At 61.6% G+C, this 56,214-nt stretch carries 51 protein-coding genes and 2 pseudogenes (2 of these 53 running past the window's edge); 34 read left to right on the forward strand and 19 right to left on the reverse strand.

Going from position 1 to position 56,214, the window contains the following annotated elements; all coding sequences use genetic code 11:
• The 4 genes in view from K3724_RS21410 to nqrF are tightly spaced (at most 15 nt apart) and all read left to right on the forward strand, a layout consistent with a single transcriptional unit that may run on beyond the window.
• Nucleotides 1–56, forward strand: partial view of a Na(+)-translocating NADH-quinone reductase subunit C gene (locus K3724_RS21410; RefSeq protein ID WP_259992882.1) — the 3' portion only. The gene continues 748 nt to the left of window position 1, outside the view; the window shows 56 of its 804 coding nt (coding positions 749–804); the start codon falls outside the window, past its left edge; its stop codon occupies nucleotides 54–56.
• Nucleotides 56–709 carry an NADH:ubiquinone reductase (Na(+)-transporting) subunit D gene (locus tag K3724_RS21415; RefSeq protein ID WP_134831521.1) on the forward strand — a complete coding sequence of 218 codons (654 nt, stop codon included), beginning with the start codon at nucleotides 56–58 and terminating at the stop codon, nucleotides 707–709. Before K3724_RS21410 ends, K3724_RS21415 begins: the two co-directional genes overlap by 1 nt.
• Entirely contained in the window at nucleotides 709–1,317 is a 609-nt protein-coding gene (nqrE, locus tag K3724_RS21420; protein ID WP_058284773.1) for an NADH:ubiquinone reductase (Na(+)-transporting) subunit E, read from the forward strand. The genes K3724_RS21415 and nqrE overlap by 1 nt, the downstream gene beginning before the upstream one ends.
• Before the next feature lie 15 nt (nucleotides 1,318–1,332).
• On the forward strand, nucleotides 1,333–2,556 hold the full coding sequence (gene nqrF, locus K3724_RS21425; protein ID WP_259992885.1) for an NADH:ubiquinone reductase (Na(+)-transporting) subunit F: 1,224 nt from the start codon (nucleotides 1,333–1,335) through the stop codon (nucleotides 2,554–2,556).
• Nucleotides 2,557–2,640: 84 nt separating this feature from the next.
• Here the strand turns inward: nqrF and K3724_RS21430 are convergent, their stop codons facing one another.
• Nucleotides 2,641–3,219, reverse strand: coding sequence for a YceI family protein (locus K3724_RS21430; protein ID WP_259992886.1), 579 nt, complete (start codon nucleotides 3,217–3,219; stop codon nucleotides 2,641–2,643).
• A 156-nt stretch (nucleotides 3,220–3,375) separates the two neighbouring features.
• On the opposite strand from K3724_RS21430, the gene K3724_RS21435 reads away from it, so the two are divergent.
• On the forward strand, nucleotides 3,376–3,819 hold the full coding sequence (locus tag K3724_RS21435) for a MarR family winged helix-turn-helix transcriptional regulator (RefSeq protein WP_259992887.1): 444 nt from the start codon (nucleotides 3,376–3,378) through the stop codon (nucleotides 3,817–3,819).
• Between the two features lie 18 nt (nucleotides 3,820–3,837).
• Here the strand turns inward: K3724_RS21435 and K3724_RS21440 are convergent, their stop codons facing one another.
• Nucleotides 3,838–4,362, reverse strand: coding sequence for a CBS domain-containing protein (locus tag K3724_RS21440; RefSeq protein ID WP_259992888.1), 525 nt, complete (start codon nucleotides 4,360–4,362; stop codon nucleotides 3,838–3,840).
• Nucleotides 4,363–4,472: 110 nt separating this feature from the next.
• On the opposite strand from K3724_RS21440, the gene K3724_RS21445 reads away from it, so the two are divergent.
• The 3 genes from K3724_RS21445 to nqrM all read left to right on the forward strand — a co-directional run bounded on the left by K3724_RS21445 (nucleotide 4,473) and on the right by nqrM (nucleotide 6,047).
• On the forward strand, nucleotides 4,473–4,661 hold the full coding sequence (locus tag K3724_RS21445; RefSeq protein WP_259992889.1) for a hypothetical protein: 189 nt from the start codon (nucleotides 4,473–4,475) through the stop codon (nucleotides 4,659–4,661).
• Between the two features lie 76 nt (nucleotides 4,662–4,737).
• Nucleotides 4,738–5,772, forward strand: a complete 1,035-nt coding sequence (locus K3724_RS21450) for an FAD:protein FMN transferase (RefSeq protein ID WP_259992890.1) — start codon at nucleotides 4,738–4,740, stop codon at nucleotides 5,770–5,772.
• Between the two features lie 35 nt (nucleotides 5,773–5,807).
• A complete protein-coding gene (gene nqrM, locus K3724_RS21455) occupies nucleotides 5,808–6,047 on the forward strand; it encodes a (Na+)-NQR maturation NqrM (RefSeq protein ID WP_024092707.1) in 240 nt (79 codons plus the stop codon).
• A 59-nt stretch (nucleotides 6,048–6,106) separates the two neighbouring features.
• On the opposite strand, the gene K3724_RS21460 is transcribed toward nqrM, so the two are convergent.
• A complete protein-coding gene (locus K3724_RS21460; RefSeq protein WP_259992891.1) occupies nucleotides 6,107–7,519 on the reverse strand; it encodes an efflux transporter outer membrane subunit in 1,413 nt (470 codons plus the stop codon).
• Nucleotides 7,520–7,907: 388 nt separating this feature from the next.
• Here K3724_RS21460 and K3724_RS21465 point away from each other — a divergent pair, with 388 nt between their 5' ends.
• From K3724_RS21465 to K3724_RS21485, 5 genes are all read left to right on the forward strand, one after another.
• Nucleotides 7,908–9,329, forward strand: coding sequence for an aldehyde dehydrogenase family protein (locus K3724_RS21465; protein ID WP_259992892.1), 1,422 nt, complete (start codon nucleotides 7,908–7,910; stop codon nucleotides 9,327–9,329).
• A 262-nt stretch (nucleotides 9,330–9,591) separates the two neighbouring features.
• Nucleotides 9,592–11,691 (forward strand): hydantoinase/oxoprolinase family protein, encoded by a 2,100-nt coding sequence (locus tag K3724_RS21470; RefSeq protein WP_259992893.1) that lies wholly within the window; start codon nucleotides 9,592–9,594, stop codon nucleotides 11,689–11,691.
• On the forward strand, nucleotides 11,688–13,355 hold the full coding sequence (locus K3724_RS21475; protein ID WP_409201428.1) for a hydantoinase B/oxoprolinase family protein: 1,668 nt from the start codon (nucleotides 11,688–11,690) through the stop codon (nucleotides 13,353–13,355). The genes K3724_RS21470 and K3724_RS21475 overlap by 4 nt, the downstream gene beginning before the upstream one ends.
• Complete coding sequence (locus tag K3724_RS21480) at nucleotides 13,352–14,419, forward strand: histidinol-phosphate transaminase (RefSeq protein ID WP_259992895.1); 1,068 nt, start codon at nucleotides 13,352–13,354, stop codon at nucleotides 14,417–14,419. The genes K3724_RS21475 and K3724_RS21480 overlap by 4 nt, the downstream gene beginning before the upstream one ends.
• Nucleotides 14,416–15,156, forward strand: a complete 741-nt coding sequence (locus K3724_RS21485; RefSeq protein ID WP_259992896.1) for an Asp/Glu racemase — start codon at nucleotides 14,416–14,418, stop codon at nucleotides 15,154–15,156. The genes K3724_RS21480 and K3724_RS21485 overlap by 4 nt, the downstream gene beginning before the upstream one ends.
• Nucleotides 15,157–15,227: 71 nt before the next feature.
• On the opposite strand, the gene K3724_RS21490 is transcribed toward K3724_RS21485, so the two are convergent.
• On the reverse strand, nucleotides 15,228–16,766 hold the full coding sequence (locus K3724_RS21490; protein ID WP_259992897.1) for a trimethylamine methyltransferase family protein: 1,539 nt from the start codon (nucleotides 16,764–16,766) through the stop codon (nucleotides 15,228–15,230).
• Nucleotides 16,767–16,796: 30 nt separating this feature from the next.
• Complete coding sequence (locus K3724_RS21495) at nucleotides 16,797–18,149, reverse strand: MmgE/PrpD family protein (RefSeq protein WP_259992898.1); 1,353 nt, start codon at nucleotides 18,147–18,149, stop codon at nucleotides 16,797–16,799.
• Nucleotides 18,150–18,359: 210 nt separating this feature from the next.
• Between K3724_RS21495 and K3724_RS21500 the strand changes: the two genes are divergently transcribed.
• The 3 genes from K3724_RS21500 (at nucleotide 18,360) to K3724_RS21510 (ending at nucleotide 19,934) form a co-directional block, all read left to right on the forward strand.
• On the forward strand, nucleotides 18,360–19,247 hold the full coding sequence (locus tag K3724_RS21500) for a LysR substrate-binding domain-containing protein (protein WP_259992899.1): 888 nt from the start codon (nucleotides 18,360–18,362) through the stop codon (nucleotides 19,245–19,247).
• A 79-nt stretch (nucleotides 19,248–19,326) separates the two neighbouring features.
• Nucleotides 19,327–19,551, forward strand: coding sequence for an AbrB/MazE/SpoVT family DNA-binding domain-containing protein (locus tag K3724_RS21505; protein WP_259992900.1), 225 nt, complete (start codon nucleotides 19,327–19,329; stop codon nucleotides 19,549–19,551).
• Nucleotides 19,548–19,934, forward strand: coding sequence for a type II toxin-antitoxin system death-on-curing family toxin (locus K3724_RS21510; protein WP_259992901.1), 387 nt, complete (start codon nucleotides 19,548–19,550; stop codon nucleotides 19,932–19,934). The genes K3724_RS21505 and K3724_RS21510 overlap by 4 nt, the downstream gene beginning before the upstream one ends.
• Before the next feature lie 167 nt (nucleotides 19,935–20,101).
• Here K3724_RS21510 and K3724_RS21515 read toward each other — a convergent pair whose 3' ends face one another.
• Nucleotides 20,102–22,519, reverse strand: a complete 2,418-nt coding sequence (locus K3724_RS21515) for an FAD-dependent oxidoreductase (protein ID WP_259992902.1) — start codon at nucleotides 22,517–22,519, stop codon at nucleotides 20,102–20,104.
• 578 nt (nucleotides 22,520–23,097) lie between these two features.
• Between K3724_RS21515 and K3724_RS21520 the strand changes: the two genes are divergently transcribed.
• The 3 genes from K3724_RS21520 to K3724_RS21530 all read left to right on the forward strand — a co-directional run bounded on the left by K3724_RS21520 (nucleotide 23,098) and on the right by K3724_RS21530 (nucleotide 25,370).
• Nucleotides 23,098–23,397, forward strand: coding sequence for a hypothetical protein (locus K3724_RS21520; RefSeq protein ID WP_259992906.1), 300 nt, complete (start codon nucleotides 23,098–23,100; stop codon nucleotides 23,395–23,397).
• A 653-nt stretch (nucleotides 23,398–24,050) separates the two neighbouring features.
• Nucleotides 24,051–24,998, forward strand: a complete 948-nt coding sequence (locus K3724_RS21525; protein ID WP_259987382.1) for an IS481 family transposase — start codon at nucleotides 24,051–24,053, stop codon at nucleotides 24,996–24,998.
• 12 nt (nucleotides 24,999–25,010) lie between these two features.
• Nucleotides 25,011–25,370, forward strand: a complete 360-nt coding sequence (locus K3724_RS21530; RefSeq protein ID WP_259992903.1) for a hypothetical protein — start codon at nucleotides 25,011–25,013, stop codon at nucleotides 25,368–25,370.
• A gap of 2 nt (nucleotides 25,371–25,372) precedes the next feature.
• On the opposite strand, the gene K3724_RS21535 is transcribed toward K3724_RS21530, so the two are convergent.
• Nucleotides 25,373–26,845, reverse strand: coding sequence for a hypothetical protein (locus tag K3724_RS21535; RefSeq protein ID WP_259992904.1), 1,473 nt, complete (start codon nucleotides 26,843–26,845; stop codon nucleotides 25,373–25,375).
• Nucleotides 26,846–27,264: 419 nt separating this feature from the next.
• Here K3724_RS21535 and K3724_RS21540 point away from each other — a divergent pair, with 419 nt between their 5' ends.
• Nucleotides 27,265–28,302, forward strand: coding sequence for an IS110 family transposase (locus K3724_RS21540; protein WP_259992738.1), 1,038 nt, complete (start codon nucleotides 27,265–27,267; stop codon nucleotides 28,300–28,302).
• A gap of 542 nt (nucleotides 28,303–28,844) precedes the next feature.
• Here K3724_RS21540 and K3724_RS21545 read toward each other — a convergent pair.
• Both K3724_RS21545 and K3724_RS21550 read right to left on the reverse strand, forming a co-directional pair.
• Complete coding sequence (locus tag K3724_RS21545; protein WP_259992739.1) at nucleotides 28,845–29,111, reverse strand: hypothetical protein; 267 nt, start codon at nucleotides 29,109–29,111, stop codon at nucleotides 28,845–28,847.
• A 111-nt stretch (nucleotides 29,112–29,222) separates the two neighbouring features.
• A pseudogene (locus K3724_RS21550) lies at nucleotides 29,223–30,738 on the reverse strand (transposase).
• An 87-nt stretch (nucleotides 30,739–30,825) separates the two neighbouring features.
• On the opposite strand from K3724_RS21550, the pseudogene K3724_RS21555 reads away from it, so the two are divergent.
• Nucleotides 30,826–31,306, forward strand: a pseudogene (locus K3724_RS21555) (IS481 family transposase); the annotation flags it as partial.
• 36 nt (nucleotides 31,307–31,342) lie between these two features.
• Here the strand turns inward: K3724_RS21555 and K3724_RS21560 are convergent.
• The 6 genes from K3724_RS21560 to K3724_RS21585 form a co-directional block, all read right to left on the reverse strand.
• Nucleotides 31,343–31,486 (reverse strand): hypothetical protein, encoded by a 144-nt coding sequence (locus K3724_RS21560; RefSeq protein WP_259992740.1) that lies wholly within the window; start codon nucleotides 31,484–31,486, stop codon nucleotides 31,343–31,345.
• Between the two features lie 606 nt (nucleotides 31,487–32,092).
• Nucleotides 32,093–33,346 (reverse strand): aminotransferase class V-fold PLP-dependent enzyme, encoded by a 1,254-nt coding sequence (locus K3724_RS21565; RefSeq protein WP_259992741.1) that lies wholly within the window; start codon nucleotides 33,344–33,346, stop codon nucleotides 32,093–32,095.
• Nucleotides 33,347–33,581: 235 nt separating this feature from the next.
• The gene (locus K3724_RS21570) at nucleotides 33,582–34,310 is read right to left on the reverse strand and encodes an aspartate/glutamate racemase family protein (protein ID WP_259992742.1); all 729 of its coding nucleotides are present in this window, start codon (nucleotides 34,308–34,310) and stop codon (nucleotides 33,582–33,584) included.
• Nucleotides 34,307–35,590 carry an FAD-binding oxidoreductase gene (locus K3724_RS21575; RefSeq protein WP_259992743.1) on the reverse strand — a complete coding sequence of 428 codons (1,284 nt, stop codon included), beginning with the start codon at nucleotides 35,588–35,590 and terminating at the stop codon, nucleotides 34,307–34,309. Before K3724_RS21575 ends, K3724_RS21570 begins: the two co-directional genes overlap by 4 nt.
• Nucleotides 35,587–37,812: a TRAP transporter permease gene (locus tag K3724_RS21580; protein ID WP_259992744.1), complete on the reverse strand. Its 2,226-nt coding sequence runs from the start codon at nucleotides 37,810–37,812 to the stop codon at nucleotides 35,587–35,589. The genes K3724_RS21575 and K3724_RS21580 overlap by 4 nt, the downstream gene beginning before the upstream one ends.
• Before the next feature lie 137 nt (nucleotides 37,813–37,949).
• Nucleotides 37,950–38,960 (reverse strand): TAXI family TRAP transporter solute-binding subunit, encoded by a 1,011-nt coding sequence (locus K3724_RS21585; RefSeq protein ID WP_129373045.1) that lies wholly within the window; start codon nucleotides 38,958–38,960, stop codon nucleotides 37,950–37,952.
• Between the two features lie 138 nt (nucleotides 38,961–39,098).
• Between K3724_RS21585 and K3724_RS21590 the strand changes: the two genes are divergently transcribed.
• From K3724_RS21590 to K3724_RS21600, 3 genes are all read left to right on the forward strand, one after another.
• Nucleotides 39,099–40,010, forward strand: a complete 912-nt coding sequence (locus K3724_RS21590) for a LysR family transcriptional regulator (RefSeq protein WP_259992749.1) — start codon at nucleotides 39,099–39,101, stop codon at nucleotides 40,008–40,010.
• 157 nt (nucleotides 40,011–40,167) lie between these two features.
• Nucleotides 40,168–41,859 carry a thiamine pyrophosphate-binding protein gene (locus tag K3724_RS21595; RefSeq protein ID WP_259992907.1) on the forward strand — a complete coding sequence of 564 codons (1,692 nt, stop codon included), beginning with the start codon at nucleotides 40,168–40,170 and terminating at the stop codon, nucleotides 41,857–41,859.
• A gap of 236 nt (nucleotides 41,860–42,095) precedes the next feature.
• The gene (locus tag K3724_RS21600) at nucleotides 42,096–43,211 is read left to right on the forward strand and encodes a cystathionine gamma-lyase (RefSeq protein ID WP_259992751.1); all 1,116 of its coding nucleotides are present in this window, start codon (nucleotides 42,096–42,098) and stop codon (nucleotides 43,209–43,211) included.
• A gap of 52 nt (nucleotides 43,212–43,263) precedes the next feature.
• Here the strand turns inward: K3724_RS21600 and K3724_RS21605 are convergent, their stop codons facing one another.
• Nucleotides 43,264–44,154 carry a LysR substrate-binding domain-containing protein gene (locus K3724_RS21605; RefSeq protein ID WP_259992753.1) on the reverse strand — a complete coding sequence of 297 codons (891 nt, stop codon included), beginning with the start codon at nucleotides 44,152–44,154 and terminating at the stop codon, nucleotides 43,264–43,266.
• 102 nt (nucleotides 44,155–44,256) lie between these two features.
• On the opposite strand from K3724_RS21605, the gene K3724_RS21610 reads away from it, so the two are divergent.
• Together K3724_RS21610 and K3724_RS21615 are read left to right on the forward strand one after the other, a co-directional pair.
• Nucleotides 44,257–45,915 (forward strand): GMC family oxidoreductase, encoded by a 1,659-nt coding sequence (locus K3724_RS21610; RefSeq protein ID WP_259992754.1) that lies wholly within the window; start codon nucleotides 44,257–44,259, stop codon nucleotides 45,913–45,915.
• 14 nt (nucleotides 45,916–45,929) lie between these two features.
• The gene (locus tag K3724_RS21615) at nucleotides 45,930–47,138 is read left to right on the forward strand and encodes a mandelate racemase/muconate lactonizing enzyme family protein (protein ID WP_259992755.1); all 1,209 of its coding nucleotides are present in this window, start codon (nucleotides 45,930–45,932) and stop codon (nucleotides 47,136–47,138) included.
• Nucleotides 47,139–47,272: 134 nt separating this feature from the next.
• Here K3724_RS21615 and speB read toward each other — a convergent pair whose 3' ends face one another.
• Nucleotides 47,273–48,244 carry an agmatinase gene (speB, locus tag K3724_RS21620; RefSeq protein WP_259992756.1) on the reverse strand — a complete coding sequence of 324 codons (972 nt, stop codon included), beginning with the start codon at nucleotides 48,242–48,244 and terminating at the stop codon, nucleotides 47,273–47,275.
• Between the two features lie 158 nt (nucleotides 48,245–48,402).
• Here speB and K3724_RS21625 point away from each other — a divergent pair, with 158 nt between their 5' ends.
• Complete coding sequence (locus K3724_RS21625) at nucleotides 48,403–49,143, forward strand: LuxR C-terminal-related transcriptional regulator (protein WP_259992757.1); 741 nt, start codon at nucleotides 48,403–48,405, stop codon at nucleotides 49,141–49,143.
• Nucleotides 49,144–49,289: 146 nt separating this feature from the next.
• On the opposite strand, the gene K3724_RS21630 is transcribed toward K3724_RS21625, so the two are convergent.
• Entirely contained in the window at nucleotides 49,290–49,445 is a 156-nt protein-coding gene (locus K3724_RS21630) for a hypothetical protein (RefSeq protein ID WP_259992758.1), read from the reverse strand.
• 19 nt (nucleotides 49,446–49,464) lie between these two features.
• On the opposite strand from K3724_RS21630, the gene K3724_RS21635 reads away from it, so the two are divergent.
• Complete coding sequence (locus K3724_RS21635; protein ID WP_259992759.1) at nucleotides 49,465–50,238, forward strand: inositol monophosphatase family protein; 774 nt, start codon at nucleotides 49,465–49,467, stop codon at nucleotides 50,236–50,238.
• A 59-nt stretch (nucleotides 50,239–50,297) separates the two neighbouring features.
• On the opposite strand, the gene K3724_RS21640 is transcribed toward K3724_RS21635, so the two are convergent.
• Complete coding sequence (locus K3724_RS21640; RefSeq protein WP_259992760.1) at nucleotides 50,298–51,101, reverse strand: helix-turn-helix transcriptional regulator; 804 nt, start codon at nucleotides 51,099–51,101, stop codon at nucleotides 50,298–50,300.
• Nucleotides 51,102–51,300: 199 nt separating this feature from the next.
• Between K3724_RS21640 and K3724_RS21645 the strand changes: the two genes are divergently transcribed.
• From K3724_RS21645 to K3724_RS21670, 6 genes are all read left to right on the forward strand, one after another.
• Nucleotides 51,301–51,534, forward strand: a complete 234-nt coding sequence (locus tag K3724_RS21645; protein WP_259992761.1) for a hypothetical protein — start codon at nucleotides 51,301–51,303, stop codon at nucleotides 51,532–51,534.
• Between the two features lie 77 nt (nucleotides 51,535–51,611).
• Nucleotides 51,612–53,174, forward strand: coding sequence for an ABC transporter substrate-binding protein (locus tag K3724_RS21650; RefSeq protein ID WP_259992763.1), 1,563 nt, complete (start codon nucleotides 51,612–51,614; stop codon nucleotides 53,172–53,174).
• A 96-nt stretch (nucleotides 53,175–53,270) separates the two neighbouring features.
• On the forward strand, nucleotides 53,271–54,209 hold the full coding sequence (locus K3724_RS21655) for an ABC transporter permease (RefSeq protein ID WP_259992765.1): 939 nt from the start codon (nucleotides 53,271–53,273) through the stop codon (nucleotides 54,207–54,209).
• Between the two features lie 13 nt (nucleotides 54,210–54,222).
• The gene (locus K3724_RS21660) at nucleotides 54,223–55,080 is read left to right on the forward strand and encodes an ABC transporter permease (protein WP_259992766.1); all 858 of its coding nucleotides are present in this window, start codon (nucleotides 54,223–54,225) and stop codon (nucleotides 55,078–55,080) included.
• Nucleotides 55,077–56,057, forward strand: coding sequence for an ABC transporter ATP-binding protein (locus tag K3724_RS21665; protein WP_259992767.1), 981 nt, complete (start codon nucleotides 55,077–55,079; stop codon nucleotides 56,055–56,057). The genes K3724_RS21660 and K3724_RS21665 overlap by 4 nt, the downstream gene beginning before the upstream one ends.
• Nucleotides 56,054–56,214: the 5' portion of an ABC transporter ATP-binding protein gene (locus tag K3724_RS21670; protein WP_259992768.1), read on the forward strand. Its footprint extends 763 nt past the window's final position; only the first 161 of its 924 coding nucleotides appear in the window; it begins with the start codon at nucleotides 56,054–56,056; the stop codon falls past the right edge of the window. The genes K3724_RS21665 and K3724_RS21670 overlap by 4 nt, the downstream gene beginning before the upstream one ends.

Raw genomic sequence — 56,214 nt, forward strand, 5'->3', positions numbered from 1 at the left:
TGGGCGAGGAGGGCTACGCGCCGTTCCTGACCGCCCTGCAAGCGGGAGACTTCTGATGTCGCAGACCAAGAAGGAAATGCTGGTCGACCCGCTGGTCGACAACAACCCGATCACGCTGCAGGTTCTGGGCATCTGCTCGGCGCTGGCGGTGACCTCGTCGCTGCAGGTGGCGTTTGTGATGACCCTGGCGGTGACATTTGTGACCGCGTTCTCGTCGATGTTCATCTCGGTCCTGCGCAACCAGATCCCCGGTTCGATCCGGATCATCGTGCAGATGGTGATCATTGCGTCCTTGGTGATCCTGGTGGATCAGGTGCTCAAGGCCTATGCGTTTGAGATTTCAAAAACCCTGTCGGTCTTTGTCGGTCTGATCATCACCAACTGTATCGTGATGGGCCGCGCCGAAGCGTTTGCGATGAAAAACCCGCCTGTGGCCTCCTTTATTGACGGCATCGGCAACGGTCTGGGCTACGGCCTGATCCTGATGCTGGTCGGCGTGATCCGCGAGCTGTTCGGCTCCGGCTCGCTGTTTGGCATCACCATCCTGGAGACCGTGAACAACGGCGGCTGGTATGTGCCGAACGGCCTGTTGCTGCTGCCGCCCTCGGCGTTCTTTGTGATCGGCCTGCTGATCTGGGGCTTCCGCACCTGGAAGCCGAACCAGGTGGAAGAGCGTGAATATAAAATCCAATCCGTGGAGGCGCACTGATGGAAGGGCTGATTTCACTCGCCGTCAAGGCCATCTTTGTTGAAAACCTGGCGCTGTCCTTCTTCCTGGGCATGTGTACCTTCATCGCGGTGTCGAAAAAGATCTCGACCGCGCTGGGGCTGGGGATTTCGGTCATGGTGGTGCAGGCCATCACCGTGCCGGCCAACAACCTGCTGCTGACCTACTTGCTGAAACCCGGCGCGCTGGCCTGGGCGGGCTTCCCGGATGTGGATCTGACCTTCCTTGGTCTGATCTCCTACATCGGGGTGATCGCGGCGATGGTGCAGATCCTGGAGATGATCCTGGATAAGTATTTCCCGCCTTTGTACAACGCGCTGGGGATCTTCCTGCCGCTGATCACGGTGAACTGCGCCATTCTGGGCGGGTCTCTGTTCATGGTGGAACGCGACTATAACTTTGCCGAGGCAACCACTTATGGCCTGTCTTCCGGCTTTGGCTGGGCGCTGGCGATCACCGCAATGGCCGGTGTGCGCGAGAAGCTGAAGTATTCCGACGTGCCGGACGGTCTGCAGGGCCTTGGCATCACCTTTATCACCGCGGGACTGATGGCGATGGCCTTTATGTCCTTCAGCGGCGTCAAACTGTAAGGAGAGCGCGGAAACATGGAAACTTTCACGCTCGGCGTTGTTCTGTTCACGGTGATCGTGCTGGCGCTGGTGGCCCTTATTCTGGCTGCCCGTTCCCGCCTGGTCTCAACCGGCAACGTCAACATCACCATCAACGGTGAAAAAACCATCTCGGTGCCTGCGGGCGGCAAGCTGCTGCAAACGCTGGCGGCGGAAAAACTGTTCGTTCCTTCCGCCTGCGGCGGCGGCGGCACCTGTGCCCAGTGCCGGGTGCGGGTGCATTCGGGCGGCGGGTCGATCCTGCCGACCGAGGAGAGCCATATCACCAAGCGCGAAGCGGGCTGCGGCGACCGTCTGTCCTGTCAGGTTGCGGTCAAGCAGGACATGGAAGTCGAAGTCCCCGAAGAAGTCTTCGGGGTCAAGAAATGGCGCTGCAAGGTGCGCTCGAACGATAACGTGGCGACCTTCATCAAGGCGCTGGTGCTGGAACTGCCCGAAGGCGAGGACGTGAACTTCCGCGCCGGCGGCTACATCCAGATCGAAGCGCCCGCGCACCAGCTGGCCTATACCGACTTTGACATTCAGGAGGAGTACCGCGAGGATTGGGACCGCTTCAATCTGTGGCAGTACAAGTCGCATGTGGCGGAACCGGTTGAGCGCGCCTATTCAATGGCGAACTACCCGGACGAGAAGGGCATGATCATGCTTAACGTCCGTGTGGCTTCGCCGCCGCCGGGCTCCGAAGGCATTCCTGCGGGCTTGATGTCGTCCTACATCTTTAACCTGAAGCCGGGGGATGAGGTTACTATTTCCGGTCCGTTCGGCGAATTCTTTGCCCGCGACACCCAAAAGGAAATGGTGTTCATCGGCGGCGGTGCCGGCATGGCGCCGATGCGCAGCCACATCTTTGACCAGCTGAAGCGGTTGCAGAACCGCGACCGCAAGATCAGCTTCTGGTACGGTGCGCGTTCCAAGAAAGAGATGTTCTTTGTCGAGGATTTTGACGGCCTGGCCGAGGAGTTCGACAACTTTGACTGGCACGTGGCGCTGTCGGATGCCCAGCCCGAGGATGACTGGAAAGGCTACACCGGCTTTATCCATAACGTGTTGTTCGAGGAATACCTCAAGAACCATCCGGCGCCGGAAGACTGTGAATTCTACATGTGCGGTCCGCCGATCATGAACCAGTCGGTGATCAACATGCTGTTGGATCTGGGCGTGGACCGCGAGGACATCATGCTGGACGACTTCGGCGGCTAAGCCGGAACGCAGAGCGGAAAACCAAAAGCCCCGGATGCAAACATCCGGGGCTTTCTTTGTTTCAACGCCTGGCTGCGGCGGCGTTTACTGTGCCCGCATCTCGGTGCTGATGCGGATGGTGATCGGCCCGGTGGAAAAGCCGCCGACGCCGAACGCCTGGTGGTCGATGGTGGTGCTGGCCTCAAACGCGGCCCAGTCGCCCTGGTAGTATTCGATCGCGCCGCCCAGCGGATGCGGGCCGAAATGGGTCATCGTGGTTTCCAGCACAACCGGTTTGGTGGTGCCATGGATGGTCAGGTCGCCGGAAACATTGGCGGTGTTGTCGCCGGTCTTTTCCACGCTGGTGCTGACAAAGGTGATCTCGGGATAGGTCGCAACTTCCAGAAAATCGGCGCTGGAAATGTGGTCATCCAGCGGGCCAAAGCCGGTGGCCAGGCTGTCGGCCTTGATGGTGACATTCAGAGAGGCGGCTTCGGGGTTTTCGGGGTCGATTTCCAGCGTGCCCTCGGCCTGGGTGAATTCACCGCTTTGGACCGAAACACCGGCGTGGCTCCAGCTGAACTGAACTTCGGTATGGCCCTGGTCGGTTTTATAGGTGGTTGCAAAGGCGGCGGGCGCGGCCAGCAGTGCGGCGGCGGCAAGCGGTGCAATCTTGATCAACATGATGGTATCCCTGTCTGGATTTGTCCGTGGGACGGAATTGGATTGCGGGGTTCAATCTTGGCGCGGAACCCCGTATAGATGTTATGCCATCTATTTCACCGCACCCGCACGCAAAAATACCTGCGGCGTGCTTCACTCACCAATTCGTGATTACACATGACGCCAAGTAAACGGGAAACCGAGATTTGGATCCTGCTGAACCGGGCCTACCGACAGGCGCACCGGGAGATGGAGGCAGAGCTGCGCACCGCCGGGCTGCCCGGCCTGCGATGGTACGATGTGCTGTGGGGCATTGAAATGGCAGGGACGGGCGGGGTGCGCGCCTTTGAGTTGACCAGAAACCTGCTGTTCGAACAGTCCAACCTGTCGCGCATTCTGGCGCGTATGGCAAAACAGGGGCTGGTGCGCGAAACGGTTTATGAACACGACCGGCGTGGCAAGGTGTTGCATCTGACCGCGGACGGTGCGGCGTTGCGGCGGCAGATGTGGGAGTTCTACGGCCCGGCTATCAAGCGCCATATGGCGGCGCTGGCGGAAGCGGAAGATGTGCAGGCGTTTCTGGACGCCCTGCAGGAAGAGGGCGGCGGGCCGTTTCCCTGACCCGCCGCCGCCGAATTCTTAGCCGACAATCATCTGTTTCATCCGCAGGGTTTCATATTCCAGCTCTTGCAGGCGGAAATTCACCACGTCGCCCACGGTGATCATGCCGGCCAGCTTGCCGTCTTTCAGCACCGGCATGTGGCGGAAGCGGCCTTCGCTCATGGCTTTCAGAACGTCATGCAGATAGTCATCCGGTGTGCAGGACTTCACCGCTGTGGTCATCAGCGCCGAAACTTCCTGCGGCAGGGTGTGGCCGGGGGTTTCCGCCATCCGCCGCACGATGTCGCGTTCCGACAGGATGCCCTGCAGGTCGCCGTTCTGGTCGGTGACCACCAGCGCGCCGATATGTTTTTCCTTAAGCACATCAACCACATGGCCGATGGTGTCATTGGGGCGCACCGCAAAGATGGCATCGCCTTTGCCCTCCAGCAGCTTGGCCACTGTTGTTTGCGAATGCGACAGATTTGAATCGGCGGACTGGCTGTATGTGTGCTTGTCCTCCTTGTCGCCCCGCATCGGAGCTTGGTATGAGGTCGGTGCCATTGCGCGGGTCTCCTCCTATCCTGGATCAGGTGATATCCTCATCTTAACGCGGGATTACGATCCGGGAAGGGGCGAAATGACGCGAGCGCTAACATAGGCCGGAAAACAACATGTTCGACACCCTTTATCTGACCCCTGTCACCGGTGCGCTGATCGTATTCCTGGTGGTTGTCTGCGGCCATATGTACCGGCAGACCTGGAAGACCGAAGCGCCGAACGCGCGGCTGCGGGCCTGGTTGTTCGGGGTGCCTGCCGCCTTGGGCCTCTTGGCGCTGGCCTTTGTGCCGCTGAAGTTCTGATCCCTGGGGCGCCAAATTTGACTCTGGCGCGGGGCGGGGGCATAGCAGCGCCAGTTTTGCCGACGGAGATTTGCCGATGCCCAGAAGGTTCTTGTTTGCCCTGATCCTGCCTGCGGTGCTGGCGGTGTCCGGCTGCTGGTTCGAAAACGCGCCGGAAGAAGTGCGGCTGTCGGGTGAAACCATGGGCACCACCTACAGTGTGATTGCGATTGGCGGGGATCTGGAGCAGGCGGCCCTGGCCACCGCCGTGGAAGGCACGCTGGCAACGGTCAACGCCAAGATGTCGAACTGGGATCCGGCGTCTGAGGTCTCCACCTTCTCGGCCGCGCGCAGCACCGCGCCGGTGCGGGTGTCGCCAGAATTTGCCCATGTGCTGGCTGCGGCCAGTGATGTGCATAAAAAATCAGGCGGCAAGTTCGACGTGACTTTGGGGCCGCTGATCGAGCTGTGGGGCTTCGGCCCGCGTCAGCCCGAGGATCCGGTGCCCTCCGATGTCGCTATTGCCAAGGCACTGGAGGGCGTCGGCCAGGCCCGGCTGCTGACTTTGGACGCCGGGGCCGGCACGCTGAAGAAATCCGCGCCGGAGACCGGTATCAACCTGTCGGCCATCGCCAAGGGATACGGTGTTGATGCGGTGGCGGCTGCGCTGAAGAGCTTCGGTGTTGAACACTATATGGTGGAAATCGGCGGCGATCTGGTGACCAAGGGTGAAAACGCCAAAGGCGAGGCCTGGCGCATTGGTATCGAGAAACCCGATGCGGCGGCGCAGACGGTGCAACTGATTGTGCCGGTCAGCAATCTGGGGCTGGCGACATCCGGTGATTACCGCAATTATTTCGAGCATGAGGGCAAGCGCTATTCCCATATCCTCGACCCTGTGGCGGGGCGGCCGGTGACGCACAGCACGACCTCGGTCACAGTGATTGCGGAAAACGCCATGCTGGCGGATGCCTGGGCCACCGCGATGCTGGTTCTGGGCCGTGAAAACGGGCTGAAGCTTGCGGAGGAGCATAAACTTGCCGTGTTTTTCATTGATCGGGACGTGCAAGCCGGTGCGGATGCCTATATGACCACTGCCAGCAGCGCATTTGAGGCGCTGACCGGAAACTGAAGCCGCGCACCAAGCCATCCTGCGAGGGACCACATATGAGCACTTTTCTTCTGGCCTTCATCCTGCTGCTGATCGTCACCCTGGGCATGTCGCTGGGCGTGATCCTGATGGGCAAGAAGATCAAGGGCAGTTGCGGCGGGCTGAATGCGATCTCGGGCGCCGACAAATGCGTGGTCTGCTCGAAAGACATCGACCCCGACAGCCCGCTGCGCGACAAGCTGCAGTGCAAGCGCGCCCGGCAGATGGTTGAGCAGATGCAGCAGGAACAGGCCTGATACCGCTCGCGGCCCAGCCTGCGCTGAACCTGTCCTGCACCGGAACTGAATGCCTGACCTTACTCAGCCTTTGCTGACAATGCTGCGGCTGCGCTGGCCGGGGTTTGATCCGGTGCCCAGCCCTTGCCCAGTGAAATCTGCAACCCGGCCCAGGCCAGTGCCAGATCACGGCGGGCGGAGATCAGGTTCAGCTCGTTGTCGCGCAGCGCTTCTTCGGTGTTGAGCAGGTCGAACAAGGTGATTTCGCTGGCGGTGAAGGTTTCGCGCGCCAGATCAGCAACTTTGGTGCCCAGATTGACCGCCCGGACCTGCGCCGCAGTGCGCTGGCGGGCGGCGCGCAGCGCGCTTTGCTGGGACTGGACCTCTTCTACGGCGCCGCGCACGGCTGCGCGGTAATCGTACTCCGTCGCCTTGGCCTCGGCGATGGCCCGTTTGTGGAAGGCACGCAGCACAGGACGGTTGAACAGCGGGAAATTCAGGCTCGGACCGATCGAGTAAAGATCGGGCACATGCCGGACAGCCTGCACCGAGCCGGTAATTTCCAGAGACGGGTACAATTCCGCCTCGGTGACGCCGATATCCGCGGTGGCACTGCGCAGCTGGGCCTCGGCCAGCAGGATGTCAGGGCGGTTGCGCAGCAGGCTGGCGGGCACGCCCAGCTCCGGCTTGGTCGCCGGGTAGGGCTGGCTGTAGCTGCCCTTCATCATCGCAAAAACTTCGGACGCGTCGCGGTCCAGCAGGGTGGCCAGGGCAAACACCGAGGATTCGTAGCTGGCAATAAAGCCGGGCAGGTCCGCCTTGGCACTGGCGACCTGCAACTTGGTGCGTTCCACATCCAGCGCCAGCACGGCGCGGGCTTCCTGCAGTTCGACCACGGTTCCCAGTATCTGTTCGCGCAGGCGGATCGTCTTGCGGGTGACAGCTGCGCCGCGCTGGAAAAAGCGGGCCTGGATATAGGTGCGGGTGATCGCATCGGTGATTGCCAGCCGGGTGGTGGCCATCTGGTAAAACTGCGCGTCCCGGTCGGCGACGGCGCGTTCAGAGCGGCGTTCGAATTCGCCGAACAGATCAAAAACGTAGGTTGCGCCGACCTCGGCGATATCCTGGCTGGAGGAATTGTTCTGGGATTCGCGGCGCGAAAAGATTGAACTGCCTTCCAGGCTGCCGCTGACCTGCTGCGGCCGGCCGCTGCCGCGGCGCAGGGCTTCGGCGGCTTTCAGGCGTTCGCGGGCGGCCTTGATGCCAAGGTTTTGCGCCAGGCCTGCGTCAACCATGCGGTTCAGCGTGGCATCGTTCAGCCCCTGCCACCAGGTCTCAGCCGCGCCCTGCGCGGTCGCATAGCTGCGGGATTGGTAATAGGCTGCCGGCACCGCAAAGTCCGGGCGCTGGTAGTCCACGCCAACAACGGTGCAGCTGCACAGGATGGTCCCGGCCAGCAGCACACAACGGGCTGTCCACTTGGATCTGCTCATGACTTGCCTCTAGACGCCCGGTCTTTTTGGTGCGGGCTTTCGAAAAACCTAAACCGGGCCGCACGGGCCGCGAACAGATTCCTGCCGCAATCGGCGTCTTTGTCGTGCACTGATGCGCGCAGCCCACAGCCGGGATGTTTCGTAAAAAGCATCAATCCTGCCGTTTTTGCTGCACCGGAGCGGCAGCAAGCCGGTCATTCTCCGGTGTCAGATCGCGCAGCCCGGGAGGGCTGGAAGAGTTTACAGCAGGGTTATCCCTGCGCTTGACGGCGGCAGGGCCCCCGTCCACTGTTTCTGAAACGGCTGAGGTGCGTCCGGTGCCGGCGCATCTGCCCCGGCTCCTTGAGATTCTGAACCGAAATCACCACGCAAAAGTGAGACTGACCTGATGGACCTGCAAAAATTCTATATCGGCGGCGCCTGGGTGACACCGCATTCCAGCCGCGAGTTCCCGGTTCTGAACCCGGCGACCGAGGGCCGGATCGGGACAATAATCCTGGGCGACGAAGTGGATGTGAACGCCGCGGTTGCTGCGGCCAAGGCGGCATTTGAGAGCTTTTCGCAAACGTCGCGCGATGAGCGGATTGCGCTTTTGGAGCGGTTGCTGGAGATCAGCAACGCGCGCCGCGAGGAGATGGCACAGGCATTGAGCGCGGAAATGGGCGCGCCGATTTCGATGGCGCGCGACGCCCAGGCGGATGCAGGTATAGGCCATCTGGAGGGGATTCTTGCGGCGCTGAAGACCCAGGAGCTGCGCGAAACCCTGCCCAACGGCGATATTCTGGTGCGCGAGCCGATCGGGGTTTGCGGGCTGATCACGCCGTGGAACTGGCCGGTGAACCAGATCGCGCTGAAGGTGCTGCCGGCGCTTGCGACCGGGGCCACCTGCGTGCTGAAACCGTCAGAGCACACGCCGATGTCGGCAGCGGTCTATGCGCAGATGATCCATGATGCGGGCTATCCGGCGGGGGTGTTCAACCTGATCCATGGCGACGGGCCGACCGTGGGTGCCGGGCTGTCGCGGCACGTGGACGTTGACATGATGTCTTTCACCGGGTCGACCCGGGCCGGGGTGGCGGTGGCCAAGGACAGCGCCGATACGGTCAAACGGGTGACGCTGGAACTGGGCGGCAAATCCCCCAATCTGGTCTTTGCCGATGCCGATCTGCAGGAGAAGGTGACGGCTTCGGTGCTGGAGTGCATGTACAACACCGGCCAAAGCTGCGACGCGCCAACCCGGATGCTGGTGGAGCGCAGTTGTTACGATCAGGTGCTGGAGATTGCCAAGGCAGCCGCGGAGGGCCAGGCCGTGGGCGACCCGAGCCAGGAGGGTGATCACATCGGACCAATGTTTGACCGTATCCAGTACGACCGGGTGCAGGAGATGATCCAGAAAGGCATCGATGAGGGCGCCACAGTGCTGGCAGGCGGACTGGGCCGTCCCGAAGGGCTGGACAAGGGCTGGTACGTGCGCCCGACGGTTTTTGCCGATGTGTCCAATGAAATGGCGATTGCGCAGCAAGAGATCTTTGGCCCGGTCTTGGTGATCATCCCGTTTGAGGATGAAGAAGACGCCATCCGCATCGCCAATGACACGCCTTATGGGCTGGCGGCCTATCTGCAGACCGGCGATCCGGAGCGGGCTGAGCGCGTTGCCGCCCGCCTGCGGGCTGGTGCCGTGCATATCAACGGCGGCGGCTTCAACTACGGCTCGCCTTTTGGCGGCTACAAACAGTCCGGCAACGGCCGCGAAGGCGGCATGCTGGGGCTGGAGGACTATCAGGAAGTCAAAACCCTGCATTTCGGCTAAGTCTTTTCCCCTTCCGGCTGCATCTGCTGCCGGGAGGGGAAGGCCGCTGCCTGTGGGTTTTGCGGCGCAATCAGACAATTTTCATGTCGCAATCCGCCAAGCTGCCCGAGGGGCCGCACCGCAGGATACAAGCATGAAGTACACATTCATTCCCAAACGCATGGATCGCCGCGCAACCGGATGCAATCTGGCCGCCGCCTGAAGCCTGTCAGCCCTGACCGGGCGTTGGACGGATCCCTAAAGGCAGACTTTGGAATGAAACATGATAGCCTCAAACACGCTGCGCCTTGCCATTGATATAGGCGGCACATTTACCGACACCGTGCTGGTGGCGGGGGATGACACTATCCTGGCCTCCGCCAAAACCCTGACCACCCATCAAAACCCGGCAGACGGCGCCATGGAAGGTGCCGCGCGGGTGACGGCGCAATTGGGGTGGTCCCTGGGCGAGGTGACTGGCTTCATCCATGGCACCACGCTGGCCACCAATGCGCTGATCGAACGGCGCGGGGCGACGGTGGCAACGGTGACCACCGAGGGGTTCCGGGACATTCTGGAAATCGCCTATGAGCGGCGCTATTCGCAGTATGACATCAATCTGGAAAAGCCCGATCTGCTGGTGCCGCGGGAACGCTCACTGACCATCCGGGAACGGATGTCTGCGACAGGCGAAGTGCTGATTGGCATGGAGGACAGCGCGGTCGAGGCGCTGATTGCCGAGCTGGACGCCAGCGGCGCTGATGCAGTGGCGGTCTGCTTGATGCATTCTTATGCCAACCCTGATCATGAGCGCTGGCTGCGGGACATTCTGGCTGAGCGCCGTCCGGGGCTGATGGTGTCGATCTCGTCTGAGGTCAGCCCCGAAGCGCGGGAATTCGACCGGCTTTGCACCACGGTGGCAAATGCCTATATCCAGCCGCTGATGGAGACTTACCTCGCGCGCTTTGCCGAACGGTTTGCAGCGGAAGGCGTCACTTGCCCGATCCTGATGATGACCGCCGGCGGCGGCATGTGCACCATCCAGACCGCGGCGCGTTTCCCGGTCCGGCTGGTGGAGAGCGGACCCGCCGGCGGTGCAATCCTTGCCGCCCGTATCGCGGCACAGGCTGGACTGGATCAGGTCTTATCGTTTGACGTCGGCGGCACCACCGCCAAGCTGTGCCTGATTGATAACGCCCGCCCGCAAACCTCGCGCCAGTTTGAAATCGCCCGCGCGGCGCGGTTCATCAAGGGGTCGGGGATGCCAGTGCGCATCCCGGTGATCGAGATGATCGAGATTGGTGCGGGCGGCGGCTCCATCGCCGGGGTGGACCGGCTGGGGCGCTTGACGGTGGGGCCGAAATCGGCAGGGTCTGAACCCGGTCCGGTAGCATTCGGGCGCGGTGGGACGGAACCGACGGTGACCGACAGCGACATTACGCTGGGCTACATCGTGCCGGATACCTTTGCCGAGGGGCATATCAAGATCGACCCGGAAGCCTCGAAGGAGGCGCTGGCGCGGGTGATCGGTTCACGGCTGGACCTGGACGGCGTTGGCGCCGCCGATGGCGTCAGCCGCATTGTTGATGAAAGCATGGCGAGCGCCGGCCGGATGCATGCGGTGGAGTCGGGCAAGGATCTGGGTCCGCGCACCATGATTGCCTTTGGTGGCAACGGTCCGCTGCATGCAAGCCGGGTGGCGCGCTCTGCCGGGGTGTCGCGCATCGTGATCCCTCCGAACCCGGGTGTCGGCTCAGCTGTAGGATTCCTGTTCGCGCCGGTTTCCTTTGAGATCGTGCGGTCGCGCTATTCGCTGCTGGAAACCATGGATACGGGGCAAATCAACAGCCTGTTCGCCCAGATGATCGACGAGGCGAAATCGGTGGTGGCGCAGGGCGCGGGCGACGCTGCGACAGAGGTCCGGCGCACCGCCTTCATGCGCTACAGCGGGCAGGGGCATGAGATTGAGATCACCCTGCCGGACCGCGATTTGACAGCAGAGGATCTGGAGCCTCTGACGGCGGCTTTTGAGACCGAGTACGCCAAGCAGTTCTCCCGCCCGGTGCCGGGAATGAAGATCGAGATCCTGAACTGGGCGGTGCGGGTGGCCACGCCGGATGTTGCGGTCACTGTGGTGCCGGAGAAACCGGAGCTGCGGACCGTCACCCCGGCTGCGCACCGGCCCATCATCTGCGATCTGGATGGACGTGAAAAGCAGGCGGCATTTGTGCCGCGGGATAGTTTGAAACCCGGCAGCCGTATCTGCGGCCCGGCGCTGATCACCGAGCCGCAAACCACCACGCTGGTCTCGGCAGATTTCTCGGCCCATGTGGATGCAATTGGTAACCTTGTCCTGATCCAAGACCAAAAAGGAGACGCATGATGGCTGCCGATCTTTCGCAGGCCCTCGCGCCGGCCCGCCTGCAAGTGATGTGGAACCGCCTGCTGGCGGTGGTCGAGGAACAGGGCCAGACCCTGATCCGGGCAGCCTTTTCACCCATCGTGCGCGAATGCGGCGATATCTCTGCCGGGATTTTCGACGCAAAGGGGCAAATGCTGGCCCAGGCTGTGACCGGCACACCGGGCCATATCAACACCATGGCCGAAGCGGTGCTGCACCTGCGCGAACGCTTCCCGGCTGAGACCATGAAGCCCGGCGACATCTATATGACCAACGATCCCTGGCTGGCCTCAGGGCATCTGAACGACTTCCTTTTGATGATGCCCGTCTTCAAGGGGGGCAAGGTGGTGGGCTTCACCTCCTGCACCTCGCATCTGGTGGATCTGGGCGGCCTGGGAATGGGGCCGGAAGGCTCTGACATCTATGACGAAGGTCTGCTGATCCCGCCCTGCAAGCTGGTCGAGGAAGGCGCGCCCAACGCGCTGCTGATGGATATCATCCGTGCCAACAGCCGCGAACCGGTTGCCAATGAGGGCGATATCTATGCGCTGATTGCCTGCTGCGAGGCTGGGGCGGCGCGGCTGGTGAACATGATGGAGGAGTTCCGCATTGATGATCTGGATGCTTTGGGCGCTTATATCATCGACACTTCCCGCCGCGGCACGCTGGAGGCGATCACCGAAGTGCCCGAGGGCGTCTACAAGAACGTCCTGAAAATGGACGGCTACGAGAATGAGCTGGAGCTGCACGCCACGCTGACCGTCTCCAAGACCGGGATGCATGTGGATTTCACCGGCACCTCGGGCTGCTCCGGCAAGGGTATCAACGTGCCCTTGAACTATGCCACCGCCTATACAGTGTTTGCACTGCGCTGCATTGTGGGGCCGGATATTCCCAACAATGCCGGGTCTTTGGAGCTGTTCACGGTGGATGGGCCTGCGGGCTGCATCCTGAATGCCCAGCGTCCGGTGCCGGTGGCAATGCGCCATACCCTGGGGCAGGTGACGCCGGATCTGGTGCTGGGCTGCCTGCATCAGGCGCTGCCCGATCAGGTCCCGGCCGAAGGCGCCAGCTGCATGTTCGACCTGCCGATGCGCCACGCGCCCGAGGTGGCCCGTGACGGCGGCCGCGAATTCGCCATTGAGCCGGTCCACAATGGCGGCACCGGTGCGCGGCCCCACGCGGACGGGTTGTCGGCAACAGCCTACCCGTCTGGCGTCTATGGCAGCCAGGTGGAAATCACCGAGGCGGTTGCCCCGGTCATCATGTGGCGGCGAGAATTGCGTCCCGGCTCCGGCGGCGCTGGCAAATACCGCGGCGGCCTTGGCCAGCGGATCGAAATGACGGCGTCGAACGGCGCGCCCTTCATTGTGTTCCTGTCGGTGGAGCGGCTGAAGTTCCCGGCGCTTGGCCGGATGGGCGGACAGCCCGGCGCCCCGGGCCGCATCCGCTTGCGCGATGGCGGCCAGGACATCCCCGGCAAGGGCGAGCTGCGGGTGGAGGCCGGCGACTGCCTGATCTTTGAAACCCCCGGCGGCGGCGGTTTTGGCAACCCGTCCGAACGCGACCCGGACGCCCTGGCACTGGACCTGAAACGCGGGCTGGTGACCGCGGAAGGCGCTAGCGCCTATGGAGGTGCCAAATGATCCGCGCAGTTCCGCATGTTGCCGCCATGGCGCCTTATGCGCTGGCTGACTTGGGCGGCGAGGGGACCATCTCCCTGGCCCAGAACGAAAGCGCCTTTGCTGCCAGCCCGGCGGCGATTGCGGCAGGCAAGGCAGTGCTGGGGCAGATGCCGCTCTATCCGGACCCGGAATGGCCCGATCTGCGCGCCGCGGCGGCCGAGGTGCACGGGCTGGACCCGGCCAGGGTCCTGTGCGGCGCCGGCTCGATGGAGCTGATCGGCTGCCTGATCCGTGCCTTTGCCGGGCCGGGCGACCGGGTCTTGGGCACCGATTACGGCTATGCCTTTGTATCCTCCGCCTCGGCCCAAGTGCAGGCGGATTATGTCAAGTCGCGCGAGCGGGATCTGACGGTTTCGGTGGATGATATTCTGGCCGCGGTCACGCCCAATACCCGCATCGTCTTTGTCTGCAACCCAGGCAATCCAACCGGAACGCTGGTTCCCAACGGCGAGATCCTGCGTCTGCGCGCGGGCCTGCCTGCGGATGTGCTGCTAGTGGTGGATCAGGCCTATGCCGAGTTTGCCGATGCGGAAAACGACCCTGCCGAAATCTTCGCCCTGGCAGAGCGCGGCGATACCGTAGTGCTGCGGACCCTGTCCAAGGCTTATGGCCTGGCAGGCGCCCGGGCCGGTTGGGGCTATTTTCCGCCTCAGATCGCGGGTGAAGTGCGTAAACTATTGAACCCCAATAATATATCCATTCCATCTCAAGCGATGGCGGCGGCAGCAATGCAAGACCAGGCGCATATGCGCGATACGGTGGCCAAAACTGCCGCGATCCGGGATGGCTTTGCCGCGGGCTGCCGTTCGCTGGGGCTGACGGTTCCGCAAAGCCACACCAATTTTGTGCTGATGCGCTTTGCCTCGCCCGTGCAAGCACAGGCGGCGGATACGGCGCTGCGGGCGGAAAAGCTGCTGATGCGCGGCATGGGCGGCTACGGCCTCAGCGATTGCCTGCGCGCCACCATCAGCAGCCAGGACGTGATGGACCGCGCGCTGGCGGTGCTGAAAGGAGTGCTCACATGAATCATGAAACCCGCACCCGCGCGAAAATCGGCGTGCTGGTGCCCTACACCAACACCAACCTGGAACCGGACATGATGCTGATGCGGGCACCCGGTACCACGGTGCACTTTCAGCGCTTGGGAGGTTATGACGTGGACGAGATCCCGGGTTCTGGCCAGATGGCGGGGCTTGGCGTCTCCGACATCAGCCATGATCTCAGGATGATCTCGGGCGTGCGTCCCGATGTGGTGCTTTACGGCTGCACCTCAGCAACGCTGACCCATGGGCCGGGGTTTGATGAAACGCTGGCGGCGCGGATCAAGGCAAGCTCCGGTGCCGTTTCCCTGACCGCCGCGGGGGCGCTAGTGGCGGGGATCCAGGCGCTGGGGGCGGTGAAGGTCGGATTTTCCTCGCCCTACCTCGGCGAGATCAACAGGCAGGCGATGGGCTTTCTGGCTGCCAGCGGGATCGAAACGGTCAGATGCGCGGATATTGGCCGCGAGCTGGGCAATTACGGCCAGGGTGAGCTGACCCCGAAGGAGGTATTTGATCTGGCCTGCCAGGCGGACCACCCGCAGGCGCAGGCCATCGTGCTGAGCTGTACGGACATGCGCGCGGTTGAGGCGGTGGAGCGGATCGAGGCGCATCTGGGCAAACCGGTTGTCACCTCCAACCAGGCGATGATGTTCTGTCTGATGCGGGAGCTTGGCCTGCCGCGTCACGATGCGCTGCCTGGGCGGCTGTTTGATCGGCTCTAAACAGGCGTCTGGTTCTTCTTTGCAAAAATACTCCGGGGAGCGCGAGGGGCTGGCCCCTCGCATCCATTCCATCAAGGCTCGCCGGAGCCGATTTCCTCGCGCCGTCTGGCCGCATAGGCGTCCAGTTCCTCGCTGATGGCCGGATCCATCGCCGGTTCCTCGTAATCCCGCAACGCCTGCTGCCAGATGCCGGTCGCCCGCTGCAGCGCGTCCTTGGCACCGGCTGCTTCCCAATTCTCGTAGTTCTGCCAGTCCGACAGCATCGGGGTGTAGAACGCGGTTTCATATCGGGCCATCGTGTGATCGGCACCAAAGAAATGGCCACCGGTCGGGACCGACTGAATGGCGTCAAAGCCCAGCTCATCCGCGTCGAATTTCATCGGCTTCAGGAATTCGATCATGTTCTGGATGATCTCCACATCCATGATGAATTTTTCGTACGATGCGGTCAGGCCGCCCTCCAGCCAGCCAGCCGCGTGGTAGACAATATTGGCACCGCCCAGCACCGCGCCCCAGGTGCCCATCATGGTTTCATAGGCCGCCTGCAGGTCTACCGCGTTGGAGGCATTGGCGTTCGAGGTCCGGTAGGGGATGCCATAGCGCCGCGCCAGCTGGCCGCCGGCGATATTGGCCTTGGCGTTTTCCGGCGTGCCGAAGGCCGGCGCGCCGGAGCGCATGTCGACGTTCGAGGTGAAAGAGCCATACATCACCGGCGTACCGGGATTGACCAGCTGGGTCAGCACCACACCGAACAGCGCCTCGGCATTCTGCTGGGCCAGGGCGGCGGGCAAGGTCACCGGGGTCATGGCGCCCATCAGGGTGAACGGCGTCACCGTCACTGGCTGGCCGAATTCGGCCATGGCAATCAGCCCGTCGCCCATCGCGTCGTCAAACAGCCGCGGCGAGTTCACCGAGATGATGGTAATCACTCCGGGATCGCCTTTCATCTCTTCGGGCGTCTGGCCGCGGGTGATCGCCATCATGTTGATGCCGTCCAGCGCCCGGCCGCGGCCGATGGCGGAACAGTGGAACGATAGGTCGGAATAGGTCAGGTTGGCCAGATAGGTGTCCAGATGACGGTTGTTGGCGGGCAGCTCCAGCGGCGCGGTCACCTGGTTGCCGATCAGGTGGATGGCGTTGAAGTGATGCGCCAGTTTGATGAAGTTCTGATAATCGGTGAGGTTGCCCGACCGGCGCCCATTGACGCAGTCATGCACATTGGGCGGCCCGGCCACCAGGCCGAAGGTCACGTTGTTGCCGCCCAGGGTGATCTGCTTGGCCCGGTTGCGTGCGGTCAGGGTGAACTCACGCGGAACTGTTTTCAGCGCCTCTTTGACGATGCTCTCATCCAAGCGGATGGTCTGCGTGTCACGATCCACGATGGCGCCGGCACCCTCGAACAGATCCATGACATTGCCGCCCATCACCCTTATGCCTGCCTCTGACAGGATCCGCATCGAGGTGGCGTGCAGCTGGTCCAGCTGGTCGGGGTTCAGCAGCTCAAACGGCGGATAGGTGTTCTTCACCTGTTGCCACGGCAGCTGTTCGATGCTGCCGCCGGATCGGCTGGATTTCCCGCGGCGTCCGCCGCCGCGTCTTTCACGTGCCATGTCTTTCATCTTTCTGGTCAGTTTGCAGGCTTAGGTTTCCGGGGCATCGTAGATCAGACGGCCCAGATCGGAGAATTTGCTGCCGTCGCTGGTGAACCCCAGCACCGCATCGCGGATGCCGCTGGCGCGGGCCTCTCCCAGCACGGGGGCGGCAAATTCCATGAATTTGCGCACCACATCCGCCTGCGAGAAAGGCGCCTCAGGGCCGCCGCGGGCATGCACGTCGCCGCTCTCGATCACCCGCCCGTCGGTCAGCGTCACCACCACATCGGCAACCCGGCAAACCGGGAAGCGCACCGAATGGCGCGCGGCCTCGGCGACCGAGATCCGCTGGTGGATCGAGGCCACCAGCGGATCTGCAAGCCCCTCGCCGGTAATATGTTCAACCCCGATCCGGCCATAGGCGGCCTGGGTTGCGACGGCAAAGCCCAGCGAATACTGCGCCTGGCTGGTGGTCGACGGGATGCCCGGATAAAGGCAGGCGCTTTCGTGAAAGGTGTTGATGCGGATCCTGGCGATCTGTTCATGGGTCAGGCCGTGCTCCAGCATTACCTGGCGCAGCGCGTCGATCGGCGCATGGGCCCAGCGGCAGATCGGGTAGGGCTTCACGTACTGATGCTCCATCTGCCAGAAGCTGCCAATGTCCTGCCAGTATTCCGCAACCCGGTCTTCCTCGAGGGTGATCGCGGGCGCGCCGGTAAAGCCTTTTTCGGCCAGGATCGCCGAAGACATGCCGACCATCGCGCCCCAGCCCGAGCCGTCATGCAGCATCGAAGGGTTGGCGATTTCGCGCATCATCTGGCTGCGCGGGCCGTGGAATTCGGCAATCCCCAGCGCCTCGCGCAGCTGGGTGCGGCTGAGGCCGCGCATCCGGGCTGCCATTGCGGCAACCCCCAGGGCGTTCCAGGCACCCGAGGTGTGATAGTCGCTGACGGTATTGTGCAGCGACAGCGCCGCGCGGCCCGCCAGTTCATAACCCAGTGTGGTGATCGCCAGCGCCTCCGGCCCCGAGAAATCCGGCACGGTTTCCGCCAGCGCCGCAATTGCCGGGATCACCACCACACCGATATGGCCCTTGGTCGGGTAATAGCCGTCATGGCCGTCCAGGTTATCGGTGGCGGTGGCGGCGGCATAGGCGGCACCTGCGACGCTTACCCTGCGGCCGTCGAACAACATGCGCGCAGCCAATCCCGGCTCGCCGGAGCCATAAAGCGCCACGGCGGTTTCGCGGGCGATGCGGCCGGCCTCCATCGGGGTGGCGCCGATGGTGATGCCCAAGGTGTCGAGGAACATCAGTGCTGCCGCCTCGCGGGTGCTGTCCGGCAGGGCGGCGGGGGTGAGGCCGAAGGTGAAGTCGGCGGCGCGGTCGAAAGTGGCGGTCATGGCGGATCTCTCGCAGGGGCGGTTTCCGCGTCAGGCTAGGGTGTCCTGGGTCCGGTGACCCGCAAATAAACCGGGGTCATAGGGATGGGTTATTTCGTGAAATGCGTGCTAGACGTCGTTTTTTGACCATTTCGGACCGCTAACCCTTGGGAATTGCGGCGCATTCCAAAGCATGTGAACATGGCCCCGAAACCGCCAGCGGACCGCCTGATGAAGAATCTCCCCCACCTGACTTTCCTGCGCTCGTTTGAGGCCGCCGCCCGCTATCTTAGCTTCACTTCGGCGGCGGATGAGCTGAACTGCACCCAGTCGGCGGTGTCGAACCACGTGCGCAGCCTGGAGGAATTCATCGGCCGGCCGCTGTTCGTGCGGCATCCACGGTCCTTGTCGCTGACGGATGTGGGCGAGGCCTATCTGCCCTCGGTCCGTCATGCGCTGCAGGAGATCGACAGTGCCACCCAGCTGCTGATCTCGCAAAGCCACAAGCGGGAAGTGGTGATTTCCTGCCCGGTCAGCCTGGCAGAGAAATGGCTGATCGACGTGATCGGGGATTTCACCAAGGTGCATCCCGATATCGACCTGACCATTCACAGCACCATCTGGGTGGATGTGGAGACCAACGTTTCGGATATTTCGATCACCATCAACCATGTCGATGATGTGATGGGGCCGGCGGTCAAACTGTGGGATGAAAAACTGGCGCTTGTCTGCTCGCCGGATTTCCGGGTGAGCGGCGCAGCGCTGAGCAGGCCGGAGCAGCTGATGGAGGCCAAGCTGATCCACATTCTGGGCCGCCCGATTTATTGGGAGAAAATCGCCAAGCATTATGGGCTGTCCGGGATTGAACTGAGGGGCGGCTTGCAGACCAACTCCTCCAATATGGGGCTGGAGTTCGCGGTCAACGCGCTGGGGTGCGTGGTGCTGCCGAAATCCCTGGTGCGCTCGCATGTGGAGGCCGGGCGGCTGGTGGCGCCTTTCGCCTTTGATCTCGACTGCCCGTGGACCTATTTCGCCACCTTCAAGGACAAGGCGGCGACGCCTTCGGTCAAGCATTTCAAGACCTGGCTGCTGAAGGCCGCGGCGGGGATGGAGCTGTAGCTTTAGCGCTGTCTGCAGACGGCATTGAAATTTGGCGGCATTCGCCGTATATACGGGTATATATACGCGAGGCCTGCCAATGATTGAGACCAAGATCAGAAAAGTCGGAAACTCTGCCGTCATCACGCTGACGACGGAGATGCTGACGATGCTGGACGCCAAGGAAGGCGACACGCTGTTTGTGGTGCGCGGCGATGATGGCAGCCTGCGGGTGATGACGCATGATCCCTCGGTGGCCGAGGCGCTGGCCGCGGCTGAAATCGTGATGGACGAGAACCGGGATCTGCTTCAGGCCCTGGCGTGAGCAGATACAAATGGGTGCCGCTGGCGGCAGTTGTTGTTTTCCATGACCGGCAGATCGCCCGCCATGGCGGCGCTGCGGGGATGCGCGACAAGGCACTGCTCGAGATGGGCTGTGCGCGGGCGATGAACCTGGCTGCCTATTCGGATGCTGGTATGGCCGAGGTTGCTGCGGCCTATGCGTTCGGGATCGCCAAGGCGCATGCCTTCGTCGATGGCAACAAGCGCACGGCCTTTGTGACGGCAGTGACCTTTCTGCGCCTCAATGGCTACCAGTTCCGCCCGGACCCGGTAGAGGGCGTCCGTATGATGGAGGACCTCGCCACGGGGGATGTGGATGAGGCTGCATTTGCAGAGTGGCTGACGGCTGGGATGCAGCCGATTTAGCTGAACTCGCGGGTTCCTTGCAACAATGTCCCGCCCGGCTGGAAGCCGGGCAGCGCCCGTCCGCCCCCATGGGCGGGCGCTTCGCTTCCGCCCGCGGACAGGCACTGCCCTTCTCGATTCATTTCGGGCCGCCACTTTAGGCGGCCCGCTGCCTTATTGGGTTGACCTTAGGCCCGCAGCCGTGCGCCGGAGGGGTCAAAGGCCGCGGCTTCCAGAATGCGGGCCTTGTGCGGTTTGCCCAGGATATAGACCTCGACCGCATCCCCCGGCTTGGCGACCTCGGGGTTGGCATAGCCCAATGCCAGCGACTTGCCGACCGAATAGCCATAGGCGCCCGAGGTCACCCGGCCAACCGGCTTGCCGTCCGGGGTGAAGATGGGCTCGCCGCCTGAAGCATCAGCATCGTTCACCGCGTCGATCTCGAACCCGACCAGCATTTCGCGCGGGGCGTTGTCCTTGACCTTCAGATAGGCGTCCTTGTGCAGGAAGTCCTTGTCCAGCTTGACAAGACCTGCCAGGCCAACCTCTTGCGGCCAGTATTCCTGGCTGTATTCGCGGCCCCAGGAACCATAACCCTTTTCGATCCGCAAGCTGCCAAGCGCACGGCCGCCAACCGGTCCGCCGCCGAACTCTGCGGCGGCTGCCAGCAGAGCGGAGTACAACTTGACCTGATCCGTCTCAGAGCAGTGCAGTTCCCAACCCAGATCGCCGGTGAAGGAGACACGGATTGCCAGGCATTCCACGCCGGCCACGTCGATGGTGCGCGAGCGCATGAAGCGGAAGTTTTCGTTCGACAGGTCCGCATTGGTCATCCGCTGCAGCATGTCGCGCGATTTCGGACCGGCCACATTGAAGCCCGCAATGCGGTTTGTGGCGACCTCAAATGTGGTGCCTTCCGGCAGCTCGACCATGTTGAAGAACCGCTGGTGATAGCGTTCCGCCATGCCGGAGCCGACCATCATGTATTCGTCATCCGCCACCTTGGTGATGGTGAAGTCGCCCGCCACGCCGCCGCGGACCGAAATCAGCGGGGTCAGGCAGGAACGGCCCGCTTCGGTCGGGACCTTGTTGGCGACCAGCTTGTCCAGCCAGTCAAACGCGCCCGGGCCCTTGATCACGTAATTGGCGAAGTTCGAGATGTCGATCACGCCGACGTTTTCCCGCAGCATGCTGACCTCGCGGCCCACCGGCTCCCACCAGTTCTGGCGGTTGAAGCTGTTGGTGTCCTGGGTGCCGGGGGTGCCGGAAAACCACAGCGGATGCTCCCAGCCGCAGTTCAGACCGAATACGCAGCCCAACTCCTTTTGCAGCTCGTATGCCGGGCGCACCCGGGCCGGGCGGCCGGCGCTGCGTTCCTCGTTCGGGAAATGGATGGCGAAACGGTGCGCGTATTGATCCTCGACCCGGGATTTGGTGAATTTCTTGTCGGCCCAGTCGCCAAAGCGCGCCAGATCCCAGGCGAACATGTCGTACTGCGGCTCGCCCTCGATCATCCATTGCGCCGCCAGCAGGCCGAGGCCGCCGGACTGCGAGAAACCGGGGATAATGCCGGTGCAGCAGAAATAGTTTTTCAGTTCCGGCACCGGGCCCCAGATGGCGTTACTGTCCGGCGACCAGATCATCGGGCCGTTGATCACGCGCTTGACGCCTGCGGTTTCGGCGCAAGGAACGCGCTCGGTGGCGCGGATCACGTTCTCCATGATCCGGTCCAGGTCGTCGGGGAACAATTCGTGGGCAAAGTCCAGCGGAGTGCCGTTTTCAGCCCAGAACCGCATGTCCTTTTCATAAGCGCCGATCAGGAAGCCGTTGCCCTCCTGGCGGAAGTAATACTCGCCGTCGCGGTCCGCGATCGAGGGCAGGCGGCGGCCCATGTTTGCCACTTCGTCGATGGACTCAGTGACGAAATATTGGTGCTCGGTCGGCTGCAAGGGCAGGGTGAGGCCCGCCATCGCCGCCACCTCGCGGCCCCAAAGACCGCCAGCGTTCACTACCCATTGGGTATGGATGTCGCCCTTTTCGGTCTTCACGATCCAGCTGCCGTCGGGCTGCTGTTCGGTGCCGATCACCGGGCAGAACCGTTCGATCTGCGCACCCATGGCGCGGGCGCCGGCCGCATAGGCCATGGTCACGCCCGAGGGATCCACGTTGCCGCCGTCGGGTTCGAACATGATGCAGCGGATGTCGTCAAACTGCGCCAGCGGGTGCAGTTCCTTGGCCTGTTCGCGGCTGACCTCGTGGAAGTTCAGGCCATAGTATTTCGCCTTGGCTTCCTGCAGGCGCAGCTGGTGCTCGCGCTGTTCGGTCTTGGCCAGGTACAGCGAGCCGGGCTGAAACACGCCGCAGCCCTGGCCGGTTTCCTTCTCCAGTTCCTTATACAGGTTCATCGTGTAATGCTGGACGCGGGTCACGTTGTTGTTGTCGTGCAGCCCGTGGATGTTGGCCGCCGCGTGCCAGGTGGAGCCGGCGGTCAGCTCGTCGCGCTCCAGCAGCACCACGTCGGTCCAGCCAAGTTTCGCGAGGTGGTAGAGGATTGAGCAGCCGACCAGGCCCCCGCCGATCACAACTGCCTGTGCATGGGTTTTCATGCGTCTGTTTCCCTTGCCTGCATGTGGGATGCGGCACGCCCTGCAGGCCCGGGAGTGCCGCCAATTCCTTAACCGCGACCCTAGCTGCGGGGGGCTGGGATGACCCGTGAAGAATTCAGACCCAATGCCCCCGGATTTCTTTGGTCATTGATGGGTGGCTGACCCTTGCAGTTAAGCACGTCCTGTTGACTGATGTCGGACCCAAGAAATAACTGCCATTGATGGGGGTTTTCTGCCATTCCGACACGAGGTTAATTGCCACCGGCCGATCTTCGGCCGGTGGTTTTGTTTTAAAACAATGACTTATGTGATCTCTACCTTCGGCATGCTGAAGGGATCCGTTTCCCCTCCGCAGATCAGCGCCACCTGTTGACTGAAATGGCCGTATAAAGCAGGACTGAAGTTCAAACCTGGCCAGGTTCTTTCCTTCATTTTCCCGAACGCACTTTGTGCAATCGGGAGCAAGACGACGCAGCGCGCCGGGAAAGGACCAGCTATGTCCAAGATCAAGTTCATCGAAGCAGAGTTCCACAATGCCGCCGGTTCTTCTCGACGGACCGCCGGGGATTGGAAAGAGCATGTGGGCCCGTCAGCTGAGCACCGCACTTGGCGTGCCCCGCTGTGGTGTGGAGGCGACGGCGGAGCAGGCGTCGTTCGGTATCGTGGGTTCACAGCGGGGCTGGTCCAATGCGCAGCCGGGACGCCCTTTGATGACGATCCTGAAGCATCTGATCGCGAACCCGGTGGTCGTTGTGGATGAGGTGGAAAAGGCCGGGGTTGCAACTTCGACCAAGGGGAACTGTTTCGGCCTTACCGAGGGACTATTGTCTCTCCTGGAGCCATCTTCCGCGGCTTCGTGGCAGTGCCCCTACTACTAGGTGGGTTTCGACATATCCTGGACCAGCTGGGTGCTGACCTCCAATACCTTGGTCACTCTACCGGCCCCTCTGCTAAGCCGCCTGGAGGTCATTCGCCTCCCGCCCGTTTCAGTAACCGAACTAGCCGCTTTTGCTCGCCGTGAGGGCTGCCGGCGTGGATTGACGCGAGCGTCTGTCGAGGCCGTGGCCGAGGCGTTGGAAATTGCCGGACGCGGTGCGGAGCTGAACCTTCGGCATGTCATCCGGATGCTGACTAGGGGTGAAGCGATGGAGGCAGCAGGGGTTTGCCATTGAGAACGCAGTTTCGCCGTTCACTCAACCCAAAGAAAAGGAGCCGCATTTCCGGGGAAAGTCACTACATCACAGATGATGCGCTGCGCATCATGGAGCGGTTCCATGAGGTTTGCAGGCGTCCACCCTGGACCATCAAAAAGACAAGCCTAGCCTTCCCCGCCTTACCTTCGACCCCAAATGTGCGGTGTACTAGCCGGTACCCGAGAACTGAAACAAGACCTTACGGAGAAACTTAGTTCGAATACTCTTGACGAAAACGCCCTAATAACAGAGGGCATTCAGCCCGGATGTGGGCTGACTAGGTGTTTAGTCCCGGTGTGTGGTGGTCTACTGATCTGTGACCATCACAAGGGTGCATTATGGGGCAAATTCTTCACGGGAGCGCCAAGACCACGCACGCCGTCCGAGCTCTCATACAGCGATCGAAAGCTTCGAACGCGGCGCTGAGCCGGGAACTGGGCATCAACGTCAAGACAGTCGCCAAGTGGCGCAAGCGCGACAGCGTTCAAGACGCCGCGATGGGACCGAAGCAGGCTCATTCCACGGTTCTCAGCATCGAAGAAGAAGCCGTCATCGTCGCCTTTCGACGCCACACGCTATTGCCGCTGGATGACTGCCTCTACGCACTGCAGCCGACCATCCCGCATCTGACCCGCTCGTCGTTGCATCGCTGCCTGCAGCGGCATGGCATCAGCCGTTTGCCTGAGGTTGAAGGTGACAAGCCGAAGAAGAAGTTTAAGCGTTATCCTATTGGGTACTTTCATCTCGACCTCGCGGAAGTTCGCACCGGCGAGGGCAAAACCAGGTTGTTTGTCGCAATAGATCGCACGTCGAAGTTTGCCTATGTCGAACTGCACGAGAAAGCAGGCAAGATGATCTCTGCCCAGTTCTTGCGCAATTTGATCGCGGCGGTGCCTTACAGGGTCCATACGGTTCTCACCGACAACGGCATCCAGTTTACCAATCGCAAGCAGGACACATCGGCGTTCCAGCACATCTTTGACCGCGTCTGCCGCGAGAATGAGATCGACCACCGCCTGACAAAGGTGAACCACCCCTGGACGAACGGCCAGGTCGAGCGCATGAACCGGACAATCAAAGAAGCGACGGTCAAGCGCTACCACTACGACACGCATTCTCAGCTTGAAACGCACATCACCGACTTCATCGCAGCGTACAATTACGCACGCCGATTGAAGACGCTGAACGGCCTCACGCCGTTCGAATACATCTGCAAAATCTGGACTTCAGAGCCAGAACGATTCAGTGTCGATCCAACCCACCACACACCGGGACTAAACACCTAGAATATTCGCTATATGGAATCGGACGATGGAGTGCATTTCCCGGGTCAAGGTAGCGTTGTGGTTGATAATCTGCCAGGAGAACACCGTGTCGGCAGGCCCTATGTCGTTAAACAAGGGGGCAGATATCGGATGTTCTTCGGTAAAGGCACTGAGGAGACCCCGTATCAACTCGCCTATGCGGAGTCCGAAGACAGATACTCCTGGATCCGATGTGATGACAAACTCGGTCTTGCCACTTCAGAAACAGGGTGGGACTCTCAGATGATGACTTATCCAGCCGTGGTTTCTACCGAAAATGATACATATATGTTTTACAATGGAAACGACTACGGCAAGGCTGGCTTCGGGTGTGCAAAACTGATTGTGTGGTAAGTTTATCCAAAAAAAATCCGGTGCTTGAGTTTCTTTACTGTACTGGTGCTTAGGTCTAAGTGACTTGCACTGCGCCAAATCTTTAGTTTCTTCCTGAGAGAGAGCTTTCTCCATGCTCTTTTGGGAAAGTGCAGTTGGGCGTCTTGGCGCCAGTTGTGGGCATTGTAGTCTGGACCGCGGTTGCCTAGTTGTGTCAAATAGTCCGGCAATGCCTTGGTTACCCCCGCCGCGGCCTCCAGTACTCTTTCGACCGCTGCTAAGTTCGTGAAATCCTGATGAATTCTGTTCCGAACGGCCACCAGATCGAGAGAGCACTCACCGCCTTTCAAGTAAGCCGCGACGTCAGATATCAGCTGCGTCTCTCCTTCGCATCGCAAAGAGTCAGCTGGGCTGATGCCTAGCGCAGATTGCCTGTTTGGCCCAAACGTTGGCAGACCGTTGAGGACTGCTTCCGAAAATACAGTCCCCCCATCCATTGGAAAGCTGTCGACATAACAAGATGCGCGCTGGAATTCCGTCTGCACGACTTCGGACGGCTGGATACCCAAAAGCTGAATGCGCCCAGGGTATTTCGCCAGCACATCGGCCCACCAAGGGTCTTTTTTGCTCGGGCCAATGAGGACGACATCATTTGAGACGACTGCTAGAAGCTGTTCCAGAAACCTCGGAAAATTCAAGCTGGAGGTGGGTTTGTATTTAGCAGGCCCACCAATAGATAAAATGGGGCCGGACCTGTTGTATCTGGTTGCGATCTTGTCAGCGCTAGCGGAGACCATAGGTATCCCCATAAAATGCTGTGCATTGGTCGACCGTCGTTGTTCAGATGTTGCCCATCCGGTCGCACAGATTTCAAGAACAGTATCAGCGGCCCCGGGGCCGAATGAAAATACATGATCGGCATGGTTAACAAATAGGACCTTCACCCCATCTTCCCGAAGCGCCCGCGCGGCCAGCGCGGTACCGATATCGTCTGGGTGGTTGTACAGGAGAACAGTGCTGGCGGTTCTTGCTATCTTATAAACTGCGCAAGCCCGGTGCTCGGGAGTGCCCTTTAACACCGATTTGGCATCAAGATGATCAGGAAGTGCTCTGAGAACGTCGGCCGTTGCCTTTTGTGTCACGATCAAAGATTGCGAAATTCCATGGTCTGCCAGTCCATTGCATAATTGCTTAAATAGGCGGGAATGTCCGCCATAAGAATAGACTCTCGTCAGAACGTGACACCATCTGTCCGGTCTTCCGCCGCGCATTTCCTTGGCCGATAATCTAGGGAGCTTGTGTTTCCATTTTGCAAATAACTCCTTTTCAAAACCGTCGTCACCAAAAAAACCTGAAATGTTATCCCAGTGCAACCGGCCATAAAGAGCTGCGCAAATGAGAGCATCATTGAAGTTCAGCGAGTTAATTGCCTCGACTTTTAAAAAAGAAGATAGGACTTCGAGATCTTTCTCATGCGCTGAATTGAAGTTTCTCATTTTCGTTCCTAAGGCAGCACTTTGATGAGAGAGCAAACTACTCGCTACGTTTCCACTAGCTAGAACATGCCTGCGCCTTTCTCAACCCAATCTAATGGCGCCGCTAGCACTTTGTTTTTAAGTGTGCTCCCTTTGAGGAGTTGACGGTGGGTTGAGCTGTGCTGGGGGCCTGATCTGACCTGTCCGGTTTGATTGTTAGCGCATCACTGGCCTCGGTTCCATCAGAATGATTGTTTCAGGAGCCGGGGGCCCCTGCCGCGCGAGATGCCGTAATAGGGCTTGGCGTGAATCATCACCGTTTCGGCATATTGATGTGATTGTGGTGATGAGATGTCGTTGTCCTTGACACGTATCGCGTGTCTGCGGGGGTTTGCCGGTAGGCTTGCCCCAATTCCTTGGCAGAATGAAAGGACAATGACATGGATTTGTTTATCGGCTTTGACGTCTCACTGGCAAGCACGGCGATCTGCGTTCTGAGTAGTTGCGGGAAAGTTGTGAAGGAGGCAAACGCGGCCAGTGAACCAGAAGCCCTGACGGCGTTTCTGCATGATCTTGCAGGCAATGTGGAAGCTGAGGGGTTGGAGGCGGGACCGCTCTCACAGTGGCTGCACATGCACCTGACGGCGGCAGGATTTGCAGTGGTTTTGATGGAGACCCGGCATGTAAAGAGCGCACTGAAAGCGATGCCTGTCAAAACCGACCGCCGGGACGCGTTCGGCATCGCCCGGTTACTACAGATGGGCTGGTTCCGGCCGGTGCATTGCAAGTCGGTCTCGGCCCAAAAGATGCGTGCGGTCCTGACCACGCGCAAGGCGATCCTGAACGCCGCGATCAAGCTCGAACAATCAACCAGAGGTATCTTACGTAACTTCGGGTTGAAAATGGGCCAGGTGACCAAGACCCGTTTCGAGACGCGGGTGCGGAAACTGGCAAATGGCAATCCAATGCTTGAAGCGGCTGTGGCGCCGATCCTGCGGCTGCGGGTCGAACTGCGCGACGAACTTGCAGATCTGGAGAGGTTGCTGCGTGATATGGCCCGGCACGATACGGTGTGCCGGTTGATGATGACCATGCCAGGTGTGGGTGCGATTGTTGCTCTGACGGTTCGCTCGGCCATTGACGACCCAGCCCGCTTCCGGTCTTCAAAAGACGCCGGCCCCTGGGTTGGGCTCACCCCGCGGCGGGACCAGTCGGAAGAGCGGGATATCTCCGGTCACATCACGCGTGCTGGTGGCGAAGCGCTGCGCACGGCCCTCTTTCAGGCGGCCACGACGATGTTACGTTGCGGGCGGCGCAATTGGCTCGGCGCGTGGGCGTTGCGGGTGGCCGCACGCCATGGCCAAAAACGGGCAACAACGGCTCTGGCCCGACGTATCGGTGTCGTTTTGCACCGGTTGTGGTGCGATGGAACCGAGTTCAGTTTAAGCCGTCGTGACGCTGCAATGGCGACCGCGTAGGCGTCCAAAACGCGAGTTGCCAACTTTCATCCCAAAACGAAAGGAATTGGTCGCGCAGGCCCACCGAGGTCCCCGTCGGGACGCGGTCCCCGATGACGCCGTGAAGCCGCTCGTCGCCGAATTATCGCATTCGAGCACGCGCGCGAGATGGGCGCGCGGGAACCGCCCTTGAACCAGGCATCATGTGGCAGCCACGGCGCTGACCACGGACAGAAGCATCATCTCGACACCGGGAAACCCCTCGCCAGGCCCTGGCGCCCATGCGACCCAAAACTGGGTGATCTGACACATCGGACTGGCGCTGCTCCGATCTTTGACGTCACCGAGGAGCCAGCGGCCTCGTCACGCGAGCGGTGAAACCGTATCGCGGCCGTCGTTGTGAAAAATACCAATTGACACCAACCGCCCTATTACAGAAGCGGCTTCGTCCCGCTCAATGAGTGGGGGTTGCTAACTTCACGATTTCGCGCAAGCCGAAACTGCCCTCGCCGCGCGTGCCGAGGCAGCCTAAAGTCCATTACGAAACCGGTAATTGCTGGGGACTATTCTACAATGCGCAGTTTGCGGGACACCGAAACAGAGGCGACGTGTTTGTCGCTTTCCAACCGCTTAAGCTGCTGAATAGTCAGTTCGGCAGAAAAAATTGTTGGTGAAATGCGCGCACGCGGGATCACATTGGCAGGCACATAATTTTCGACTGCAACCTTGATGATAGCTTGCAGCCGCTGCTCCTGTTCCGCTTTGTACTGATGTGTGCCAATACCAGTCACTTTGCCGAACTCGTTCAGGTTCAGTTCGAATTTACTCATCAACCTGGCTCCACACTCCGGGTTGTATCCAGCCTACCTGCCCGTCGTCATAAAAAATGGGACTTCAGAGCGGCTTGAGCATTGGAGGCTCTGGTTCGGTTGCGTGATTGATTATGCTGCCTGTTTCTGGTGTTGCAAGCGGCGCTGTCGGATCGTCAACTTCTTGATCTTCTCCCTTTCTCTCAGAATGGCTTTGTCCCTTCCGAAGTAGACGCCGGCGGGTGTGACGTTGCTCAGGCTCTCGTGGTAGCGCTGGTTGTTGCAGTAGTCGACAAAGGTCCCGATTTGGCGTTCGAGAGCACCGGGGAGATAGTAGTTTTCCAGCAGGACCCGGTTTTTCAAGGTCTGATGCCAGCGTTCAATCTTGCCCTCCCTTTTGCGGGTGGAATGGTGCTCCGCGCACATGGGTCATCTTTTGTTTTCCCAACCATTCAGCCAAATCGCCAGAGATGTAGCACGAGCCGCCGCCCATTGGGCTCGAACCAATGGCGCTTTCAATGGGCAGCTCGCTGAGCAGGCGCGGCTTGTGGCGTACGGCCGCCTGGTCGCAGCCCGATGCTGTCAAAGCCAGTTCAATCGTGTCTGTCACATCCTCGGCCCGCATGTTTGTGCAAAGTTTCCCCCTCTCATCGTTTGCTTTGCAAACGACTGCCGGGCAGCGGGACGATGATGTAGCGGCTGTAGTCGTCCAGGATCGTGCTCAGATACTACCAGCCCCAACCGATGATTTTGAAGTAGGTGAAGTCCGTCTGCCACATCTGGTTGATGGCCGTCGTCTTGTCTTTGAACTCGCCGGCAGCCTTGATCACCACATACTCGGGCGCGGTGATCAGATCGGCGGCCTTCAGAATGCGATAAGCGGATGATTCAGAGATCGAGACATTGGAACGCCATTGGTCCGAGAGACAATGGGCGAGGATACCGCTTCTCATCGGTGTATTTGACCGCCAGCTCGCGTGTCGTCAGCGCTTCATGCTCCAACGCAAACTCGATCAGGTCATCCCGCCTGGCCTGTGGAATACGGTTCCAGACCGACTTTGGGCGGGGCGAGTGATCTGCAAGGGCATCGAACCCGCCTTCAACGTAGCGGTCATATCCCATTGCCCGGCAGGCGATTTGCAACGCAAATCTGCCAAGAGGGGGCGGTAGAAAGTCGTGCGCGGAATGCCCGGCATGCCGAGGGTCATTTTGGTCGGCAGATGTGATCCCTCAACCGTGCGGATGATCTCCAGTTTCTCGGACGCCGGGTATCTCATTCCTCGAACTCCCCAGCCCCGGTCATGCTTTTTTTCAGCAAACGGTTTTCCAGGGTGAGGTCAGCCACGCAGTCCTTCAAAGCCAACGCCTCGGAGCGCAACTCCTTCACTTCAGGTGATGTCGCCTGACGCGCCGTATCGCCAGAAAGCCGCCGTTTCCCGGCTTCCAGGAATTCTTTCGACCAACTGTAATACAGGCTTTCAGAGATGCCCTCGCGGCGGCACAGCGCCGAAATGCTTTCCTCGCCACGCAGACCTGCCAAAACAATGCGGATCTTCTCTTCCGCAGAATAGGTCTGGCGGGTTTTGCGGCGGATGTTTTTGACAAGCTTGTCAGCGCTGTCCTTCGATGTTCCGGGCTTCTTATTCATCTGCGCTCCTTGAAAGCTACGATGAACCAGAACCACTCTGGTGTTCAAATCCTCAAATCTGTCCCAAAGGTGCTGACGGCAGACACTGTTGCGGCTTTCCGCCGGCACACGCTCCTGCCGCTGGATGATTGTCTATACGCCTTGCAGCCGTCCATTCCGCACCTGACCCGGTCAGCACTGCACCGCTGCCTTCAGCGGCATGGCATCTCACGGTTCCCGGATGTCCAGGGAGACAAGCCCAAGCGTCAGCGCTTCAGGCGCTACCCCATTGGCTTCTTTCACATGGATATCGCCGAAGGGCAGACAGCTGAAGGAAAGCTCTCTCTTTTCGGTGCCATTCGCTGCCCGGCAGATGCGCTTCAACATGATCTGCGAAGCGAACGGGATTGAGCACCGCCTGACCAAGCCCAACCATCCGTGGAGCTGCGAGGATTAGAAAACGGCCCGGGGGACCGTTTTCCCGAGTGGCGGTCAAGTCGAGCGGATGAACCGGACAATCAAGGACGCCACCGTCAAACGCTTCCACTGCAACAGCCACGATCAGCTTCGCACCCACCTCGCCGATTTCGGGCCGCTTGGATCTGTGTCGGTTCAGTTCACATGATCAGCCCTCCGCGCAATCGTTTTCAATGAGCGGCTTCTTGCGGGCGAAGTCCAAATCGGCCTCAGGCTGTCGCTGGCCAGCCCGGTCTTCACCGAAGTATTGCCGCTGGTGGGTTTTGACTGGCTGATGATCGGCACTGATCATTCACCGGTTGAGATTGTATCGGTTCAGCCGCTGTTGCAGACCAGCTACCAAGTTGAAATCATGAAATGAATCCCCCTTCCGGCTTTGCGCAACAAGGCCGGTTCAAGCGACAACTTGCGAGAAGCCCAAGGCGCCGCATCAGGTGAGGCGTGATCACCCCACTTTCCTATCAAGCGTTTTCACGGAACCTTCTCTCCGGCAGGAGGCCAGGTTTCATGCTGAGATTGGAACTGCCCTATACCGCCGCCGGAGCCGCGCCAGGAGGTTCATGGCACGGGGCATTGACCGGCAGGTTGCGGAGCCAGATCCGCATCATTCGCCATTTCTGCCCGGACCAATGGCGCAGTATGGCTCCTTCCTCAACCGTTGCACCGCTGTTGGAGCAGCAGTCACAAAGCCCGCAGCATAAGTCCGCCCGGACTGTTTCGGAGGGATTCCGCCTCCTTTTGCAAAGGCGATCAAGCTACAAAGTTGACGGCCGCGTCAGCAGCAATTTTCTTGAGAGTTCGGACAGAAAGCCAGGCACTGCCCGCCCCAACGGCCGGGCGGTTGATTGCATTAAGTTAATCCGCACTTTCGCAGCAAGGCGGAAGAGTGCAGCGGATCTTAATCCGCAATCTCTTTCATAACGCCCAGAAACTTGGAGACTTCGCCGACACTGTTGTAGTGGCACAGGGAAACCCTTACGCAGCTGTTCATGCCCAAAGGCGTCAGGATATTGCCCGAGTAGTGATCCGCCTTGCGCAGATGGGTGCGGATGCCCTGTTCGTTCAGCCGCTTCACCACATCCGCCGACGGCACGCCGTCCACGGTCAGCGACACCAGCCCCTCGCGTGCCGGGTTGTCCGCGCCGCCCAGGATGGTGACGCCCTCCATTTCCGCCAAGCCGGGCAAATTGCCGGTGCCATGGATCATTGCGTCGGTCAGGGCTTTTTCATGCGCGTGGATCGCCTCGCCTGCTGCCAGGAATTTCGCGCGCCGGTCCGTGGCATCGCTCACCTCGCCGCCGAGCCATTCGAGGTATTCGGCCACATCCGACAGGGTGGCGTAGCTGCCGGTGTCGCGGGTGCCCATTTCCCAGTTGTCTTCCGGCCCGTCGATCAGCGCGTTATGCGGCAGACTGGTCAGCCGGTCCGAGATCCAGGCAAGGCCATAGCCATGGCGCGAGAACATCTTGTAGGGTGAGATCACATAGCCGTCGACGCCGTATTCTGTCAGGTCGATGCGGCCATGGGCGGCGTGCTGGATGCCGTCGACGATGATCAGGCAACCCGGCGCCACGTTGCGGATGGCCGCGGCGCAGGCGGCAATATCCACACCCATGCCGGTGACCGGGGAGGTGTGGACGATGGTGGCGACAACCGTGTCAGGGGTGACGGCCCGGGCATAGGCATCAGCGGTTAGGGTTCCGCTGGCGTCGTTATGCGGGATCAGCACATGGTTCTGCCGTGCCACCGCGGCCCAGCGGGCACAGGCAGAGCGGGTGGCCGGATGCTCCAGTGTTGAGCCGAGCACAGTGCCGCCCTCAGGCGAGCCGAGGCAGGCGTTCATGATCAGACGGAACAACAGTTCGGTGCCGCTTTCACCGGCAAAGAACTGGCCGCCCGGCGCGTTCATGAAGACGCGCATATCGTCCTTGGCCTTGGCAATCACCCGCACCAGTTCATGGCTGCCGGGATTGTCGCGGCCCTGGTTGTCCGGGATAGCGGCATACCGGGCAGAGGTTTCAACTACCGATTTCAGCGTCAGCGCGCCGCCTGCGTTTTCAAAGAAGATGCGGCTGCCCTGCTGCGGGCAGGTATCGACCTGGGCAAAGCGGTCGCGGATTTGCTCAAGAAGAATGTCGGTGATCTGGCTCATGATGGTCCTATCAGGCGGAATGTGTGTTTCCGCGCCAGATTAAGGCCCAGGGCGTCGCTCCGCATGCAAAAGATTTGGGGGCTCAGAGCCGGAAATCTCTGTGGCATGAGCTCCAATCCAGTGAGGGTTGGGTTCAATTGAATGACCCGCCCGGCTGCACGCCGGGCAGCGCCCGACCCTCCCCACGGGAGGGCGCTTTCGCACCCACCCAGGGTCGGACGCCGCCCTCAGCGTTTCAGGTGATGAAACCCGGGAAAGGCACACGCAAAGCAGCCCTATGCACCATCTCAGACAGGGTGATGATGTCGAACACCGGCCGGTTCAGTTCTGCCTGCAGCACATGAGCATAGGGCGGCAGATCGGTGCATTCCAGCACGATCGGGCCGATCTCCGGATTGCGGGCGATCATGCCTTTGGCGGCGGCCAGCAGCTCTGCCTCGACCTTGGCCAGATCCATCGCCGTGCGCTCATTGCGCAGGATCACGGTTGAAAATTCTTCCGCATCATCCAGCCCCTGCACCACCACGGGTGTGTGTTCAGCGCCTACGCCGCGCATATGGGCATCGGTCAGGCTGCCGGCGGAGGCGGTGATCACCCCAACAGTGCGCCCGGTCATCTGATGCGCCAGCGGCACCTGGATCAGCGAGGAGACAAACACCGGCACATTCACTGCCGCGGCAATCTCCCGCTGGAAGATCGCCAGAAACCCGCAGGAACCGGTGATGGCGCGTACGCCTTTGGCCTCCAGCCGCCTGGCGGCCTCGATCAGCCGGTCCTTCATCTCGCCGGTGGGGTTGGCCAGCAGTTTCGGCACGGTGATCCCGTCCAGCATTTCATACAGCGTGGTGAACTGCAGGCTGGAGGGGTTCTTGATATGGCCGGGGGGCTTGGGGAAATAGCTCTCCAGCGCCAGGACGCCGATGGAGACGCCGCAGATGTTCTGCCCGCCGGGGTGGATGGTCATGCCTTGATCCTTTCATACCGCCGCGCGCGGAACGGCGCGAGGTCTTCGTTCACCGGTGTGCCGCTGACGATATCGGCCACCAGCCGTCCGGTTTTCGGGGCCATCATCAGGCCGTAATGGCTGTGGCCGAAAGCGGCGATCAGATCGGGAAAACCCTCGACCTCGCCAATGCAGGGCAGGCTGTCGGGCAGGCTGGGGCGCTGGCCGGACCAGGTGCCCATGTCGCCGGCCTGCAGATCCGGTAGCAGTGCCTTGGCCAGCTCCGCCAGCCCGTCGAGTCGCTTCTGATTGAGCGGCTGATCCAGGCCTGCAAATTCGGCAGTGCCGGCCACCCGCAGCCCTTCCTCCATCGAGGAGGCCACGAATTTCATGTCCATATCCATGATCGAATTGTTCAGCGCGACGCCGGGGTTTTTGAAGGACACATGGTAGCCGCGTTCCGATTCCATCGGGATCTTGATCCCCAGCTGCTTCAGCAGCTCGCCCGACCAGACCCCCATCGCCAGCACCAGCTTGGGTGTCCATTCCTGGCCCGCTTCGGTGGTATAGGTCCAGCCGCCGGTTTGTGCGGGCAGGATGCCCCGCACGGTTTGCTGCAGGATTTCACCGCCCACGGATTGGAGCTTTTCTGCCAGCACCGTGCCGATCCGGCCGGGAGAGAGCGCCCGCGCCTGGCCCTTTATCAGGACCGCTGCCTGAAATTCCGGCGTCAGCGCCGGTTCCAGATCGCGCAGCTCGGCAGCGCCGATCCGCTCCATCTCTGCACCCTGCGCGGCCCGCAGCCGGTTGCCGGTACTGTTCAGGTCAGCCTCATCCGGGTTGCGGGATGCATGGACGTAGTAGCTGTCCTGCACCAGATCCTCATGACCGGTTCCGGCCAAATGAACGCGGAAACCCTCCACACAATCCCTGCACAGAAACCCCATTGCATCCGAGATTTCCTGTATCCGCCCGGCGCGCCCTTCGGATAGGAACCGCAGCCCCCAGGGCGCGACCTTGGGCAGATAGGCGGGCTTCACCGCGACCGGGCCCAGCGGGTCCAGCAGCCAGCCGGGCACCTTTTTCCACAAGCCGGGCATTGATTGCGGCACCACCGACCAGGGCGAGATGATGCCGGCATTGCCGTAAGACGTTGCCTGACCCGGCGCATCCCGGTCGATGAGCCGGACCCGCAGCCCCCGCCCGGCCAGCGACAAGGCCGAGCAGATGCCGACGATCCCGGCGCCCAGGACTGTTACATCGGGAGAACCAGGCACATCAGGGGTGGCAGGGGTGCTCATCGGGCAGCCTCAGCCTGCAGTTTGCGCTGCTGGCCCAGCTGCTGCAGCAGCACCGGCGCCATCACCACAAGGGCGGCGATGTCAGAGCCGCCCGAGGGCGCCACCAGCAACAGTCCGCCGATTGCCATCAGCAGCCGCCACAGCCCCGTGAGCGGCGCCAGGAAATAGGCCGACACCGCAGTGGCGATGGCAAAGACGCCTGCCGCACAGGTCAGTGTGACCTGGGTGAAGCTTAGCAGGGTGAAATGCTCGGGCAGCACGATCAGCATGGTGGGCGCGTAGACAAACACCATCGGCACCATCAGCTTGCCCAGCCCCAGCGTGAAGGCATTCAATCCGGTGCGGAACGGGTTCGATCCCGCAATTCCCGCCGCCGCATAGGCCGAGGCGCAGACCGGCGGGGTGATCTCGGAGATCACACCGTAGTAGAGCACGAACATATGGGTGGCGAGCGGCGGCACGCCCAGCTGGCTGAGGGCCGGCGTCGCAACCGCCACCAGCATGATGTACAACGCCGTGGTCGGCAGGCCGGCCCCCATCAGGATGCAGGCCACGGCAATCAGCACCAGTGACAGGAACTGCTGGATCGACGGCTGGCTGAACGCCTCAATCGTTGTCCAGTCCAAGAGCGGCGCAATTGCCGTGGCCATATCCGCCGCGCCGCCGGTGACCATAAAGCCCAGGCGAAAGCCAACGCCGGTGGTGTTGATCACACCCACGACGATGCCCACCGCAGCCGAGGCCGCACCCACCGCCAGCGCATACTGCACGCCGACGTGGAAGCTGTCGAACAAGTCGCGGAAGCTTTGCCGTTCATTGCGGTGCATGCAGCCCACCAGCGTCAGCGCGGCCAGCATGCCCGCCATCACCGGCGAATATCCCTCGCCGGAATAGGGCGAGGCCTTCCAGAATATGAACCCGAGCAAGGCCAGCGGCACCAGCAGGGTTGCGGGTTTGTCAAAGGCGCAGAAACCCACCACGACACAGAGGCTAAGGCCGATAAAGGCCGCCATATTCGGTGAATAGCCCGAGAACAGCACCAGAAGCAGGGCAATCAGCGGCACGATAGTGTACCAGCCGTCCTTCCACACTGCCAGGAATTTGGGCAGCTGCTCCTTGGGATAGGCGGTCAGGCCCAGTTTCTTGGCGGTGAAATGCACAATCGAGATCACCCCGATGTAATGCATCATCGCCGGCACAATCGCTGCAATCACGATGGTGGTGTAAGGCACCTCCAGATATTCGGCCATCAAGAAGGAGGCTGCCCCCATGATCGGCGGGGTGATCTGCCCGCCAGCTGACGCCGCAGCCTCAACCCCGCCTGCGAAATGGCCGGGGTAGCCCATCTTTTTCATATTGGGGATGGTGAGCGAGCCGGTGGAGACGGTGTTGGCAATCGACGAGCCGGAAATGGTCCCGAAGAAGGCCGAGGAGACAACCGACACTTTGGCCGGGCCGCCGGTGTAACGGCCTGCCACGATCATCGCATTGTCGACAAAGAACTGCCCCAGCCCCATCCGCTGCGCCACCACGCCGAACAGCACAAAGTGGAACACCACGGTGGAAACCACCCACAGCGTCACGCCGAATATACCCTCGGACGGGAAGTACATATTGTTGACGAACTGCTGCCAGTTGACGCCCGGATGCTTCAGGATCTGCGCGGGCATATAGGGGCCGAACAGCGCATAGACCATGAATACCAGAATGATCAGCGGCAGCACAAAGCCGATGGTGCGCCGCGCAATTTCCAGCACCGTCAGGATCAGCACAGAGCCAAAGAACACATCCAGGCTGGACGGGTTGCCCTGCCGCAGCGCCTGCTCGGCGATGTCGAACCCGAACATGTCAAAACCGCGCCAGCTGACCCACAGGAACAGCGCCGCCGCCATGCTGAGACCGGTCAGCGCCCAGTCATAGAGCGGCACATTGCCGGGGCGCAGCAAGTTCGGCCCGCGCCATTCCAGGCTGCGCGCCGATTTGATCAGAGGAAAGCCGACAAAGATGAACAGGAACAGCCCAGCCAGGTGAATGCCCATATGCACATGGTCCACCGGGGTGCCGAACCCAGCCGTCCACAGATGATACAGGGCAAAGACGATGCTGGCCCAATAGATGAACCCCGTCAGCCTGGGTCCGTTGTCGCGCGTGTTCAGAGCGGAGTCATACTGCTTCTCCAGCTCCTCCAGCGCTTTGTTGTCAAGGTGAGTGTCCAGGGACATCGGCAGTTCCAGTCTAGCAGGGTCAACGGCGCGAGCGTCCTGCGTCTGCGCTTTGCGGGCAGCAGGCGGGCAGGGGCACCGGGAAACAAAAGGCGGCAGCAAGGCGGACCCTGCTGCCGCAGTTCAGGGGGGAGGAGTTACTTCAGCAGGCCGATTTCGCGGTAGAACCGCTCAGCACCCGGATGCAGCGGAACGCCGATGCCTTCCACGCCTTCCAGCGCGGTTTCCAGGGTGATCGCCTTGCCCTTGGGGTGGCCGTTGTCCAGCAGCTTGCGGGCGGTGTCGGACCACATCGCCTTGGTGATGCCATAGATCAGCTCTTCATCCATATTGGCATTGGTGACCAGCATGCCGGAAACCGCCACGGTGTTCACGTCATAGTCCACACCCGGATAGGTGCCCGCCGGAATGGTCGAAGGGATGTAATAGGGCACGGTGGTGTTGGCTTGTTTGATCTCTTCCGCGGACCAGTTGTGCAGCTCCATGCCCTTGGTGTTATCCAGCTGGATCATCGCTGCGACGGGCGTGCCGGCCGCATAGAAGTAGGCGTCCAGCTGGCCGTCGGCGATGCGCTCGGCGGATTGGGCGTTGTTCAGCTCGGCCTCGTCCATGTTGTCGCGGTTGACACCGTGGTCATCCAGGATCAGCTCAACCGCGATCTGGGTGCCAGAGCCGGCCTGGGCAATGCCCACGCGCTTGCCCTTGAGGTCGGCAAGACCGTCCAGCTTGTGGCCTTCGGGCAGTACCAGATGCAGGTCTTCGGGGAACAGGTTGGCAATCACCCGCAGGTCGGGCTTGGCATTGCCTTCGAACTTGCCGGTGCCGTGATAGGCAAAATGCAGGGTTGCAGCGCCGGACAGGCCTGCCTCCATCTGGCCGTTCTGAATGGCGTTCACATTATGGGCCGAGGCATTGGTCGACTGCGCCATTGCCACCAGACCGGGCACGCCGCAATTGCCGCCTTCGTCACACGCACGCGAGCCGGGCGGGTTGGAAATCGCATTGGCGATGATGCCGCCGATCGGGAAGTAAGTGCCGCCCGCGCCGCCGGTGCCGATGCGGAAAAAGGTCATATCCTGCGCCGCAGCAGCGCCGGTCAGCATGGTGCAGGCCAATGCGGCCCCGGTCAGTTTCTTGAAAATTCCCATAATCTCTTCCCTTGATTATTGGCCGCAGCTTGGCTGCCGCAGCTTTCTCCTCCGATCTTTGCATCATGGAAAAGGAAATGCATAAGTACAAATTTAAAATTATACGGTATGTATAGATGGAATTTATGGTGGCTTAACATGAACTCTCATCAGCTTGCGGTATTTCACGAGGTCATGAAAACCGGATCGGTCAGCCAGGCTGCGCGCAACCTGCACCGCACCCAGCCCGCGATCAGCGCTGCCATCAAGACGCTGGAGGAGGAGCTGGGCCTGACCCTGTTCCTGCGCGAGGGCCGCCGCCTGGTGCCGGTGCCCGAGGCGCAGTACCTGATGGAGGAGGCGACCGAGATCCTGTCGCGGCTGGAAACTGCGCAGCAGAACCTGGCCAATATGCGCGACCGGGTGCAGGGGTCGATCCGGATCGTGGCGATGCCGGGGCCGTCAACCTATCTGCTGCCGGAATTCATCAGCCGCTTTGTGGATGGCAAACCCGAGGTGCGGGTGACGCTGGCAACGCGGTCCTCGCCGCAGGTGCGCAGCCTGGTGGCGGCCGGCAGTTTCGACATCGGCTTTTGCGACATGAGCCGGTTCCGCGGCGACCGCAAGCTGTACACGGCAGAAGAACTGCCCAGCAATTGCCTGTGCGCGGTGCCGGCCGGCCATCCGCTGGCGGACCGCGAAGCCATCACTGCCGCCGATCTGAACGGGGTTCCAATGGGCGCGCTGCAGCCGGATCACAACACCTATCAGGCCACCTCGCAGGCCTTTCAGCAGGCGGGGGTGGAATTCAACCTGCGCTATGACGCGCAATATTTCCTGCCGCTGTTCCACTTCATCGCCGCCGGTCAGGCCTGCGCCATTGTCGATGTCCTTAGCGCTGAAAGCTACCGCCGAAGCAACCCGGATGAGGACCGGATCCGGTTTCTGCCGTTTGAGCCGCAGATCCCTTTTGGCTATTCGATTCTGACCCCCAGCGCGCGGCCGTTGTCGCAGTTGGCGGCCAGTTTTGCCAAAGCCTGGCGGGAGTACATCCAGAGCATGCTTGCGTAAGTCACTGTGAAGAAACGGGAAATTCGTCCGCTCAAGACGTCTGAATTTCAGTCTTCACATCTATCTACAGAATTGTATACAACTTAGAACACGAATCCTGGGCATCCGCTCCAGGACAGATCTCACGACGGCTTTAGGGGGCCCCATGAAAAACACGATGACCAACGCGCTGACCGGGGCCGAGGCGATGGTGCGCTCTTTGGAGGCCCACGGCGTCACCCATATCTTTGGCCTCTGCGGCGACACCACGCTGCCCTTCTATGACGCGATGAACCGGCTGGAGCATGGTATCACCCATGTCCTGACCCGGGATGAGCGCAGTGCTGCCTATATGGCCGACGGGTTTTCCCGCGTGACAGGCCGGGTGGGCGTCTGCGAAGGCCCCTCGGGCGGCGGTGCCACCTACATCCTGCCGGGGCTGATCGAGGCCAACGAAAGCTCATATGCGGTGCTGGCGATCACCACCGACATTTCCGTGGGGTCCTACGGCAAATACCCGCTGACCGAGGTCAATCAAGAGGTCCTGATGGGGCCGCTGACCAAGTTCAACACGGTGATCAAACGCGCCGACCACATCCCGCGCATGGTGCGCCAGGCGTTCCGGGCGATGACCACCGGGCGGTCCGGCTCGGCGCACTTGGGCCTGCCGTATGACATTCAGTATGATGATGTCCCAGCGGATGATATCTGGGGCGATCCCAAGCATCAAAGCTACCCCGCCTACCGCGCAGCCCCCGAACCGGGCGCAGCCGAGGCTGCGGTTGAAGCCATCCTCACCGCCAAATCACCGCTGATCGTCTGCGGCGGCGGCGTGGTAATTTCCGGCGCGATGGAAGAGCTGGGCACGCTCGCCTCCCGCCTGGATATCGCCGTCGGCACCTCGATCTCCGGCAAAGGCTCGCTTGCCGATACCCACCCGCAATCGCTGGGCGTGGTCGGCTCCAACGGCGGCACGGATGAGACCTGGGAAATGATGGAGGGTGCCGATCTGGTTATCTTCATGGGTTGCCGCGCCGGTTCCACCACCACCTCGCGCTGGGAGGCGCCGAAGCCCGGCCAGCGGATCGTGCATTTCGACAACGACCCGATGACCATCGGCGCCAATTACCCGACCGAGGTGGGCGTAGTGGCCGACCTGAAACTGGCGCTGCAGGCGGTCAATGCCTATCTGGACAGCCACGAGGGCGAAGTGCCAACGTTCAGCGGGGCCGCGAAAATCGCCGATATCAAGCAGCGCAAATTCGCCAAGTTCGAGGCGCTGGCAAACAGCGCAACCGATCAGGTCCTGCCGGAGCAGATCATCCACGCGCTGAACCGCAACCTGCCCGATGACGCCATCGTGGTGTCTGATCCCGGCACCAGCTGCCCCTATTACAACGCCTACTCGCAGCAGAAGCATCCGGGGCGGCAGTATATCACCAACCGGGCTCATGGCGCTTTGGGCTATTCCTTGTCGGCGTCGCTGGGTGCCTGGTTCGGGCGTCCCGGCTCCAAAGTTGTGGGGATGATGGGCGACGGTTCCTTCAACTTCACCTGCGGCGAGCTGGAAACCGTGGTGCGCTGCAATGCCCCGATCACCTATGTGGTGTTCTCCAACGCCAACTTCGGCTGGATCAAGGCCAGCCAGCGCGACGACTGCGATAAGCGGTATTATAATGTGGACTTCAATCGTACCAACCACGCCGCCGTGGCCGAGGCATTTGGCGTCAAGACCTGGCGGGTGGAGCGCACCGAGGATTTGGACCCCGCGATCAAGGAAGCCATTGCCCATGACGGCCCGACCCTGATTGACGTGGTTTGCCAGGCGCTGGAAGAAGCCGCTGCACCTGTGCGCCGCTGGATGGGTTGATCCTGAAGCCTATCATAAGCCACTCGCCCGGCCGATAGGCCGGGCAGCGCCCGTCCGCCCCGTCAAACCAAAGGTTTGCTTTCAGCAAAACGGGCGGGCGCTTCGCTTCCGCCCGCGGACAGGGACTGCCCTCTGTTCTGCAGTTCGAGTTCTCCAAAGTGTCTTTCTGCCGATTTGCATTTTCGATTGTGCCGGTTATCACTCCTGAAACCCGCATTCACGAAAGGTGCCAGCCCATGGACACACCCACCGCCCCCAAAGCCGGCGCCATGCTGCACCTGCGCGGCAACACACTTTCTGAGGGCGAGCCGGTGGCGCTGCCGCTCACGCAAAGCTCAATGTATCACCTGCCCGGCGACTGGACCGGCGGCCCCAGCTATGGCCGCGTCGACAACGCCACCTGGGAGCAGCTTGAGCATATGCTGGCCTATCTGGAGGACGCACCAACGCTGGCGTTTCCGTCCGGCATGGCGGCAATCTCAGCGGCGCTGTTTGCAACCGTAAAAGCAGGGTTAAAACTGCTGATCCCCTCGGACGGCTACTATGTCACCCGGCGCCTCAGCGAGCGGTTTTTGCAGAACCTTGGCGTTGAGGTTCACCAGCGCCCGATCACCGGTTTTGCCGAAGGCGGCTTTGACGGTTTTGACGTTGTTTTTGCAGAGACGCCTTCGAATCCCGGCCTGGATCTCTGCGATCTGCGCACCATTGCTGATGCGGTCCACGCGGCGGGCGGGCTGCTGATCGTTGACAACACCACCATGACCCCGCTGGGCCAGCGCCCGCTGGAGCTGGGGGCGGATGTGGTTGTGGCCTCCGACACCAAGGCGCCGGGCGGCCATTCGGATGTGCTGATGGGGCATCTGGCCACCCGTAACGAAGACATCCTGAAGGCGGCGCGCGAGTGGCGCCAGTTCGGCGGCGGCATCCCCGGCCCGCAGGAGGCCTGGCTGGCGCACCGGGGATTGGAGACTTTGGACGTGCGCTTTGACCGGATGTGCAGCACGGCGGAGGTTCTGGCCGAACGGCTGGCGGCGCACCCGCTGGTGCAGGAAATCCGTTTCCCCGGCCTCGCTTCCGACCCCTCGCATCAGCTGGCGAAACAGCAGATGGCGCGGTTCGGCTTTCTGATTTCGATCACATTGGACAGCGCGGAACAAGCGGATGCCTTCATCAACACCTGCCCGCTGATCCGATCCGCGACGTCCTTTGGCGGGGTGCATACCTCGGCTGAGCGCCGTGCCCGCTGGGGCGATGCCGTGGCGCCGGGGTTTGTGCGGCTGTCAGTCGGCACCGAACCGGCAGAGGAGTTGTGGAGTGCAATGGCCGCTTCGCTGGACGCGCTGCAGGAGTAGAGGGCAGTGTTTGCTGCCGCTGTCCCCGCGGGGAACGGCAGGGAAAACCCTCTCAGGTCAGCGCCTGATACAGCGACGTTATCCAAGCGGCGACAGCCTTCAGTTCTTCCCGCTGGCCCGCGCGGTCGTTGATCACCATGTAGTGCGAGCGGCGTTTGGGCAGTTTGTATGCGGCCGGGGCGGTCACCAGCCCCTGCTCGACGTATTGCCGGGCAAAGCTTTCCAGCACCATTGTTACGCCGTGGCCTGCTGCCACCGTCTGCAGGGCCAGCAGCGAGGAGTCGGCCTTGAGCCAGTCGGCAGTGAACTGCAGGGTCAGCCCGTGCAGGTCTGCCAAGCGGCCCCAGTCGGTTTCGGATCCAATGATCTGCACCACATCGGCGCGGGCCAGATCTTCGATTGAGGGCGTCCTGCCCAAGGTCGCAGCATAGGCGAGGCTGCACACCGGGATGGCGTTTTCGTGGCCCAGGTGCTGTATCTGCGCCTCCTGCCAGTCGCCGGAGCCATAGCGGATGTCGATGTCCAGCGCCTCCTCGTCAAAGCGGCTGGACCAGACGGTGGAGGACAGCTGCACGTGAATATCCGGGTGTTCGGCCTGGAACCGGGCCAGTTGCGGCGCGATCACCAGCGCGGCGCAGGAGATCGTCGCGCGCAGACGCACCACCCGCTTGCGTTTCTTGCTGAACAGCCCGGTGGTGGCGCGCTGCATTTCGTCAAAGGATTTGCGGATCGGCTGGGCATAGGCCTGGCCGGTATCCGTAAGCGCGACGCCGCGGGGCAGGCGTTTGAACAGCTGGGTGTCCAGGTGTTTTTCCAGCAGCCGGATCTGCTGGCTGATGGCGGCGGGCGTCAGGCCCAGCTCCTCGGCGGCGGCAGAAAAACTGCTGAGCCGCGCGGCGGCCTCAAAGGCTTTCAGCCAGGTGACATGGGGCAGATTGGTCATTCATACCTTTAAGCACAGCTTAGCCTTAGGGGCAAAACCCATTGTTTGAATTAACTGTACGCCAATGCGCAAGCTGGGGGCATCAAGGGACCCGGGTTCGCCATGGCACAAACATATGACTTTATTATCGCCGGGGCCGGTTCGGCGGGCTGTGTGCTGGCAGACAAGCTGACGGCAAATGGCCGCTACACCGTGCTGCTGATCGAAGCAGGCGGCACTGACCGGCGGTTTTGGATCAAGGTTCCAGTGGGTTACGGGTTCACCTTTTCGGATCCGGCAGTGAACTGGCGCTATTCGGCGGCACCGGATCCAGGCCTGAACGGGCGCCAGGCCTATTGGCCGCGGGGCAAGGTCCTGGGCGGTTCCAGCTCGATCAACGCGATGGCCTATGTGCGCGGATTGCCGCATGATTTTGACGACTGGGAAACGGCTGGCGCCAAGGGCTGGGGCTGGAAAAATGTCCGCCGCAGTTATGAGGCGCTGGAATGCCATGATGAGTGGCAGGGCGGCAATCGCCGGCTGCGGGGCAAAGGCCCGGTGCGGGTCACCGATCTGAGCGAGCAGATGCATCCTTTTGCCCGGAATTTTCTGGCCGGTGCCCAGGAGATGGGCTGGCCGTTCCTGCCGGATATGAACGCGCGCGCTGAAGCCGGGGCCAATACCCTGCCGGGCGAAGGCATGGGCTATGTGCGCAGCACGGTGAAGGACGGGCGGCGCTGGTCCTCGGCGGATGCGTTTCTGCGGCCTGCATTGAGGCGCGGCAATCTGACTGTGGTCAGCGGCGCGCTGGTGGAAAAGGTGCTGACAGCAGGCGGGCGGGCAACCGGCGTGGCCTACCGGGTGAAGGGCCGGGTGATACAGGCAAAGGCCGCGCGGGAGGTGATCGTGAGCGCAGGCGCGGTGAACTCGCCGCAACTCCTGCAATTGTCCGGCATCGGCCCGGCGGCGCTGCTGCAGCGGCACGGAATTGCGGTGGCACATGACTTGCCGCAGGTCGGGCAGGGGCTGCAGGACCATCTGGCGGTGTCGCATTTCTTTTGGGCCAACACGGCAACTTTGAACGACCGGCTGGGCAGTTTTGCCGGGCAGATGAAGGCCGGGCTGCAGTATGTGCTGACCCGTAACGGACCCTTAAGCGTGCCGGTGAACCAGTGCAGCGGTCTTGTCCGCACCAAAGGCGCAGCACTGCCGGATGTGCAGGTTTACTGCAATCCGGCGTCTTACTCGACACGCGCCAATGGCAAGCCGCAGATCGACAAGGACAACGGGTTCCTGCTGTGCGTGCAGCCAAGCCGGCCGACCAGCCGGGGACAGATCAACATCGAATCTGCGGACCCGGGACAGGCGCCGCGGATCGAGCCGAACGCGCTGTCAACGGACGAGGATAAGGCAACCGCAGTGCGTGCCAGCCATTTGCTGCAAGCTCTGGCGCAGACTCCGGCCATCAGGGCGGTGACGCGGGAGCGGCGGACGCCGGATATTCTGGAAATGGACGATGCGGCGCTGCTGGAGAATTTCCGGGAACGCTCCGGCAGCGTGTTCCATGCGACCTGCACCTGCCGGATGGGCAAGGATGCAACTGATTCCGTTCTGGACGCGCGCCTTAGGGTGCATGGGCTGGCGGGGCTGCGGGTGATCGATGCGTCCGCGTTTCCGAATGTGACCTCGGGCAACACCAATGCACCTACCATGATGCTGGCGGCGCGTGGCGCTGAAATGGTGCTGGAAGACAATGAAAACAGGCCTTTGGCAGCTGAATGACAGGGAAGTGACAGATGAAGCTCGACAAGATCGAAACCTTTGTGTTCGGCAATCCGCCGCCGCGCCACGGCGGGCGCTATTTCATCTTTGTGCGTCTGACCACCGCTTGCGGCATCACCGGTGCGGGGGAAATATACAACGCCACATTCGGCCCCGATCTGTGCTGTGCGATGGCCGAGGAGATGTTTGCGCGCCAGTTCGCAGGCAGTGATCCGCATCATATCGAGAAGCTGTGGCGCAAATCTTATGGCGCGGGCTACACCCTGCGGCCTGACGTGACCGTGATGGGCGTGCTCAGCGGGCTGGAAATGGCCTGTTGGGACATCATCGGCAAGGCAGCCGGCAAACCGGTCTATGAGCTGATGGGCGGCCAGGTGCATGAGCGTCTGCGCAGCTACACCTATTTGTACCCGGCTGAGGGCGACGTCTATCCGGACCCGGACACGCCCAATGTCTACAACGATCCGGACATGGCCGCCGAGGCAGCGCTGGCGCAAGTGGACAAAGGGTTCACCGCGGTGAAATTCGACCCTGCCGGGCCTTACACGATCTATGACGGGCATCAGCCGCGGCTGGCGGATCTGGAGCGCAGCGAGATGTTCTGCAAACGCATCCGCGAGGCGGTCGGCACCCGCGCCGATCTGCTGTTCGGCACCCATGGGCAGTTCACTGTCTCGGGCGCCAAACGGATGGCGCGTCGGCTGGAACCCTATGAACCCTTGTGGTTCGAAGAGCCGACCACGCCGGAAAACCCCGCTGATATGGCCGAGGTGGCGCGGTTCACCTCGGTGCCGATATCCACCGGTGAGCGGCTGTGCACCAAACATGAATTCGCCCGCGTGCTGGAGGCCGGTGCTGCGTCAATCCTGCAGATGGATCTGGGGCGCGTCGGCGGCCTGCTGGAGGCCAAGAAAATCGCCAGCATGGCGGAAACACGGCAGGCGCAGATCGCACCGCATCTGTATTGCGGGCCGGTGGTGGCGGCGGCAAACATTCAGATCGCAACCTGCAGTCCCAACTTCCTGATCCTGGAGTCGATCGGTACCTTTGAGGGGCCTTATATGTCCTGCCTCAAATCCTCGATCACCTGGGAAGACGGCTATGTGATCCCGTCGACGGAGCCAGGGCTGGGGGTTGAGCTGGACGAGGCCGCAATTGCTGCCAGCCCTTACACCGGCAGCGAACTGCATCTGGAACTGGCGCAGGAGCCGGTGGTTCAGTAGGGGTTCCTGCACCTTCTTACGCTGGCAGCGCGGTTGTCTAGCGCAGGATCAGCAGCGGCGGCAATCTGCCCGCCGCAAAGACCGCCCCGGCTGCAGAAGCCGGGGCGTTTACCGCTTTCGCATCACCAGCCGCCTCACCGCTTGCCGGAGGGACCGGCGGCGTAGAGGCAGAGCAGATCATTGGCGATGGTGGCCGCAGCGATGGCGGTGATTTCAGAGATGTCATAGGCCGGCGCGACTTCGACCACGTCCATGCCGACCACGTCGATGCCCGTCAGCCCGCGGATGATCTCCTGCGCCTGATAGGGGCTAAGGCCGCCAATCACCGGCGTGCCGGTTCCGGGGGCCGAGGCAGGCTCCAGCGCGTCGATGTCGAAGGTGACATAAGTTTTGCGGCCGCCGGTGATGGCGCGGATTTTCTCTGCCACCGCCTCGGGGCCGGATTTCTGCACCTCGATGGCGTCGATGATATTCATGCCCATCGGATCGGGATTATGGGTGCGGATGCCGACCTGGACCGAGCGGGCGGGATCCACCAGCCCTTCGCGGATGGCGTGCCACAACATGGTGCCGTGATCGATGCGGCCTTCCTCGTCCGCCCAGGTGTCGGAATGGGCGTCGAACTGGATCAGGCTGAGGGGTCCGTGTTTCTCTGCATGCGCCTTAAGCAGCGGGTAGGTAATGAAATGATCGCCGCCGATCGACAGCAGCGCGGTATCACTGGCCAGCACATCACGGGCAGCCTGGGTGATCTGGTCCGGTACCTTGTGCGGATAACCATAGTCGAACTCGCAATCGCCATAATCGACAACCCGCAGCGCCTCGTAAGGGTCTGCCTTCCAGGGCCAGGGTTTCGACCAGGCGATATGACTGGAACCAGAGCGCACCGCGCGCGGCCCCAGCCGGGTGCCGGAACGGCTGGAGACGGAAAGATCAAAGGGCACGCCCATCACCGCCACATCCGCGCCGCTGAGATCGCGGGTATAACGGCGGCGCATAAAGCTGAGCGCGCCGGCATAGCTGGCCTCGGCAATCACACCGCGGTCGCTGCCGCGGGTAAAGGCCAGGTCGCCCTGCACTGGGTTTACGCTGGAGGTTTCGGTCATCTGAGGCTCCGTTAGGTTGAAATTCCGTTCGGCCCCAGTTTGAAACCCGTGCTTATGCCGGTAAACTTAGCAAAAGACATATATCTATAGGTATAGATTTGACCGCTGAGATACCCCATCCTCCGTTGGCCGATGGCTGGGTGACCGCCCTGGCTGCTATGGCAGAAACACTTGGCACCGACCGCTTTCCCGGCGCGCTGCGGCAAATCCTGTCGCAGTGCTGCAGCTTTGATTCGATGGTCATCTCACGCTATGAGGGCGCGCTGCCGCCTGCCTCGCTGTATCAGGATCTGGATGAGCTGCAGGCGGCGATCACCGTGGAATTCTATGCCAGCGGCCCCTATCTGCTCGATCCGCTGTATCAGGCCTGCCGTAACGGCTGTACTCCGGGGGCCTACCGGCTGATGGATCTGGCGCCCGAGGCGTTCTTCCGCTCGGAATATTACCGCGCCTTTTACCGCAAGATCAGCATCAGCGACGAGATTGGCGTGCTGGTACAGGACGGGGCAGAGCGCTGGATTATCGTCTCGCTGGCCCGTTTTGCCCGCCGGCAACGGTTTGAGGCGGCGGATACCGCGCGGCTGAATGCAGTGTTCCAAGTGATCTGCGCCGCGGTCCGGCGGCAATGGGGGCAGGCAGAGGCGGCAGCAGAAGGCTTCCAACAGCCGGATTGGGAGGACCGGATGCAGACCTTTGGCACCGGCGTCCTCAGCCCGCGGGAACGGGAGGTCGTGCAACTGGTTTTGCAGGGGCATTCGACGCCTTCGGCCGCCGCGTACCTTGGGATTGCTGAAGGCACCGTCAAAGTCCACCGGCATCACGCCTATTCTAAACTGGGAATTGCGTCACAGGCGGAGCTGTTTTCCATGGCCACCCGGCATCTGGCCGGGGCCGGTTAGCTTCAGCCGCAGGGAAACAGACATCAGCATGCACCATTCCCATTCAGATCCGCCCGCCTTAAAAACGGTCAATGCAGCAGGATAAATCAGGCATTATACCAAGATAATGCCAATAACCGCCGCATTAACGGTCATTTCTCCAAAAATCAGTTGACTTCATCCATATCCTCGCGAAAGTCTGCCATCACGCCGGGAATCGAGGCGGGCGGCTGGGCGAGCGGTTTAAAATCCAGCAGAACGCAGTCACTGCCGGCACCCCGGACCCTGGAGCCCGCCAGACTGAAACCGGGACTGATGATCATGGGAGTGGAGCCTCAACCGATGCTGACGACACAGGATTACGCCGATCACGCCGTTCGGATTGCCGAAATCGCATCTGATGCTGCCCGCGGCTATTTCCGCGGCCGGCTCGGGGTTGAATTCAAGGCGGATGAAAGCCCGGTCACCCAGGCCGACAAGGCGATCGAGGACAAGGTGCGCGCCTATCTGACCCAGCATTTCCCCGGCCACGGTATCTTTGGCGAGGAACATGGCTTTGACGGTGCGGACCGCAACGATGTCTGGATCATCGATCCGATCGACGGCACCCGGTCGTTTTTGGCGGGCCATCCGCTGTTCGGCTTTCTGCTGGGGTATTTGCAGGGCGGCGTCCCTCAGGCAGGGGTGATCGGGATGCCTGCCCTGGGGGAGACCTTTCTGGGCGTGCGCGGGGCAGGCGCCACGCTGAACGGCGCCCCGATCCGCGTGTCGGACCAGACCCGGCTGGACCGGTCGATCCTGTTCGTCAACGAGGGCGACAAGATCCACCGCGACTATCCGCATTTGTTCGAGCGGCTGATGCAGGCCGGCCAGACCCGCCGCTTTGCCTATGACTGCTATCCGCACGCGCTGCTGGCGGCAGGCCATGCGGATGCGGTGATAGATTATGATCTTCAGCCCTATGACTATCTGCCGGTGTCCGCGGTCGTCGAAGCCGCAGGCGGGGTGATCACCGATTGGGACGGCCAGCCGCTGGGGCTGGGCTCCGACGGCAGGGTGATTTCGGCGGCGACACCGGGACTGCACGGTGAAATGCTGGCGCTGATAAAGGGGTAACCCGGTGGCGGCCGTCTGAACGGGCTCCCCCTATTCCGGTCAAATGGCCGGAGCGTTGCTCAAAACAATACGCTGCCCGGTGCTTCGGGAAGATCCACCTTATCCGGGGTCTCCAGGTAGTTGCGCACGGTGGGATCGATCCGCGGGCTGCGGACCGGATACACCCCACAGGCGGCAATCGCCTCGCGCGCCGAGACCCGCTCATCCAGGCGCTTCCAGATCGCCCGCGCCGCATAGGGGCGCGGAAACGGCCGCCAGGCCACCCCCATGGTCATGCCGCGCAGGTATTTCAGCTGCTGGCGGTGGGCCGAAAACAGGATGGTCTGCGCCACGCTGCCCTCGCGGGCGCGCTCATGCTCGGTGATGAACAGCCGGTTGCCGCGCAGGGTGACCATGCCTTCATACCGCGAAATCTGCCGGATGCTTTGTTCGGGATCATGGGCGATTTCCAGGTTGCGGGACAGGATATACCCGTCCTGCTCAATAAACCGGGTCAGCGAGCAGAAGATCCCCTCGCCCCAGGACGGAGTGCGGAAGTAGGCGTGGTAAAAGCCCAGGTAGCGCTTGAGATTGCGCTGCTGGCCGCGGAACGGCGACAGGAACCGGTCTGCCGGGCTGTGCTGCACCGGACCTGCGGCCTCCTCCAGCCGGGTTTCGAATTCAGAGTTCGCGGTGAACAGCTGCGCCTCCGGGATTGAGAAATACCGGGCGATCCGGCGCAGGTTGTGGGCGGCGGGCAGGCTGCTGCCATTGAGGTAGCGGTTGAATTGCTGGCGGTTGATGCCGATCTCGCGGCAGATCTGCGCGATGCTGCCATGCTCGGCACAAAGCGAGCGCAGATTTTCTGAAAAACTTTCCGGCAAAGCCCAGTATCCTTCGCGAATTGACGCTGGTTCGTTTCTTACCGCGTCAGTTCGCGCATGTTTGCACAGTTCCGTATTTGAAGAAACCGGGTTTTCTAGAAGGACTGTAACCCAGCCAGAGACCGCAATGCCCGCTGAAAGAACCCTTAACCACAGGATCCCGATGCCGGATGGGCGCCGGCTTGCGGCACGCCTGTGGATGCCGGAGGGCACTGGTGACAGCGAGGGCGATTTTGATGGCGAATTTTCCGAACAGGAATTGTGCGAGGGCAAGGCCGTGCTGGCCATCACCGGCCGGGCCAGCACGTGGGAGCGCCGCTATCCGCATCTGTCCAAGCTGGCAGGTCGCCATCAACACCGAAAGCACCATGTTTTGCGACGGGCAGAATTTCTATCTGATCCGCAAATTGCGCGCCACCGAAGGCGCGGATGAAACGGAAGTCCTGACAAAGGAATGGGCTGAAACCCTTCCGCGCGGGCTTCTTTGATCTGATCTTAAGGGAGGAAACAATGAAGATCGAATGGACCAAAGCGCCGGTGGGGCGCCGCAATTTTCTGAAAGGTGCAACCGCGCTTGGGGCGGCGGCTGCGCTGCCGATGGGCCTGGGAAGCCGCGCCATGGCGGCAGAGGGCGGCACGCTGCGGGTGCGCTCCTACGGTGATTTGCAAAGCATCGACCCGGCGTTTTCCAAGGGGGTGATCGACGAAGAAATCCACGCCTCGATCTATAACAAGCTGATCCAGTACAAGCCGGGCCGCGAATGGGACTGGCAGATGGATGCCGCCGCGATGATCGAACAGGGCGACGAGACCCATATCAAATTCGCGCTGCGCGATGACATCGGCTTCACCAACGGCTTTGGCGCGATGACTGCCGAAGATGTGAAATTCAGCTTTGAACGCATCGTCGCGGATGAAACCGAAAGCCCGAACAAGCCTGACATGGGTCCGCTGAGCCACGTCGAAGTGACCGGCGAACGCGAAGGCACCATTGTGCTGAAAGAACCCTTTGCGCCGCTGTGGAGCATCGCGCTGCCCTATATCACCGGCAACATCGTGTCGAAAAAGGCCTGGGAGGCTGCGGGCGGCAAGGCGACCACCGATCCGCTGGCAGAATCCGGTCCCTACCTGCGCGACAGCTGGTCGCCCAAGGAAAAGACCGTGCTGAAGCGCAACCCGGACTGGAAGGGCGAAGCGCCCGCCTGGGACACCATCGAAATCCTGCCGATTGACGATGAGAACACCGCCGAGATCGCCTTTGAGGCCGGTGAGCTGGACTTCACCCGCGTCTCCTTGGGGTCGGTTCAGCGTTACCGCGACGGGGTGCCGAATGGCGGCACCCTGCTGGAATACCCGTCGCTGTATTACACTTGGCTCGGCATGAACCTGGATCACCCCAAGCTGCAGAACAAGAAGCTGCGGCAGGCGATCCAGCACGCGATTGATGTGCCCTCGGTGCTGGAGGCCGCCTATTTCGGGGCGGTGGACCCCTCCACCGGTATCATCGCTCCGGGCCTTGCAGGCAACCGCCCGCAGTCGCTGGTGCCGCCGCAGGCGGATTTCGCCAAGGCCGCGGAATTGCTGGCAGACTCCGGCGAGACCAACGTGACGCTGAAACTGGACACGTTGAACAAGACCACCTTCACCACCGCGGCGCAGGTGATCCAGGCGACGCTGGCGCAGATCGGCATCACGGTTGAGGTCAACGTGCTGGAATCCGGTGCCTTCTGGGCCAGTGCCGACAACGAGGACCTGCAGCTGGTGCTGAACCGCTACTCGATGACGCCGGATCCGTATTACGCAACCTCGTGGTTCACCACCGAGCAGGTCGGCCATTGGAACTGGGAGCGCTTCAGCAATGAAGAATACGACCAGATCCACACCTCGGCCTCGCAACTGACCGACCAGGCCAAACGCGCCGAGATGTATCAGCGCGCGCAAGACCTGATGGAGGAAAGCGGCGCCTACCGCTTCCTGACCCATGAGGCGACCCCGGTGGTGCATTCGGCAGGCGTTGTGCCGGCACTGCGGCCCGATGGGCTGGCACTCCTGCGCTACTTCGGCAAGGCCTGATCCTCCCCAAGGCCTGACCGACTGGCACGGCTGCAATTTGCGGTGCAGCCGTGCCGAATACCTTCCGCACAGCGAGAACAAGGGAGCCATGCGGCTATGTTATTTTATGCACTCCGGCGCTTCGGGCTGGCACTGCTGATCCTGATCGTGGCGGTCACCGTCATGTTCCTGATGATCCGCGCCGTGCCCGGCGATCCGGTCCAGATCATGCTCGGCCCGCGCGCCACGCCAGAACTGCAGGCGCGCCTGACGGCGGAGCTGGCGCTGGACCAGCCGGTCTGGAAACAGCTTGTCATCTTTTACGGCAATCTTTTGCAGGGCGATCTGGGGATTGATGTGTTTTCCGGACGCTCGGTGACCGACATTGTGTTCCAGCAATTGCCGCATACCCTGTGGCTGATCCTGGGATCGATCATTTGGTCCGCCACCCTGGGCATCGGGCTGGGGGCCTATGCGGCGGCGCATCCCAACACTCTGATCGACCGGATCACCGCGGCAATTTCCGTCAGCTTTGTCGCCGCGCCGGCCTTTGTGGTCGCGCTGCTGTCGCTCTTGATCTTTGCGGTGCATCTGCAGTGGTTCCCGGCCATCGGCGCCGGCGAGGGCTTCTGGGACCGGCTGAACCATCTGGTGCTGCCGTCCTTTGCCATTGGCCTCAGCTGGGTCGGTTATATCGCCCGGCTGGTGCGCGCCTCAATGCTGGAGGTGATGGGCGAAAGCCACATCCGCACCGCCCGCGCCTTTGGCATCAACGAACGCCGGGTGGTGATGGTCTATGCACTGCGCATCGCCATCCTGCCGGTGGTCACGGTGATCGGCGTCGGCATGGGGTTCCTGCTGTCCTCTGCCGTCTTTGCCGAGATCGTCTTTGCCCGCCCCGGCCTTGGCAAGCTGGTGATCGACAGTATCACCACCCGCAATTACCCGATCGTGATGGGATCTGTGCTGATCTCAACCGGCCTGTTTGTGGTCTCCACCGCGCTGGCCGATCTGATCAACGCCTGGCTCGACCCCCGCGCCCGCACGGCAAACTGAGGAGGACGCAGATATGGCAAAATCCCGTTCCGAACTGGGCCAGATCATCCACGGCGTCGCCCGCGACCCGCTGGGGCTGATGGGGCTGATCATCGTCGGCACCATCGTGATCTGCGCCCTCCTTGCCGTGTGGATTGTTCCATATGATCCCGTGGCCATGAACATCAAGGACCGCCTGCAGGGGCCATCTGCCGCCCACATCCTGGGCACTGACCAGCTGGGCCGCGATACATTTTCGCGGGTTATCATGGGCGGTCAGGTGGCCTTGAAAGTGGCGCTGCCAGCAGTCTTCGGCGCCATGGCCATCGGCCTGACGCTGGGCATGATCGCAGGCTACGGGCCGAAATGGCTCGACAACCTCTTGATGCTGTTCTTCGACACCATCCGCTCCTTTCCGACGGTGATGTTTGCGCTGGCCGTGGTCGCCCTGGTGGGGCCAAGCCTGCAGACCGTGGTTGTGGTGGTCATGGCAACCTCGATCCCGACCTATGGCCGGGTGGCGCGGACCCAGACGCTGACCCTGCGCAATTCCGAATTCATTCTGGCCGAACGCTCGATGGGGGCCAGCATGAAGCGGATCCTGGGGGTGCATATGCTGCCCAATATCGTCGGCGTGCTGGCGGTGCTGGCGGCGATGGATATCCCCACCGTGATCGCGCTGGAGGCCGGGCTGTCGTTCCTTGGCCTGGGGGTGAAACCGCCGACACCCAGCTGGGGGGCGCTGCTGAAAGACGGCTACTCGCTGATCCGCCAGACCCCGTGGCTGGTGGTGGGCGGGGGCTTGCCGATCATCCTTGCGACACTTGGCTTCACCTTCCTGGGCGAGAGCTTGCGCGATGTGGTTGACCCGAAACTGAGGAAACAGCGATGACTGATAGCTTGTTGGAAATCGACCGCCTCAGCGTCGACTATGAAACCGCCCGTGGCGACCTGAAGGCCCTGCGTGATATCAGCTTTGATGTGCGCAAGGGCGAGATTGTCGGCATCGTCGGCGAGTCAGGCTGCGGCAAGTCCACCCTGATCTCGTCCATTCTGCGGCTGACCGCGCCCAATACACGGTTCCGCAACGGTGAAGTGCGGTTCAAGGGCGACGACCTGCTGCAACTGCCGGAACGCCGGATGCGGGATTTGCGCGGCGCTGATATCTCCATCGTGTTTCAGGACCCGATGCAGACCCACAATCCGGTGCTGTCTATCGGCCAGCAGATGCTGGATATCCAGCACCGTTCCAAGGCGTCCAAGGCTGAAAAACGAGAGCGGGCTGCCAAGATGCTGGGTGCCGTTGGCATCCCGGACCCGGAGGCCCGGCTGGACCAGTTCCCGCATGAGTTTTCCGGCGGCATGCGGCAGCGGATCGCCATCGCCATGGCGCTGATGTCCGAACCGGATTTGCTGATCGCGGATGAGCCGACGACGGCGCTGGATGCCACGCTGGAGGTGCAGATCATCGAGCGCCTGCAAGAGCTGCAGAAGGAATTCGACTGTGCCATCCTGTTCATCTCGCATCATCTGGGTGTCATTGCCGAGCTGTGCGACCGCGTGGTGGTGATGTACGCCGGCGCGGTGATCGAAAGCGGCGACGTGCGCGAGATTTTCCACGATCCCAAGCACCCTTACACCCGCCGCCTGATCGACTGCGATCCCGGCCACATAAAGGAACGCGCCCGCGTTCTGCCCACCATCCCCGGTGAGGTGCCGGACCTTGCCAACCTGCCCGGCGGCTGCATCTTCCGCGACCGATGCGAGCAGGCAATGGCGCGCTGTGCCACTGATGTGCCGCCACTGGCACAACTGAAAGAGGGCCACCACGCCGCCTGCTGGCTGAACCATAAGGAGGCCGCGACATGAGCCTGCTGGATGTCAAAGACCTCAAGACCAGCTATGGGCCGGTCAATGTGCTGGCCGGTGTGAGCTTTGCTGTGGAGCCGGGCGAAACCTATGCGCTGGTGGGCGAAAGCGGCTCGGGCAAGACCACGGTGATCCGGGCAATTGCCGGGATGGCGCC

Source organism: Leisingera sp. M658 (genome assembly GCF_025144145.1).
Lineage (GTDB): Bacteria > Pseudomonadota > Alphaproteobacteria > Rhodobacterales > Rhodobacteraceae > Leisingera.

Bases quoted from the DNA above. Each gene is read 5' to 3' on its own strand.
- K3724_RS21415 (WP_134831521.1), top strand. From the start codon at position 56: ATGTCGCAGACCAAGAAGGAAATGCTGGTCGACCCGCTGGTCGACAAC.
- nqrE (WP_058284773.1), top strand. From the start codon at position 709: ATGGAAGGGCTGATTTCACTCGCCGTCAAGGCCATCTTTGTTGAAAAC.
- nqrF (WP_259992885.1), top strand. From the start codon at position 1,333: ATGGAAACTTTCACGCTCGGCGTTGTTCTGTTCACGGTGATCGTGCTG.
- K3724_RS21430 (WP_259992886.1), bottom strand. From the start codon at position 3,219: ATGTTGATCAAGATTGCACCGCTTGCCGCCGCCGCACTGCTGGCCGCG.
- K3724_RS21435 (WP_259992887.1), top strand. From the start codon at position 3,376: ATGACGCCAAGTAAACGGGAAACCGAGATTTGGATCCTGCTGAACCGG.
- K3724_RS21440 (WP_259992888.1), bottom strand. From the start codon at position 4,362: ATGGCACCGACCTCATACCAAGCTCCGATGCGGGGCGACAAGGAGGAC.
- K3724_RS21445 (WP_259992889.1), top strand. From the start codon at position 4,473: ATGTTCGACACCCTTTATCTGACCCCTGTCACCGGTGCGCTGATCGTA.
- K3724_RS21450 (WP_259992890.1), top strand. From the start codon at position 4,738: ATGCCCAGAAGGTTCTTGTTTGCCCTGATCCTGCCTGCGGTGCTGGCG.
- nqrM (WP_024092707.1), top strand. From the start codon at position 5,808: ATGAGCACTTTTCTTCTGGCCTTCATCCTGCTGCTGATCGTCACCCTG.
- K3724_RS21460 (WP_259992891.1), bottom strand. From the start codon at position 7,519: ATGAGCAGATCCAAGTGGACAGCCCGTTGTGTGCTGCTGGCCGGGACC.
- K3724_RS21465 (WP_259992892.1), top strand. From the start codon at position 7,908: ATGGACCTGCAAAAATTCTATATCGGCGGCGCCTGGGTGACACCGCAT.
- K3724_RS21470 (WP_259992893.1), top strand. From the start codon at position 9,592: ATGATAGCCTCAAACACGCTGCGCCTTGCCATTGATATAGGCGGCACA.
- K3724_RS21475 (WP_409201428.1), top strand. From the start codon at position 11,688: ATGATGGCTGCCGATCTTTCGCAGGCCCTCGCGCCGGCCCGCCTGCAA.
- K3724_RS21480 (WP_259992895.1), top strand. From the start codon at position 13,352: ATGATCCGCGCAGTTCCGCATGTTGCCGCCATGGCGCCTTATGCGCTG.
- K3724_RS21485 (WP_259992896.1), top strand. From the start codon at position 14,416: ATGAATCATGAAACCCGCACCCGCGCGAAAATCGGCGTGCTGGTGCCC.
- K3724_RS21490 (WP_259992897.1), bottom strand. From the start codon at position 16,766: ATGGCACGTGAAAGACGCGGCGGCGGACGCCGCGGGAAATCCAGCCGA.
- K3724_RS21495 (WP_259992898.1), bottom strand. From the start codon at position 18,149: ATGACCGCCACTTTCGACCGCGCCGCCGACTTCACCTTCGGCCTCACC.
- K3724_RS21500 (WP_259992899.1), top strand. From the start codon at position 18,360: ATGAAGAATCTCCCCCACCTGACTTTCCTGCGCTCGTTTGAGGCCGCC.
- K3724_RS21505 (WP_259992900.1), top strand. From the start codon at position 19,327: ATGATTGAGACCAAGATCAGAAAAGTCGGAAACTCTGCCGTCATCACG.
- K3724_RS21515 (WP_259992902.1), bottom strand. From the start codon at position 22,519: ATGAAAACCCATGCACAGGCAGTTGTGATCGGCGGGGGCCTGGTCGGC.
- K3724_RS21520 (WP_259992906.1), top strand. From the start codon at position 23,098: ATGTGGGCCCGTCAGCTGAGCACCGCACTTGGCGTGCCCCGCTGTGGT.
- K3724_RS21525 (WP_259987382.1), top strand. From the start codon at position 24,051: ATGGGGCAAATTCTTCACGGGAGCGCCAAGACCACGCACGCCGTCCGA.
- K3724_RS21530 (WP_259992903.1), top strand. From the start codon at position 25,011: ATGGAATCGGACGATGGAGTGCATTTCCCGGGTCAAGGTAGCGTTGTG.
- K3724_RS21535 (WP_259992904.1), bottom strand. From the start codon at position 26,845: ATGAGAAACTTCAATTCAGCGCATGAGAAAGATCTCGAAGTCCTATCT.
- K3724_RS21540 (WP_259992738.1), top strand. From the start codon at position 27,265: ATGGATTTGTTTATCGGCTTTGACGTCTCACTGGCAAGCACGGCGATC.
- K3724_RS21545 (WP_259992739.1), bottom strand. From the start codon at position 29,111: ATGAGTAAATTCGAACTGAACCTGAACGAGTTCGGCAAAGTGACTGGT.
- K3724_RS21560 (WP_259992740.1), bottom strand. From the start codon at position 31,486: ATGATCAGTGCCGATCATCAGCCAGTCAAAACCCACCAGCGGCAATAC.
- K3724_RS21565 (WP_259992741.1), bottom strand. From the start codon at position 33,346: ATGAGCCAGATCACCGACATTCTTCTTGAGCAAATCCGCGACCGCTTT.
- K3724_RS21570 (WP_259992742.1), bottom strand. From the start codon at position 34,310: ATGACCATCCACCCCGGCGGGCAGAACATCTGCGGCGTCTCCATCGGC.
- K3724_RS21575 (WP_259992743.1), bottom strand. From the start codon at position 35,590: ATGAGCACCCCTGCCACCCCTGATGTGCCTGGTTCTCCCGATGTAACA.
- K3724_RS21580 (WP_259992744.1), bottom strand. From the start codon at position 37,812: ATGTCCCTGGACACTCACCTTGACAACAAAGCGCTGGAGGAGCTGGAG.
- K3724_RS21585 (WP_129373045.1), bottom strand. From the start codon at position 38,960: ATGGGAATTTTCAAGAAACTGACCGGGGCCGCATTGGCCTGCACCATG.
- K3724_RS21590 (WP_259992749.1), top strand. From the start codon at position 39,099: ATGAACTCTCATCAGCTTGCGGTATTTCACGAGGTCATGAAAACCGGA.
- K3724_RS21595 (WP_259992907.1), top strand. From the start codon at position 40,168: ATGACCAACGCGCTGACCGGGGCCGAGGCGATGGTGCGCTCTTTGGAG.
- K3724_RS21600 (WP_259992751.1), top strand. From the start codon at position 42,096: ATGGACACACCCACCGCCCCCAAAGCCGGCGCCATGCTGCACCTGCGC.
- K3724_RS21605 (WP_259992753.1), bottom strand. From the start codon at position 44,154: ATGACCAATCTGCCCCATGTCACCTGGCTGAAAGCCTTTGAGGCCGCC.
- K3724_RS21610 (WP_259992754.1), top strand. From the start codon at position 44,257: ATGGCACAAACATATGACTTTATTATCGCCGGGGCCGGTTCGGCGGGC.
- K3724_RS21615 (WP_259992755.1), top strand. From the start codon at position 45,930: ATGAAGCTCGACAAGATCGAAACCTTTGTGTTCGGCAATCCGCCGCCG.
- speB (WP_259992756.1), bottom strand. From the start codon at position 48,244: ATGACCGAAACCTCCAGCGTAAACCCAGTGCAGGGCGACCTGGCCTTT.
- K3724_RS21625 (WP_259992757.1), top strand. From the start codon at position 48,403: ATGGCAGAAACACTTGGCACCGACCGCTTTCCCGGCGCGCTGCGGCAA.
- K3724_RS21630 (WP_259992758.1), bottom strand. From the start codon at position 49,445: ATGATCATCAGTCCCGGTTTCAGTCTGGCGGGCTCCAGGGTCCGGGGT.
- K3724_RS21635 (WP_259992759.1), top strand. From the start codon at position 49,465: ATGCTGACGACACAGGATTACGCCGATCACGCCGTTCGGATTGCCGAA.
- K3724_RS21645 (WP_259992761.1), top strand. From the start codon at position 51,301: ATGCCGGAGGGCACTGGTGACAGCGAGGGCGATTTTGATGGCGAATTT.
- K3724_RS21650 (WP_259992763.1), top strand. From the start codon at position 51,612: ATGAAGATCGAATGGACCAAAGCGCCGGTGGGGCGCCGCAATTTTCTG.
- K3724_RS21655 (WP_259992765.1), top strand. From the start codon at position 53,271: ATGTTATTTTATGCACTCCGGCGCTTCGGGCTGGCACTGCTGATCCTG.
- K3724_RS21660 (WP_259992766.1), top strand. From the start codon at position 54,223: ATGGCAAAATCCCGTTCCGAACTGGGCCAGATCATCCACGGCGTCGCC.
- K3724_RS21665 (WP_259992767.1), top strand. From the start codon at position 55,077: ATGACTGATAGCTTGTTGGAAATCGACCGCCTCAGCGTCGACTATGAA.